At 73.7% G+C, this 40,425-nt stretch carries 35 protein-coding genes and 3 pseudogenes (1 of these 38 cut by a window edge); 15 read left to right on the top strand and 23 right to left on the bottom strand.

The window, feature by feature from the left end:
• The 6 genes from MMR14E_RS11505 to MMR14E_RS11530 form a co-directional block, all read left to right on the top strand.
• Positions 1–195 carry the end of a sulfonate ABC transporter substrate-binding protein gene (locus MMR14E_RS11505; protein ID WP_331314340.1) on the top strand. 849 nt of this gene lie to the left of the window's left edge, so 195 of the gene's 1,044 nt are visible here — the last part of the coding sequence; its start codon lies beyond the left edge, outside the window; it ends in the stop codon at positions 193–195.
• Positions 195–977 (top strand): aliphatic sulfonate ABC transporter permease SsuC, encoded by a 783-nt coding sequence (ssuC, locus tag MMR14E_RS11510; RefSeq protein ID WP_331314342.1) that lies wholly within the window; start codon positions 195–197, stop codon positions 975–977. Before MMR14E_RS11505 ends, ssuC begins: the two co-directional genes overlap by 1 nt.
• Positions 977–1,876, top strand: a complete 900-nt coding sequence (locus MMR14E_RS11515) for an ABC transporter ATP-binding protein (protein ID WP_331314344.1) — start codon at positions 977–979, stop codon at positions 1,874–1,876. The genes ssuC and MMR14E_RS11515 overlap by 1 nt, the downstream gene beginning before the upstream one ends.
• 118 nt (positions 1,877–1,994) lie before the next feature.
• A complete protein-coding gene (gene ssuD / locus MMR14E_RS11520; protein ID WP_331314345.1) occupies positions 1,995–3,170 on the top strand; it encodes an FMNH2-dependent alkanesulfonate monooxygenase in 1,176 nt (391 codons plus the stop codon).
• 140 nt (positions 3,171–3,310) lie between these two features.
• Positions 3,311–3,580 carry a hypothetical protein gene (locus MMR14E_RS11525; protein ID WP_273563121.1) on the top strand — a complete coding sequence of 90 codons (270 nt, stop codon included), beginning with the start codon at positions 3,311–3,313 and terminating at the stop codon, positions 3,578–3,580.
• Positions 3,581–3,859: 279 nt separating this feature from the next.
• Positions 3,860–6,115, top strand: a complete 2,256-nt coding sequence (locus MMR14E_RS11530) for a cyclic nucleotide-binding domain-containing protein (RefSeq protein ID WP_331314424.1) — start codon at positions 3,860–3,862, stop codon at positions 6,113–6,115.
• 34 nt (positions 6,116–6,149) lie between these two features.
• On the opposite strand, the gene MMR14E_RS11535 is transcribed toward MMR14E_RS11530, so the two are convergent.
• Positions 6,150–6,545 carry a DUF3307 domain-containing protein gene (locus MMR14E_RS11535; RefSeq protein ID WP_331314348.1) on the bottom strand — a complete coding sequence of 132 codons (396 nt, stop codon included), beginning with the start codon at positions 6,543–6,545 and terminating at the stop codon, positions 6,150–6,152.
• A gap of 357 nt (positions 6,546–6,902) precedes the next feature.
• Between MMR14E_RS11535 and MMR14E_RS11540 the strand changes: the two are divergent.
• Positions 6,903–7,382, top strand: a pseudogene (locus MMR14E_RS11540) (sigma-70 family RNA polymerase sigma factor); the annotation flags it as partial.
• Between the two features lie 24 nt (positions 7,383–7,406).
• Here MMR14E_RS11540 and MMR14E_RS11545 read toward each other — a convergent pair.
• Genes MMR14E_RS11545 through MMR14E_RS11560 form a run of 4 tightly spaced genes read right to left on the bottom strand, consistent with a single transcriptional unit; the run spans position 7,407 to position 11,390 of the window.
• Positions 7,407–8,447 carry an MATE family efflux transporter gene (locus MMR14E_RS11545; protein ID WP_331314349.1) on the bottom strand — a complete coding sequence of 347 codons (1,041 nt, stop codon included), beginning with the start codon at positions 8,445–8,447 and terminating at the stop codon, positions 7,407–7,409.
• Positions 8,444–9,775, bottom strand: coding sequence for a lysine N(6)-hydroxylase/L-ornithine N(5)-oxygenase family protein (locus MMR14E_RS11550; protein WP_331314351.1), 1,332 nt, complete (start codon positions 9,773–9,775; stop codon positions 8,444–8,446). The genes MMR14E_RS11545 and MMR14E_RS11550 overlap by 4 nt, the downstream gene beginning before the upstream one ends.
• The gene (locus tag MMR14E_RS11555; RefSeq protein WP_331314353.1) at positions 9,775–10,650 is read right to left on the bottom strand and encodes a GNAT family N-acetyltransferase; all 876 of its coding nucleotides are present in this window, start codon (positions 10,648–10,650) and stop codon (positions 9,775–9,777) included. The genes MMR14E_RS11550 and MMR14E_RS11555 overlap by 1 nt, the downstream gene beginning before the upstream one ends.
• Complete coding sequence (locus MMR14E_RS11560; protein WP_331314355.1) at positions 10,647–11,390, bottom strand: SGNH/GDSL hydrolase family protein; 744 nt, start codon at positions 11,388–11,390, stop codon at positions 10,647–10,649. The genes MMR14E_RS11555 and MMR14E_RS11560 overlap by 4 nt, the downstream gene beginning before the upstream one ends.
• A gap of 348 nt (positions 11,391–11,738) precedes the next feature.
• On the opposite strand from MMR14E_RS11560, the gene MMR14E_RS11565 reads away from it, so the two are divergent.
• Positions 11,739–12,503, top strand: a complete 765-nt coding sequence (locus tag MMR14E_RS11565) for an SDR family NAD(P)-dependent oxidoreductase (RefSeq protein WP_331314357.1) — start codon at positions 11,739–11,741, stop codon at positions 12,501–12,503.
• Between the two features lie 76 nt (positions 12,504–12,579).
• Here MMR14E_RS11565 and MMR14E_RS11570 read toward each other — a convergent pair whose 3' ends face one another.
• Positions 12,580–12,828: a hypothetical protein gene (locus MMR14E_RS11570; RefSeq protein ID WP_331314359.1), complete on the bottom strand. Its 249-nt coding sequence runs from the start codon at positions 12,826–12,828 to the stop codon at positions 12,580–12,582.
• A gap of 160 nt (positions 12,829–12,988) precedes the next feature.
• Here MMR14E_RS11570 and MMR14E_RS11575 point away from each other — a divergent pair, with 160 nt between their 5' ends.
• Positions 12,989–13,558 (top strand): PepSY domain-containing protein, encoded by a 570-nt coding sequence (locus MMR14E_RS11575; RefSeq protein WP_331314360.1) that lies wholly within the window; start codon positions 12,989–12,991, stop codon positions 13,556–13,558.
• Between the two features lie 135 nt (positions 13,559–13,693).
• Complete coding sequence (locus MMR14E_RS11580; RefSeq protein WP_331314362.1) at positions 13,694–15,970, top strand: xanthine dehydrogenase family protein molybdopterin-binding subunit; 2,277 nt, start codon at positions 13,694–13,696, stop codon at positions 15,968–15,970.
• A gap of 193 nt (positions 15,971–16,163) precedes the next feature.
• On the opposite strand, the gene MMR14E_RS11585 is transcribed toward MMR14E_RS11580, so the two are convergent.
• The 7 genes from MMR14E_RS11585 to MMR14E_RS11615 form a co-directional block, all read right to left on the bottom strand.
• On the bottom strand, positions 16,164–17,273 hold the full coding sequence (locus MMR14E_RS11585) for an aldo/keto reductase (protein WP_331314364.1): 1,110 nt from the start codon (positions 17,271–17,273) through the stop codon (positions 16,164–16,166).
• A gap of 55 nt (positions 17,274–17,328) precedes the next feature.
• On the bottom strand, positions 17,329–18,009 hold the full coding sequence (larB, locus tag MMR14E_RS11590; protein WP_331314366.1) for a nickel pincer cofactor biosynthesis protein LarB: 681 nt from the start codon (positions 18,007–18,009) through the stop codon (positions 17,329–17,331).
• Entirely contained in the window at positions 18,006–18,824 is an 819-nt protein-coding gene (locus MMR14E_RS11595; RefSeq protein WP_331314368.1) for an adenine nucleotide alpha hydrolase, read from the bottom strand. Before MMR14E_RS11595 ends, larB begins: the two co-directional genes overlap by 4 nt.
• Positions 18,821–20,152 carry a LarC family nickel insertion protein gene (locus tag MMR14E_RS11600; protein WP_331314370.1) on the bottom strand — a complete coding sequence of 444 codons (1,332 nt, stop codon included), beginning with the start codon at positions 20,150–20,152 and terminating at the stop codon, positions 18,821–18,823. Before MMR14E_RS11600 ends, MMR14E_RS11595 begins: the two co-directional genes overlap by 4 nt.
• Before the next feature lie 113 nt (positions 20,153–20,265).
• Complete coding sequence (locus MMR14E_RS11605; RefSeq protein WP_331314372.1) at positions 20,266–20,862, bottom strand: Crp/Fnr family transcriptional regulator; 597 nt, start codon at positions 20,860–20,862, stop codon at positions 20,266–20,268.
• Between the two features lie 26 nt (positions 20,863–20,888).
• On the bottom strand, positions 20,889–21,026 hold the full coding sequence (locus MMR14E_RS11610; RefSeq protein ID WP_164706365.1) for a hypothetical protein: 138 nt from the start codon (positions 21,024–21,026) through the stop codon (positions 20,889–20,891).
• Positions 21,027–21,364: 338 nt separating this feature from the next.
• Entirely contained in the window at positions 21,365–22,438 is a 1,074-nt protein-coding gene (locus MMR14E_RS11615) for a YihY/virulence factor BrkB family protein (RefSeq protein ID WP_331314426.1), read from the bottom strand.
• Here MMR14E_RS11615 and MMR14E_RS29230 point away from each other — a divergent pair.
• A pseudogene (locus tag MMR14E_RS29230) lies at positions 22,433–22,537 on the top strand (LysR family transcriptional regulator); the annotation flags it as partial. The gene MMR14E_RS11615 and the pseudogene MMR14E_RS29230 overlap by 6 nt on opposite strands.
• A 68-nt stretch (positions 22,538–22,605) precedes the next feature.
• A complete protein-coding gene (locus MMR14E_RS11620) occupies positions 22,606–23,367 on the top strand; it encodes a sigma-70 family RNA polymerase sigma factor (protein ID WP_331314374.1) in 762 nt (253 codons plus the stop codon).
• A gap of 235 nt (positions 23,368–23,602) precedes the next feature.
• Here the strand turns inward: MMR14E_RS11620 and MMR14E_RS11625 are convergent, their stop codons facing one another.
• The 8 genes and pseudogenes from MMR14E_RS11625 to MMR14E_RS11660 form a co-directional block, all read right to left on the bottom strand.
• On the bottom strand, positions 23,603–25,387 hold the full coding sequence (locus MMR14E_RS11625) for a reverse transcriptase domain-containing protein (protein WP_331314376.1): 1,785 nt from the start codon (positions 25,385–25,387) through the stop codon (positions 23,603–23,605).
• A gap of 328 nt (positions 25,388–25,715) precedes the next feature.
• Positions 25,716–27,380, bottom strand: a complete 1,665-nt coding sequence (locus MMR14E_RS11630) for an SWIM zinc finger family protein (RefSeq protein WP_331314378.1) — start codon at positions 27,378–27,380, stop codon at positions 25,716–25,718.
• The gene (locus MMR14E_RS11635) at positions 27,377–28,006 is read right to left on the bottom strand and encodes a hypothetical protein (RefSeq protein WP_331314380.1); all 630 of its coding nucleotides are present in this window, start codon (positions 28,004–28,006) and stop codon (positions 27,377–27,379) included. The genes MMR14E_RS11630 and MMR14E_RS11635 overlap by 4 nt, the downstream gene beginning before the upstream one ends.
• Complete coding sequence (locus MMR14E_RS11640) at positions 27,894–29,441, bottom strand: VWA domain-containing protein (protein WP_331314382.1); 1,548 nt, start codon at positions 29,439–29,441, stop codon at positions 27,894–27,896. Before MMR14E_RS11640 ends, MMR14E_RS11635 begins: the two co-directional genes overlap by 113 nt.
• Positions 29,438–31,390 (bottom strand): DUF4132 domain-containing protein, encoded by a 1,953-nt coding sequence (locus tag MMR14E_RS11645; RefSeq protein ID WP_331314383.1) that lies wholly within the window; start codon positions 31,388–31,390, stop codon positions 29,438–29,440. Before MMR14E_RS11645 ends, MMR14E_RS11640 begins: the two co-directional genes overlap by 4 nt.
• Before the next feature lie 14 nt (positions 31,391–31,404).
• Positions 31,405–32,937 carry a DUF4132 domain-containing protein gene (locus tag MMR14E_RS11650; protein ID WP_331314384.1) on the bottom strand — a complete coding sequence of 511 codons (1,533 nt, stop codon included), beginning with the start codon at positions 32,935–32,937 and terminating at the stop codon, positions 31,405–31,407.
• A 125-nt stretch (positions 32,938–33,062) separates the two neighbouring features.
• Positions 33,063–33,374: pseudogene (locus tag MMR14E_RS11655) on the bottom strand (DUF5682 family protein); the annotation flags it as partial.
• Entirely contained in the window at positions 33,371–34,480 is a 1,110-nt protein-coding gene (locus MMR14E_RS11660; RefSeq protein WP_331314386.1) for an AAA family ATPase, read from the bottom strand. The gene MMR14E_RS11660 and the pseudogene MMR14E_RS11655, both read right to left, overlap by 4 nt.
• Before the next feature lie 641 nt (positions 34,481–35,121).
• Between MMR14E_RS11660 and MMR14E_RS11665 the strand changes: the two genes are divergently transcribed.
• The 3 genes from MMR14E_RS11665 (at position 35,122) to MMR14E_RS11675 (ending at position 35,975) form a co-directional block, all read left to right on the top strand.
• The gene (locus tag MMR14E_RS11665) at positions 35,122–35,418 is read left to right on the top strand and encodes a hypothetical protein (RefSeq protein ID WP_331314388.1); all 297 of its coding nucleotides are present in this window, start codon (positions 35,122–35,124) and stop codon (positions 35,416–35,418) included.
• Between the two features lie 95 nt (positions 35,419–35,513).
• Entirely contained in the window at positions 35,514–35,726 is a 213-nt protein-coding gene (locus MMR14E_RS11670; RefSeq protein ID WP_331314390.1) for a TOBE domain-containing protein, read from the top strand.
• 105 nt (positions 35,727–35,831) lie between these two features.
• Positions 35,832–35,975: a hypothetical protein gene (locus MMR14E_RS11675; protein WP_331314392.1), complete on the top strand. Its 144-nt coding sequence runs from the start codon at positions 35,832–35,834 to the stop codon at positions 35,973–35,975.
• A 45-nt stretch (positions 35,976–36,020) separates the two neighbouring features.
• Here the strand turns inward: MMR14E_RS11675 and MMR14E_RS11680 are convergent, their stop codons facing one another.
• Together MMR14E_RS11680 and MMR14E_RS11685 are read right to left on the bottom strand one after the other, a co-directional pair.
• The gene (locus tag MMR14E_RS11680; RefSeq protein ID WP_331314393.1) at positions 36,021–39,260 is read right to left on the bottom strand and encodes a CusA/CzcA family heavy metal efflux RND transporter; all 3,240 of its coding nucleotides are present in this window, start codon (positions 39,258–39,260) and stop codon (positions 36,021–36,023) included.
• A gap of 11 nt (positions 39,261–39,271) precedes the next feature.
• Positions 39,272–40,425: efflux RND transporter periplasmic adaptor subunit (locus MMR14E_RS11685; protein ID WP_331314394.1), on the bottom strand; the 1,154-nt coding region annotated here is incomplete at its 5' end.

The following is a 40,425-nucleotide window of genomic DNA, read 5'->3' on the forward strand; positions in this document are numbered from 1 at the left end:
GCCGTGGCGCTCGGCCGCCTGTCCTACGGCGTCGCGCCCCTCGACGCGGCCGCGATCGCCGACCAGCAGAGGGTCGCCGACAGCTTCCACCGCCTCGGGCTCCTCCCGAAGCCCGTCCGGGTCGCCGACGCGGTCTGGACGCCCCCCCGGCCCGCGGACGCCCTCAAGTCCGAGACGCGGACGGAGAACCGCTGATGCGCCCCTCCAAGCTCGATCGCCTGCGCGACTCCGCGCTGCCCTGGCTGCTGCCGGCCGCCATCCTGCTCGGCTGGCAGGCCGCGGTCTCGACCGGCCTCGTCTCCAACCGCTTCATGCCGGCGCCCCTCGACGTGGTCCGGGCCGGCTGGGAGGCCGGGCGGACCGGGGAGCTCTGGACCAATCTCGGCGTCAGCACCCTGCGGGCGCTGGCCGGCTTCGTGATCGGCGGCGGCATCGGCTTCGCGCTCGGCCTCGCCAACGGCCTGTCGCGCCTGTCGGAGCGGCTCACCGACACCTCGGTGCAGATGGTGCGCAACGTGCCCCACCTGTCGCTGATCCCGCTGGTGATCCTGTGGTTCGGCATCGGCGAGGAGGCCAAGCTGTTCCTCGTGGCGCTCGGCGTGTTCTTCCCGATCTACGCCAACACCCTGCACGGCATCCGCTCGGTGGATCCGGGCCTCGTCGAGATGGGCCGGGTCTACGGCATGTCCCGCGCCGAGCTGTTCACCCGCGTGGTGCTGCCCGGCGCCCTGCCGTCGATCTTCGTGGGCCTGCGCTACGGCTTAGGCATCATGTGGCTGACGCTGATCGTCGCCGAGACGATCTCGGCCTCGTCGGGGCTCGGCTACATGGCCATGCAGGCCCGGGAGTTCATGCTGGTCGACGTCGTCGTGCTGGCGATCCTGATCTACGCCGCCCTCGGCAAGTTCGCCGACGCCCTGACCCGCCAGCTCGAGCGCGCCTGCCTCGCCTGGAACCCCGCCTACAGGAGCGCCTGATGCTGCTCGACGCCGTCCGCCGCGAGGCGCTTCCCGACCCGGGCACGGACCCGCGCCCGGCGCCCGGCCCCGCCCCGGGGCACAGGCCAGCGGATCTGCTGGCGGATCTGCCCGCGGATCTGCCCGCAGATCTGTCCCCCTCGCCGCCGGCCCGCGGGATCGCCGTCACCGTCCGCGACCTGGACAAGAGCTTCGACGGCACCGCCGTCATCGAGGGCCTGAACCTGTTCCTGCCGGCCGGCGGGTTCACCGCGGTGGTCGGGCGCTCCGGCTGCGGCAAGAGCACCCTGCTGCGCCTCATCCTCGGGCTCGACACGCCCACGGGCGGGCGGATCGACCTGGAGGGGCCGGAGCGCTCCCCGCGCCGGTCCGAGCCGCCGAAGCGGATCATGTTCCAGGAGCCGCGGCTGCTGCCCTGGGCGCGGGTCGTCGACAACGTCGCGGTCGGCCTGTCGGGGCACGGCTCCCGGGCCGAGCGCCGGGAGCGGGCGCTCGCGGCGCTCGCCGAGGTCGGCCTCGCCGACAAGGCCGGGCAGTGGCCCGCCACCCTGTCGGGCGGCCAGCGCCAGCGCGTGGCCCTGGCCCGGGCGCTGGTGAGCCGGCCGGGCCTGCTCGCCCTCGACGAGCCGCTGGGCGCCCTCGACGCCCTGACCCGGATCGGCATGCAGGACCTGATCGAGCGGATCTGGCGGGCGCAGGGGTTCACCGCGCTCCTCGTCACGCACGACGTCACCGAGGCGGTGGCGCTGGCCGACCGCATCCTCGTGGTCGAGGCCGGCCGGATCGCCCTCGACCTGCGGGTCGACGTGCCGCGGCCGCGCCGGCGCGGGGATCCGGACCTCGCCCGCCTCGAGGGCCGCATCCTCGATCACCTGCTCAAATCGCAGCCGACCGCCTGAACGCGGGGCCGCCGTTTCCCGGACGCGGCGGCCCGCCCTAGCTCTCGACGATCACCGGATGCGCGCAGTCGGATCCGGCTTTTCCGCATCCGGCCAACGGGCCGCACAGGAGATTCCGATGACAGCAGCCAATGACGGGCGCGCCGACGTCCTCTGGTTCCTGCCGACCCACGGCGACGGCCGCTATCTCGGCGCGCGGGAGGGCGCCCGGGACGTCTCGCTCAGCTATCTCCGGCAGATCGCGCAGGGGGCGGACGAGCTCGGCTATTACGGCGTGCTGCTGCCGACGGGGCGCTCCTGCGAGGATTCCTGGATCGTCGCTTCCGCGCTGGCGCCGCTGACCAAGCAGCTGCGCTTCCTCGTGGCGGTGCGGCCGGGCCTGATGGAGCCCTCCGCGGCGGCCCGCATGACCGCGACCCTCGACCGGATCTCGGACGGGCGCCTCCTGATCAACGTCGTCACCGGCGGCGACCCGGTGGAACTCGCCGGCGACGGCGTGTTCCTGTCCCACGACGAACGCTACGCCGTCACCGACGAGTTCCTGACGATCTGGCGCGGCCTGCTCGCGGGCGAGACCGTGACCTTCCAGGGCGATCACCTGCGCGCCGAGAACGGCCGGCTGATCTTCCCGCCGGTGCAGAAGCCCTATCCGCCGCTCTATTTCGGCGGCTCGTCGGCGGCCGGCATGGCGGTCGCGGCCGAGCATTGCGACGTCTACCTGACCTGGGGCGAGCCCCCGGCCCAGGTCGCCGAGAAGATCGCCGCCGCCCGGCAGGCCGCCGAGGCGAAGGGCAAGACCTTCTCGTACGGCATCCGCCTGCACGTCATCGCCCGCGAGACCGAGGCGGCGGCCTGGGAGGCCGCCGAGCAGCTGATCTCGAAGCTCGACGACGCCACCATCGCCAAGGCGCAGGAGACCCTGAAGCGGCAGGATTCCGTCGGCCAGAGCCGCATGATGGCGCTCCACGGCGGCAGCCGCGACAGGCTCGTGGTCGCGCCGAACCTCTGGGCCGGCGTCGGCCTCGTCCGCGGCGGTGCCGGGACGGCGCTGGTCGGCTCGGCCGACCAGGTCGCCGACCGGATGAAAGAGTACATCGATCTCGGGATCGACCGCTTCATCCTCTCGGGCTACCCGCACCTGGAGGAGGCCTACCGGTTCGCCGAGCTGGTCTTCCCGAAGCTGCCGCTGCGCGCCACCACCGGCCGGCCGGCCGGCAATGCCCGCAACGACGGCCCGTTCGGCGAGATCATCGCCAACGACCTCGTGCCGACCCGCCGCGTCGGCGCGCACTGACCGGCGGCCCGCCGTCACGGGGCATGGCTGATCTGCATTCGGGCAGCCCGGGCGTCATGGTCATGCCATCCTTGGCGCCCATCCGCACCGCCCATCGCCGCGCGACGCGCTCGCGCGGCCTGGACGAGCGTAGGATTTCGATGACTTCGACCAAGACGGCCCTCCTGGCCATCGGTCTGTGCCTCGGCCCCGCCGCGGCCTTCGCGGAGCAGTCCCCGGCCCGGGAAGCCCTCAAGCAGTACTGCACCGGCGACTACATGGATTTCTGCAGCGCCTACGCGCCGGGCGGCCCGGAGGTCGAGGCCTGCTTCAAGGCCAATCTCAAGAAGCTCTCCCCGAACTGCTCGGCGGCGATCACCGCCTACAAGAAGGAGCAGCGGGCGACCAAGCGCGTCAGCGAGGTGCGCTGAGAGCCGAGCGGCCGTCGCGTCGGCGTCCGCGCCCCGGAGGCCGCCGACGCCGCGCCGAAGCGGCGGATCGGCCGATCCACCGCGGCGATCCCCACAATGCCGCCGCGCAGAAGCGGCCTGCACGATAATTTAAGCCGACACCTGCCATCGGTTGAGAACTGGCGTGGCCAAGATCAGGTCCTGCGATTCGGCGACGATCCGCGCGCGTGACTGCACGGGATCTCCCCCGGGATCTGCGAGCTCCGCCCGTCGGGATTTCGAGACGCGGGTACCGTGCCGATGACGACAACCGACCTGACGTCCGCCGGGACCGCCCCCCCGGCCGGCGGCCGCGCGGCCATGCTGCGCGGGGCCCGCATCGTGGCGGCCGCGGCCGTCACCGTGATGGTGCTGCTGCTCGACCTCATCAGCTACTCCCAGCTCATCTTCTCGGGGCCGCTGGCGGAGAGCCGGGCGGCCGGCCTGTCGGCGCTGCTCGCGGCCTACGTGCTGGGCAGCCTCGTCTTCATCGCGCTGCGCCGCACCGCGCGGATCTCGCTGTCCTTCATCGGCGCGGCCGCGATCGTGCAGGCGGCGATCGCCGCGGCGGTCGCCGGGCAGCTCGAGGCCGCGGGCATCACCGATCCGGAGACGGTCGGCCAGCTCGTCCTGGTGGCCTGCGGCGTCTCGACCTTCGCCACCGGCGTGATCTTCGCGCTGCTCGGCACCCTGCGGGCCTCCCTGCTGGTGCAGCTCCTGCCCTACCCGGTGCTCGCCGGCTTCCTCGGCGGCGTCGGGCTGCTGTTCCTGCGCAGCGGCGTGCAGATCGGCGGCCATGTCGACGATCCGGTCGCGGCCCTGCTCCGCGCCGTCGACCCGGCGAACCTCGATCCGGGCCGGATCGATGCCGGGGCGCTCGCGCGCATCGCCCTGACCCTCGCCATCGGGTTCTGCGCCTTCTACCTGCCCCGGATCGTCCGGCACTGGGGGACCTACCCCGCGGTGATCCTGTCGAGCCTCGCGGTGGTCCATCTCGGGCTGGCCTGGACGGGCACCAGCGTCGCCGCCGGGCAGGCCTCGGGATGGCTGATCGAGCCGCTGCCGACGGGCACGCTGCTGCGCCCGCCCGCCATCGGCAGCCTGACGGCCTTCGATCCGCACCTGCTCCTGCCGATCTGGCCGAAGATCGCCACACTGGTCGTCGTGGCGGTGATCATCCAGATCCTCTACGTCGTGAGCGTCGAGCTGGAGATCCGGCGCGATCTCGACATCGACCGGATGTTCGTCGCCTCGGGCGCCACCAACTTGGTCGGCAGCGTGTTCGGCAGCTCCGCGATGGGCTTCGGCCGGACATCGACGCTGCTGCTGCACAACATCGGCGGCGGCCACTGGCTCGGCTGGTGGCTGACCCTCGCGGTCATGGCGGCGCTCCTCATCGTCGGCGCGAGTCCCCTGGCGCTGCTGCCCCGCCCCCTGGCCGGCGGCGCCCTGATCGCCATCGGCATCGGGCTCCTGTTCAACCTCGGCGTGGCCAGCCGGACCCTGCCGGGCTGGGAGATCGCCATCGCGCTGGTCGTGTGCGCCGCCACCGCGTTCTTCGGGGCCACCACGGGCTTCCTCGTGGGCGTCCTGCTGGCGATCCTGATCTTCGGGGTCCAGTACGGGCAGATCGGCGCGATCCGCCGGTCGCTGTCCGGAGCGGAGCGGCGCAGCAGCGTCATCCGCGGTCCCGACGCCGCGGCGCGGCTCGAGGCGGCCGGCGCCCGGACCCGGATCTACACCCTGCAGGGCTACCTGTTCTTCCTCAACGCGCAGGCGATCTTCCGCCGGGCCGCCGCGGAGGCCGGGGATCTGCGCGTCCTGATCCTGGATTTCCGCGAGACCGTGGGGCTCGACAGCTCGGCGCTGATCGCGTTCCGCAAGGTCGGCCAGCTCGCCGAGCAGCGGCGCTTCGACGTGCTGCTGGTCCACGTCGATCCGGCGGCGCGGCTGCTGATCACCCGCAACGGGCTCACCGCCGACCCGCGTGTCCGGATCCTCGACACGCTGGACGAGGCCCTGCGCGCCGCCGAGGCGACGCTCCTGGCGGAGGCCGGCGGCGCCGGCCCGGGGGAGGTCGCCGTCTTCGCCCGGCACATGGCCGACCGGCTCGGCAGCGCGTTCGGGCCGGACGATTTCGCGCCCTACCTGACGGTCCGCGAGCTCGCGGCGGGCGCGGCGCTGATGCGCCAGGGGGAGGCGGCCGACGCCCTCTACTTCCTGGAGCAGGGCCTCGTCTCCATCGAGATGGAGGTCCCCGGCCGCGGCAACCTGCGCCTGCGCACCACGACGGCCGGCACGGTGATCGGCGAGATCGCGCTGGTCCAGGGCGGTCGGCGCACCGCCACCGCCGTCGCCGAGAGCCCCTGCCGGGTGGTCGTCATCGACCGCGCCGCCCTGGCCCGGATGGAGCGGGAGCGCCCGGACCTCGCGCTCGCCTTCCAGCGCTTCCTGATCCTGGAACTGGCCGGCAAGGTCTCCGACACGAACCGGCTGCTCGAGGCGGAGATGCAGTGAGGCGCCCGGCGGCGCCCGCTCGCCCGTCCGCGGGTCAGGCCGCCGCCAGCACCACGGCGAGCCCGAGATGGGTGACGTGGTGCAGGAACTGGTCGATGCCCATCAGCCACCAGAACCGGGCATCCGTGGTCGGCAGGCGCGACCGCTGGCCGACCAGCACCTTGCCGCGGTCGATCCCCGTGTGGATCGCGAAATCGACGAGCGCCAGCCACCACAGGGCCGGCTTCACCGCGAGCGCGATCGCCAGCGTGCCGAGGCCGTGCAGGCCGGTATGGGCGCAGAGGGGGCCGAGCCAGGCGGAGGACCGCTGCTTGCCCTGCGCCATCCAGTTGGTCTGAAGGAAGAAGTCCGCCGCGAGGTGCTTCACGGCGAACGCCAGGACCAGCAGCGCGAAGGCACCCACCGGGACGAGCGTATCGACGGACGGCATCGCGGCCCTGGCTCTCCTGCCGCGATCCTGCGGGGAAGGGTTCGGCAGCGCGCACCGCGCCCCGAATCGAGGAGGTGCCAGCATACACGCACCGACCGACCCTGGCGCGGGCCGCGATCCGGCGCGTCCCGCCGGCCCGGCTCCGGACGTCGCGCGGTCGATCTCAAAATCCGGACCGATGTTTCGCCCGCCACCGGGCCGATCGGCGAGATATTCCATCTATTCCCGCGAAAAACTCGCAGGTTCGCAAGTTTTAATAATTCCAATCAACAAAGATAGACGTTGTTGCACAGAACAGCCGCGTGATACCCGTCCGATCCGCGTGAGCCGTATCGATGGGACATCGTGAGCGGGACAGTGGCGACCTGGAAATGCGACGCCGGCTTCTCGGACCACGGGATCGCCGCGGGCCGGCCCGGCCGGCCGCCGCCCGGCGGATCCTGGAACCTCGCGGCGTTCGAGCGCCATCGCCCCGCCTATCTCGCGCGGGCACGCCGCATCCTCGGCTGCCCGGCCCAGGCGGAGGACGTGGTCCAGGACGTGCTGCTCCGGCTGATCGCCGATCCGCCCCCGGCCGAGACCGTGATCCAGGCCGCCTATATCGGACGGATGGTGCGCAACCTCGCCCTCGACCGGGCGCGGCGGCAGGGCTTCGAGCGGCGCCTGTTCACCGATCTCGACGCCGCCCCGGACCCGGCCGATCCCGGCACGGGGACCCCCGAGGCGGCCGCGGCGTCGCGGGAAGCCCTGCGGCAGGTGGAGGCCGCGGTGGCCGAGCTGCCGGAGCCGGTGCGCACGGCCTTCCAGCTCCACCGGGTCGAGGGCGTGCCGCAGGTCGAGATCGCGGCCCGGCTCGGGGTCTCACGCGCCCTGGTGTGCGGTCTCGTGCGCCGCGGCCACCTGCACTGCCTCGCGGCCCTCGACCNAGGCGAGGGCGGCGGCCAGCACGAAGGCGAGGGCGCGGTGCAGCCGGTCCCGGCGGCCGGCCCCGGCGGCGTGGCCGAGGACGGCCTGAGCGCCCGCCATCGTGCCGAGGAGCGGCAGGGCCGCCACCAGGGTCAGCCGCAGGGCGATGCCCTGCGCGGCGACCGCGGCGTCGCCGTAGGGGGCGGCCGCCTCCACGAACAGCGCCATCGCGAAGGCCGCGAGCAGGCTGGAGCCGGTGGCGGGCAGCGCGAGGGTCAGGGCCTCGGCGAGGGCCCCGCGCCCGATCCGGCCCCCGGGCCAGCGGATCGACACCCGGTCCGCCTCCCGCGCCCGGGCGAAGTGCAGGCCGTAGGCGGCCGCCCCCGCGAGCTGCGCGCCGATCGCCGCCCAGCCGGCGCCGACGGTGCCGAGGCCGCAGACCCGGATCAGCACCGCGTCGAGCAGGATGTTGAGGCCGAAGCTGCCGACCATGACGGCGCCGCTGAGGCGCGCGTGGCCCTGGGCGCGCACGACGAAGCCGCCGACGATCATCACCAGCATCAGGGCCGTGCCGACCGTGGCCAGCGCCGTGTAGGGCGCGGCCTCGGCGGCGAGGGCGGCATCGGCACCGAGGAGCCGCAGCCAGAACGGCGTGTCGGCCACGATCGCGGCCGTCACGGCGAGCCCGGCCGGCAGGCTCAGCCAGAAGCCCAGGCCGGCGGCGGCCGCGGCCCGGTCGCGGTCCCCCGACCCGAGGGCGCGGGAGACCTGGGAGGCCGCCGCGATCCCGGCCCCGTAGCCGAGCGCCGCGACCAGCAGCGTCACCGGGTACGCCAGCGCGATGGTGGCGATCGCGGCGGCGCCGAGATCGGCCACGAACCACGCGTTGACCAGCATCTGCAGCGCGTGGGCCGAGATGCCGAGGATCGCCGGCCCCGACAGTCGCAGGACCAGGGCGACGACCCGGTCCTGGTCGAGATCGACCGGCCGCCTCACGGGGCCGCGGCGGCCGAGCGGATCACCGCCCGGGCGGCCCGCTCCTCGCCGAGGATCGTCTCCGCGATGGCGCCGGCCCGCACGGGCAGGATCGACAGCAGCGTCTCGGTCAGCCCGTGGGTCGGCTCGCTGAAACCCTGGAGGTGCAGGCTCACCCGGGGCTCGGCGCGCTCCAGCGGCAGGCGGTAGTGCCGGTCCGCGGTGTCGCCGGCGAGGAACGGGCGCACGGGCTCGAGCAGCGCCGGCATCGCGGCGCGCTGGTATCCGGTGGCGCAGATCACGGCCGCGTAGCTCTGCCGCTCGGTGGTCCCGTCGACGTCGTCGCGCAGGGTCGCGCCCAGGCCCTCCGCGTCCGGCTCCAGCGCCACGACCCGGGTGCTGCGCCGCAGCCGGAAGCGGGTCACCCCGCTCACCGTCTGCTCGTAGAGGGTGGCGTAGAAGTCCTGGATCAGGTCGGCGTCGACCACCGCGTAGTTGGTGGCGCGATGGGCGGCGATCAGCTCCGCCCGGACCGGCGCCGGGGCGTCGTGGATCCGGTCGACGGAGGCCGGGTCGAAGATCTCGTTGACGAAGGGGCTGTCGTCGGCGGGCTTCAGGGCGGGCCCGCGGATCGCGAGGTCGACGACCGCCCGCGGGTAGCGCGCGCCGAGATCGGTGACGATCTCCACGGCGCTCTGGCCGCCGCCCACCACCAGGATGCGGCGCTCGGGCCCGTCCAGGCGCGGCGCCCCGAGGGCCTGCGCGATCCCCGGCAGGTACCAGGAGGAGTGGATCAGCCGCCGGTCCCGCGCGTGGGCCGCGAAGGGGGCGGGGATCGCCGGATCGCCGCCCGCCGCCACGACGAGGTGCCGGCAGCGGCGCAGGCGGCGCGTCCCGGCCCCGTGCCGGGCCTCGACCACGAAGGCGGCGAGCCGACCGTCGCGGATCTCCGGCCGCACGGCCTCGACGGTCTCGCCGTACGCGACCGCGTCCGAGAACTGGTCCGCCGCCCAGGCGAGATAGTCGTTGTACTCGACGCGGGACGGGGTGAACGTCTTGAGGTTGAGGAAGGTGCTGAGCCGCCCCTTCACGTGCAGGTAGTTGAGGAAGCTGAACGGGCTCGTCGGGTCGCGCAGGGACACGAGGTCCTTCACGAAGCTGATCTGCATGTCGGCGCCGGGCAGCATCATCGCCCGGTGCCAGCCGAACCGGTCCTGCCGCTCGATGAACCGCAGGGACGGCCGCGGCGGCCCGTCGCCCATCGCGTCCCGGAGGGCGATGGCCAGGGACAGGTTGGCCGGGCCGAAGCCGATCCCGATGATGTCGTCGGTCGCGGGGTGATCCGTCATCACGCGCATCTCTGTTCGTGGAGGGTTGTCTCGTCGGGCACGGCGGGGGGCCGCGGCGCGGCGTCGGCGGCGGCCGCCCCCGGCACCCAGAGCCGGTCGCGCACGAAGTGCTCGCGCGACAGCGCGACCAGGGCCGCGCGCTTGTGGGGGAAGTCCACGGTGGCGATCGTCGCGAAGCCGGAGGCGTGGAGGTTCCGGATCTGCTGGGCGTGATCGGCCCGCGGCTCTCCGACGATGCGCTGCGTCCGCGGCTCGTCGAGGAACAGGTAGTGCATCAGCGACGGCAGCCAGGCCGACAGCGCGGGCCGCCCGCGGACGGACGCGTCGCCGATCGCGACGTGCCAGCCGCGGTCGTAGGGGCCGGCCTCGTACAGCGGCCCGAGGCGGCTCTCCCGCGCCCAGTACAGTTCGAAATAGCCGAAGGGCCTGCCGTCGAGGCAGCCGAACAGCGGCAGCGTCGCGGGGCCGGCCTGGAGCGCGGCGATGTAGGCGGCGTGCGCCTCCAGGGTGCCGGTCTCCTGCCAGATCGCGGCGACCCGGGGATCGTTCATCCAGCCCGAGAACAGGGCGACGTCGCCGGGCTCCGTCATCGTGCGGAAGCTCAGGCGCCGGCCGAGCCAGGGGATCGCCCGCGCGTAGACCGTGCCGGCGGGCGTCCGGGGCCGCAGCGGGTGGCGGCGGCCGGCCGTGGCGGTGAACAGCTCGGGGAAGGGCGGCCGGGCCTTCGGGAGCCAGCGGGCGGCGCATTGCCAGAGGAGCCCCGGCAGGATCTCGACACCGTCGCCGGCGGGCCGCGCCGCGCCGAGCTCGAGCAGCCGTCCAGACGTCGCCGGATCGGCCGCGACGCCGATGCGCAGGACCTGCGTGTCCCTCACGGCCGGCCGATCCAGGCCGCGCGCAGTACCCGGACGGGCGCCGCCGGAGCGGGTCTCCGGACGGGCGCGGGTGGGACCGCGTCGGTGCCCCCCCTATCGACCGCCACCGCGCGGGCGAGTGCGGCGGCCAGGGGCGCGTAATCGGCCAGATGCACGCCGTCCCGGTGGAGGCCCGCGCCGGCGAGGCCGCCGGCACCGGATCGCCACGGCGCGAACGGGTCGAAGAAGGCGTGGCCCCCCGCGGCGCAGAGCGCGGCCAGGCGATCCGAGAAGGCCGCGACGGCGGCGGGATCCCGGCCGGTCGCCCCGGCACCGATCGGCGGGATCGCGGCGACGAGGACCTGCGCCGCCCAGGCCTCCAGGCGGCGCAGGATGCCCCGGACGTCGGCCTCGAACCGGTCGACCACCCGGGCCCGCTCGGGATGCCGCCAGCGCTGGATGTCGTTGGTGCCGATGATCAGCACCGCGGCCGCGCAGCGGACCGGAACGCGCAGCGCCGCGAGCTGGCGGCCGCAATCGGCCGCGGTGCTGCCGCCCACCGCGATGTTGATGCAGGTCCGCCCGCCGAGATCCGGCGCGCCGACGAACTCCGCGTGGGAATTGCCGGCGAGCAGCACGCTGCCGGGCTCGGCCGCCCGGAGCGCCGCGCGGATGCCGGCGCGCCGCTCGGCGAAGCGGTGCCCGACGATCCGCCTGTGCCGCCAGTGCCGGGCCGCAGTCTCGATCCAGTGGGTGCCCATGGCAGTCCTGATCAGGCGTGAGGAGGCGGCCGCTCCCGGACGGCCGGGACCGGGGGACGACGGGCCGGCCCGTCGCCCGGCCACCGGAGACAGCGGGCCGCGGGCGGCCGAACGACTTGCCGCCGCGCATCGAAGCGCGAGAAACACTTTGGAAATACGATCCAATACATCGGACCAACGCACCCTTCTATATGTGGGAAAAAGTCACACGTCAATTGCCGCGCGGTCGCGATCCGGCGGAGGCGCCCGTCCGGACGCCTTCCGGTGGCCGCGCCGCCGCGCTACCTCGGGGATCGCGGGGCGCCGTCGGTCGCCCGGAAGCGTCGGGGTGCCAGGATGGCCAGCGAGATGATCAGGGACCGGGTCTTCATCGTCACGGGCGCGGGCTCGGGCCTCGGGGAGGCGGCGGCGCGGGGCCTCGCGGCGGCGGGGGCCCGGGTGGTCGTGGCCGAGATCGCCCGGGAGGCCGGCGCCCGGGTGGCGGCGGATCTCGGAGCGCAGGCCCGCTTCGCCGAGACGGACGTCACACGCGAGGCGGACGGCGCGGCGGCGGTCCGGACGGCGCTCGACGCGTTCGGGCACCTCCACGGGCTCGTGAACTGTGCCGGCATCGCGCCCGGGGAGAAGGTGGTCGGCCGCGACGGGCCGCACCGGCTCGACAGCTTCGCCCGGGCGGTCTCGGTCAACCTCGTGGGCACGTTCAACATGATCCGGCTGGCCACCGACGCCATCGCCCGCGAGGCGCCGGACGCGGCGGGCGCCCGGGGCGTGATCGTCAACACCGCCTCGATCGCGGCCTTCGACGGCCAGATCGGGCAGGCCGCCTACGCGGCCTCGAAGGGCGGGGTGGTCTCGATGACCCTGCCGATCGCCCGGGAGCTGGCCCGGCACGGCATCCGGGTCGTGACGATCGCGCCCGGCATCTTCGAGACGCCCATGATGGCGGGCCTGCCCCAGGAGGTGCAGGACACGCTCGGCCGGAGCGTGCCCTTCCCGCCGCGGCTCGGCCGGCCGGCGGAGTACGCCGCCCTGGTCCGGCACATCTGCGAGAATCCGATGCTGAACGGCGAGACGATCCGCCTCGACGGGGCCCTGCGGATGCCGCCGCGGTGAGGGCGAAGCGGGGTGTCGGGGCGCTGCCCCGACACCCCGCCAAAGGGCTCGCCCTTTGAGATCCCCGGACCAGGGATCAACCGATCGACACGCTGGTCAGCACCTCGGCGGCGCGGCGGACCTCGGCGGCGATCATCTCCTCGCTCGGGCCGTCGATCGGCATGTCCGACAGGATCGCCGCCACGTCGCGCTTCACGTCCTCGCGGATCTCCGGGTTCTCCTCGGAGAGGCGCCCGATCAGGACGCCCAGCACGATCTCCAGGGCGGAGAGCTTGGCGTGCAGGCGCGTGAACTCGTCCAGCGGCTCGGGCTCGTTCGCGGTCATGGTCGGCTCCATGTCGGGTGGCTCGGTCCCTCATACAGGCGGAGCGGCGGGCCGCGCCATCCGGGGACCGGGCGGCTTTTTTTCCCGCATGGCAGCAACCGTATCTCCGGAGCCGACGTTTCACGCTCCCGTGAACGAACCCGCGAAGGGACACCCCGCCATGATCACCCGTCTCACCGCCGCAGCCGGCCTCCTCGCCCTCTCCACCGGCCTCGCCCTGGCCCAGACGCCCACCGCGACCCCCGCCGAGCCCGCCTCCAAGGCCGACAGCAACCTGAAGGAGTGGCAGGTCGCCAAGGTCGCCAAGGTCGGCCTCGCCCAGGCGCTCACCACCGCCGAGTCGCAGGGCGACGAGAAGGGCGGCCGCGCCATCGACGCCGATTTCGAGAAGGCCGGCAGCAAGGACCCGGCCCACTACGCGATCAAGGTCGTGTACCCGAGCGGCAAGCTCGTCGAGTACGGCATCAACGCCGATACGGGCGCGCTCTACAAGACCGAGAACCAGCCGTTCGAGCGCTACTTCACCCGCCTGAAGGCCTCCGACTTCCAGAACGCCAAGACCTCCCTGAAGGACGCGCTCGCCATCGCCGAGCAGAAGGCCGGCGGCGGCAAGGCCTACGAGGCCGAGGTCGAGAAGGACGGCTCCGCGGTCCAGTACGAGATCAAGGTCGCCGGCGCCGACAAGGAGCAGGAGGTCAAGGTCGGACCGGACGGGAAGGTCCTGAACTGAGCTGATCCCGGCCGCGCTGGTGAGCCATCGGCGCGGCCGCTGCATCCTGTCGCCCCACCCGCTGCGGAGCCGAACCGCCCCCGCGGCGCTTCCCTTCCTGCAGGCGGCCCGACGGCCGCGGACGGGGAGGGCGGCATGGATCCGGGCGCGCAGGACACCGACGGCCGTCTCGGCCGGCCCCACACCCGGGTCGAGGGTCCCGACAAGGTCACGGGCCGGGCTCTCTACAGCTCCGACCGCACCGGCCCGGATCGGGACACCGCCCACGCCGCCCTGGTGACCAGCACCATCGCCCGGGGCCGGATCACCGGGTTCGACCTCGCGACGGCGGAGCGGGTGCCGGGACTCCTCCGGATCTTCACTTACCGGGATTTTTCCGGCGCGGTCGCCCCGGTCAAGCACCTGATGGCCGGCGGCTACGCCAACAGCTCGCACCGGCCGCTCGATTCCGACGCGGTGGCCTATGCCGGCCAGATCGTGGCCCTCGTGGTGGCCGAGACCCAGGAGGCCGCCGAGGCGGCGGCGGGTGCTGTGAAAGTCTCCTACGCGGCCGAGCCCGCCGCCGGCGGCTTCGACGCGCCCGGCGCCGAGACCGTGCGCCTCGCCGACCTGAAAGCCCAGCACGCGGATATCGAACGGGGCGATGCCGGGGCCGGGTTTCAGGACGCGGCTATCCGCATCGAGGCGCGCTACGAGACCCCGGTCCAGCACCACAACCCGATCGAGCTGTTCACCACCCGGGCCGCCTGGGAGGGCGAAAGGCTCACCGTGCACGAGCCGACCCGCTACGTCGGCGCCGTGCAGCACGGGCTCGCGGCGCAGCTCGGGCTCGATCCCGCGAACGTGCGGGTGGTGGCGGGCCTGATCGGCGGCCATTTCGGCTCGAAATTCGCGCTGTCGCAGCACACCGCGCTGGTCGCGCTCGCGGCCAAGCGCCTCGGCCGGCCGGTCTCCCTGGTGCCGAGCCGGCGGCAATGCTTCACCATCGCCAATTACCGGCCGGAATCGCGCCACCGGATCCGCCTCGGCGCCGAAAGGTCGGGCCGGTTCACCGCCCTCGTCCACGAGGCCGAGACCGTGACGTCGCGCTTCGACCCCTTCGTCATGGAGGGCGCGGAGGTGACCGCGAGCCTCTATGCCTGCCCGAACATCCGCACCGAGGAGCGGGCCGTGCGGGTCGACCGCAACACGCCCGGCCCGATGCGGGCGCCCCCGGAGGTGCCGTTCCTGTTCGCCCTGGAGAGCGCCGTCGACGAGATGGCGGTGGCCCTCGGCATGGACCCGATCGAACTGCGCCGGCGCAACGATACGGCGGTCGATCCGGTCTCGGGACAGCCGTTCTCGACCCGGCCGCTGATGGCCTGCTTCGAGGCGGGCGCCAAGGCCTTCGGATGGCCGCGCCGGGCGCCGCGCCCGGGTTCGATGCGCGAAGGGCCTTGGCGGGTCGGCCTCGGCTGCGCGACCTCGGTGCGCCCTGTGAAGATCGCCGCCGCGACGATGCGGGTCCGGCTCGGCCCGGATGGCGCCGCAGAGGTGTCTTGCGCGCATCACGAGATCGGCAACGGCATCACCACGCTGCTCGCGATGGGCGCGGCGGACGGGCTCGGCGTGCCGGTGGAGCGGGTGACGGTCCGGCTCGGCGACACGGACCTGCCGGCGGCCGGCATCTCGGGCGGGTCGAGCACGACCACCAGCCTGATGAGCGCCCTGGCGCTCGGCTGCCGGCAGATCCGCGAGACCCTGGCGCAGGCCGCGACCGGGCAGGGCGGGCGCCTCGCCGGCCGGGATCCGGGCAGCCTTCGCCTCGCGGGCGGCCGGCTCGCGGCGCCGGACGGGACCGGGATCGCGCTTCGCGACGCCATCGGCCCCGAGGGCGTCGAGACGATCGCGGCGTTCGTGCCGGCGGGCGGCGACCGGGAGAAGGCGCTCGCGGGCCTGCGGCGGGGCCATATCGGGCTCACCCTCGGCGGGGGCGGCAAGGCCGTGTCCTGGGGCTTCGGCGCGCAGTTCGCGGAGGTCCATATCCATGCCGAGACCGGGGAGATCCGGGTGGCCCGGCTCACCGGCGCCTTCGCGGCAGGGCGGATCCTCAACCCGCTGACCGCCAAGAGTCAGCTCATAGGCGGGATGATCTGGGGGCTCGGCTCGGCTCTGCTCGAAGAGACGGTGCTCGACGGCGCCGCCTACCGCAACCCGGATCTGGCCGAGTATCTCGTCCCTACGGCGGCCGACGCGCCGGAGGTGGAGGCGCTGCTGGTGCCCGATCCCGACGACCGGGTCGACGCGCTGGGGCTGAAGGGCCTGGGCGAGCTCGGCATCATCGGGGTGAACGCGGCGATCGCCAATGCCGTCCACCACGCCACCGGCCGCCGGATCCGCAGCCTGCCGATCCGGCTGGAGGATGTGGCGTGAGGGAGTAGTCTCTCCTCCCCCGGCGATCCTGGGCTTGCCCGGGATCGCTCAAGCTTGCGGGGAGGAGTCTGGGGATCGCAGATCCCGCGTGGGTGTGGGGCCGGATGAGGCTCGGTGGTTCCTTCTGAACCATCCCCACCCCCAATCCCTCCCCGCAAGGGGGAGGGGAATATCGGACGCGCTTGCCCGCCGCCTACTCCATCGTCGGCGCGAGCTTCTTCACGCTTGCCACGTCCTCGCCGAGCCACGCCGCGTTCTTGGCGGTGCCGTCGAAGGTCGCGCTCGTCTTGAACAGCTCGTACTTGCCCTCCAGCGCGTAGGGCTTCGAGCGCGACAGCAGCTCGGCCACCGTGGCCTTGTCCATCGGCTGGAAGGTCTTCACCGCCTCGAAGGCTTGGTCGAGGTCGCGCTGGTTCTGGATGCCGGTGATCACCACCGAGACCGGCAGGTTCAGCGAGAAGTGCAGGTACTCGAGCGGCTTGATCGGCGCGTCCGCCTTCAGGATCACCCCGTCGCCGAAGGTCTTCATGGCGAGCGGCGCGATGCCGTTCTGCACGAGGTAGGGCAGGACGAGGTGGCTGAACGAGCGGAAATGCGCGTCCATCACGTTGACGGGCATCTGCACGGAATCGAAGTGGAAGCCGCGCTCGGCGGCGACCTCCAGCATCTGCAGGTGGATGCGCGGGTCCTTGTGGCCGGTGAAGCCGATGTAGCGCAGCTTGCCCTGCTTCTTCGCCTCCAGGAAGCCCTCCATGGCGCCGCCCTCGGCGAAGACCCGGTCCGGGTCGTCGTAGCGCAGGATCTCGTGGTGCTGGACGAGGTCGATCCGGTCCGTGCGCAGGCGCAGGAGCGACTGGTCGATCTGCTTGAGCGCCTCCTCCTTGGTCCGCCCGTCCATCTTGGACATCAGGAAGACCTTGTCGCGGTAGCCGCCCTGGGCGAGCGCCGCGCCCATGCGCAGCTCGGAGCGCCCGTCGTTGTAGTCCCAGCAATTGTCCATGAAGGTGATGCCGCGGTCGATCCCGGCATGGATCAGCCGCGTCGCCTCGTCGTCGGTCACCGCGCTCTTGCCGAGGTGGAACCCGCCCATCCCGATCGCCGAGATTTTTTCCGACGTCTTCCCGAAGGTCCGGTAGAGCATCTCGCCCCGGCGCTCGCCGGGATCGGTGACGAAGGGCAGGTCGGCCGGGTCCTGCGGCCGGGTGTTGGGGAGCGCGGGGGCGTTCACGGCCGCACCCGCGCTGCCGGCGCCCGCGAGGCCCGCACCGAGCACGGCGCCCTGTAGAAAGCTGCGGCGTTCCATCGGCTGTCTCCGTTCGCGAATGTCGGGGTGAGGGGAGGTAATGCGTCGGGCCGGGTCATCGTTCGGTCTCCGCGGCGAGGCGTCCTGCCGCGTGGAGCAGGCGCAGGGCGGCACAGGCGGCGCCGTAGCCGTTGTCGATGTTGACCACCGTGATGCCGGGCGCGCAGCTCGCCAGCACGGCCTCGAGGGCCGCCCGGCCGCCCGCGGCGACGCCGTAGCCCACGGAGGTCGGAACCGCGATCACCGCGCCCGCCACGAGACCGCCGACGACGCTGGGCAAGGCCGCGTCCATGCCGGCGGCGACGATCACCACGGGGTGCGCCCGGATTTCCTCCAGGCGCGTGGTCAGCCGCCACAGGCCGGCGACGCCGACATCGGCGAAGAGCGAGGCCGCCCGGCCGCCATAGGCGAGCACCCGCAGGGCCTCGCGGGCGACCGGCACGTCCGAGGTGCCGGCCGCCACCACGGCGACCCGGGCCGGGCCGGTGATCCGCGGGCCTTCGCCGAACACCGCGGTGCGCGAGACCGGGCAGTAGTCGAGCCGGGCGGCCGCATGGAGCCGGTCGCGCTTCTCCGGATCGAGGCGGGTGAGGAGGAGGGAGGCGCCCCGGGCGCGCGCGGCGTCCAGGATCGCGTCGATCTGCTCCGGGCTCTTGCCGGCGCAGAAGATCGCCTCCTCCAGCCCGATCCGCTCGGACCGGGCGAAATCGAGGGTGAATTCTTCGGAGATGCTCACGGCCGGGCTTCCGTCCGATCGACCAGGAAGGCGCTGCCGACCCGGTAGGGCGCGAACCGGACCGGACCGGCGAGGCGCGCCGGCGCGAGGTTCCGGATGTCCGCCCCGAGCGTTTCGCGATCCGCGGCGTCGAGGGCCGCCAGGCTACCGGGATCGAGCTCCACCACCACGCCCTCGGCGCGCACCCGGCACCGGACTGCCCGTCCGGCTCCGCCGATCGCCAGCGCCCCGCCGACCAGCCGCTCGACCGCGTGGATGAAGCCCAAAATCTCCGGCTCGATCGCGATGCCGGTCTCGACCCGGCTCGACAGGCAGGGCGCCGCCGGCAGCTCCGCGACGGCGCCGAGGCCGAGGTCGCGGGCGAGCGCCCGCACAGTGGCCTTGTCGAACCCGGCCTCCACGTAGGGGTGGCGCACGCCGTGCTCCCGGGCGGCGTCGAGGCCGGGGCGGTACTCCCCGAGGTCGTCGCGGTTGGCGCCCGAGAGGATCTGCCGGTCGGTCACCCGCCGGACCGCGCCGTAGAGGTTGGTCTTGCAGAAGAAGCAGCGGTTGACCGGGTTCGCCCGGTAGGCCGGGTCGGCGAACTCGCCGGCCTCGATCACCCGCAAGGACCAGCCCTCGCGGGCGGCCTCGGCGCGCACCCGGTCGGTCGCCTCCCCGGGCACGGCCGGCGAGACCGCGTGGACCATGAGGGCCGCCCCCGGCGCCCGCCGGTGGGCCAGGGTGGCGAGCGTCAGGCTGTCGACCCCGCCGCTCACCGCCACCGCGACGGGCCCGAGCCCGGCGAGGACCGTTTCGAGATGCTGGCGCGTCACCGCTCCTCCTGCTCCTGTTCCAGCGCGCGCCGCTCGGCCTCGCGGCGCAGGGCCGCCCGCGCGGCGTGGCCCGCGTGATCGCGGGCATCGTCGGCCTCGGCCTTGGCGGTGCGTCCGCCGGGGCGGTCGACCACCTTCACCCGGACCGGACGGCCCGCCTGCTCCACCGTGCGGGATTCGCGGTCGAGCACCGCGCCCTCCACGTGGTGGTAACGCAGGCCGATCGTGGTGGTCTCCCGGAAGCAGGCCGCGATCGCCGCCTCCAGGCTCTCCGGCCGCACCAGGGCCTGGATATGGGCCGTCATCCGGCCCTTCTTGCCGAGGACCGGCGCCTGCACGACGTCGAGCACCCCCGGCTCAGCGCGCAAGCGGTCGAGGCCCAGGGCGAGGTCCTCGCCCGACTGGTCGTCGACCTCGAAGGCGATCACCGCGAGGTCCCGCCGGCCCGGGCGGGGCGCGGCCTCCTCCAGCACCAGGGCGCGCAGGCAGTTGCTCAGGCCCGGCAGCACCTTCGTGCCGAAGCCGATGCCGGTGCGCCCGAGGATGCCCCGGGGCCGGCCCCGCCCGGGATCGTCGCCGCAGAGGTGGCGCAGGATCGCCGCGCCGGTGGGGGTGACGCGCTCGCCGGGAATCCCGTCGTCGAGGGTGGGAAAGCCTGCGAGCAGCAGCGTCGTGGCGGGCGCCGGGACGGGGAGGGGGCCGTGCTGGGTCCGCACCCGGCCGGAGCCCAGCGGCAGGGCCGAGACGCTCCAGCTCCGCGCCTCCAGGGCGGCGATCAGGTGGGCGGCCGCCACGATGTCGGCGATCGAGTCGAAGGCGCCGACCTCGTGGAACGCCACCGCGTCGACCGCGATGCCGTGGACGCGGGCTTCCGCCGCGGCGAGGTGCCCGAAGATGCCGAGCGCGTGCGCACGCACCGAAGGCGCGAGATCCGCGTCCGTCAGCGCGGCGCGGATCTCCGACCACGGCCGGTGGCCGTGATGGTGCGCGTGGCCGTGGTCGTGCTCATGGCCGTGCTCATGGCCGTGCTGATGACCGTGCTGATGACCGTGCTGATGACCGTGATCGTGGGGATGCGGATGGTCGTGCCGCCCGGGATGCTCGTGCCGGTGCGGCGCGGGCCCGGGCTCCGCCCCGGGCGCCGACACGGCGAAGCGCGCGCCGCTGAGGATCCCGTCGTTGTGCGCCCGGACCGCGCAGGCGATGCGCGCGTCGACCGCCCGGACGCTGGCGGACACGCCGGCCTGATGCTCGGGGAAGGCGTCCAGCAGGGCGGCGGCGAACATGTCGCCGGCGACGCCGCCGAGCGCGTCGAGGTGGATGTGCATCGTGTGTCGCGCGGGCGCCCGTGGCGTGTGACAGGTCCGCCTCAGATCGTCCGCGGCCGCCCGGCGGCAAGGCGCGCGCGACCCGCGCCGCCGCGGCGTATCGCCCGCGCCGCTCAGGAGAGCTGCAGGTAGGCCGGATCGAACAGCCCGCGCTCCCGCAGCCCGTCGAGATCGCGGATCGTCAGGCGGCGGCTGCGCAGGACGACGAGGCCGCCGGTGCGCAGCTCCTTCAGGGTGCGGTTGATGTGCACACTCGTCTGGCCGAGGGCGTCCGCGAGGTCGGGCTGGGTCACCGGCATCGGCAGCGTCGTCCCGTCCGCGAGGCCGACCCGCGTCAGCCGCAGGTGCAGCTCGCAGAACAGGTGCGCCAGCCGCTCGATCGCCGAGCGACGGCCGACGCTGGCGATCCACTCGCGGTGGATCGCCGTGGCGGCGAGCAGTTCCCGCCACAGGCACTCCTCGACGGCGGGCCGGCCGCGGACCGCGTCGCCGATCTGCTCCGGGGCGATCCGCGCGACGGTGACGGGCGTCAGCGCGCCGATGGCGTGGTCCATGCGCGCCCGGCGGAACGCGAAGGGATCGCACAGGTCGCCCGGCAGGAGCAGCGCGACGATCGCGCGCCGGCCGTCCGGGAACTGCTTGTACCGGCAGGCCCAGCCGTCGAGGATCAGGTGCGTGTGGTACGGGTCGCTGAGTGCGACGTGCTGCATGCCGTCCATCCGCCCCCCGCGCGCCGTCAGGACATCAGGCCGGCGAGCTTGAGCCCCGCCGCCAGCAGGACGGCGACCGCGCTCAAGATGCATTCGAGCGGGATGGATTGCCAGAGGTCCGGCGTCGCCGCCGCGGGCTCGGCGCGTTGCGCAATATCGTTCATCGGGCTTCCTCTCGGGCGCGCTGATCTGCCGTCGGCGGTCCCGTTCCCGGCACGATACCCGGGTCGGCATCAGGGCACGCGCGAGGGCGGGCGACCGCAGGGGGGCGGGCGCCGTCGCGCCCGTCCGCAGCGTCCCGCGCGACGGTGCCGCCGAGGGCATCTTTGAAATAATGAGGCACGGATATTTCTATCGGCAGGGGGCCAAACCGTCGTCCGAACATCGAAGTCCGGATCTTCTTGATCGGCTTGTGCCTGCAGCAGAAAAACGTGCGCCAACCTGTGTTAAGTCGGCGCCGTGGCCCGCGACGCGCCGCTTGCCAGGATGGCCGGGCGGAGCGCTATTCCGCGGCGGCGCCCACCGTGTCGGCCATGCGCGCCCGGCGGGTACCCAGCGGTTGCGGGGCGCCGACGGTGGTGTCCTCGGCGGTCTGGTGTTCCATCTCGGCGTTCAGCTGGGCGCCGACCAGCACGATCATGGTCGAGAGCCAGATCCAGGTCATGAAGCCGATCGCCGCGCCGAGCGAGCCGTAGGTCTTGTTGTAGCTGCCGAAATGGGCGACGTACCAGGAGAACAGCAGCGACGCGACGATCCACAGCACGGCCGCGAGGGCGCCCCCGGGCGTGACCCAGCGCCAGCGCGGCGCGTCCCGGCTCGGCCCGTAGCGGTAGAGCAGGGCGAGGCCGAACAGCACCGCCACGAGCAGTACCGGCCAGCGCAGCAAGGTCAGCCACCACGCGTCGGTGCCGAGCCCGACATAGGCGAGCACCACCGGCAGCACCACGACCGCGGCCAGCGCCAGGATGAGAAACAGCAGCGCCCCCGCGGTGAAGCCGAGGGAGACGAGGTTGAGGACGAGAAAATTACGCTTCTCGCGCTCATTGTAGACGAGGTTGAGCGCGTCGAAGACGTGCTTCACGCCGCCATTGGCGCTCCAGATCGACAGGACGATGCCGAAGAGCAGGCTGAACCCGAGGGTGGTGTTGCCCTGCTCGTTCAGGCGCTTGACCTGATCACCGATGATCTCCAGCGCCCCCTGGGGCAGGATGCCCTGGAGGCTGGCGAGCTGGTCGTTGATGGTCGAGGCGTCGGCCACGAGCCCGTAGCACGAGACCAGGGCCGCCACCGCGGGGAAGATCGCCAGCAGCGTGAAGAAGGTGACGCCGGCCGCGATCAGCGACAGGCGGTTCTCGCCGACGTCGTGATAGGCGCGCAGCGCGATGTCCTTCCAGCCCTTGGCGGGGATCTCGGTCGGCGTCGAGGCCTGCCGGCCGCGATCGGCCTCGGTCCGGGCGACGGCGTGGGCCTCGCGCCCCGCATGCGCGGGCGACGTCCGGCGCGCGCCGTCCCNGTGACGCTGGCGCGGCGCACGGCGACCGGCATGGCCGGCGTCCTGCGCGTCGGCTACATGGATTTCGCGATCAACGGCCGTCTGCCGGAGCTGGTCCGCGCCTTCAGCGAGGTGCGACCGGCGATCCGGCTGGAGCTGTCGCACGTGCCCTCGCAATCCCAGCGCGAGGCCCTGCTCAACGACCGCATCGACGTCGGCTTCACGCTCAGGCCCGCCGACGACCGGACCGAATGCCCGACACCGAAGGCTCACCGCTCCTCGATCCCGTCGCGGACGTCGCAGAGGAGGCCGGGGACGAGACCCGCTTCGGCCTGCCGGAGGCCGTGCGGGCCCATCTCGGCACCCTGCTCGGCCGCACCTACGAGCGGATCGACCAGGATTCGGGCGGCGCCGCGAACCCCTTCGCCGACCTGCTCGCGCGCCTGGAGGCCGCCCTCGCGCAGGCAGAGGGCGAGCGGGACAGGACCTTCCGCGCCGGCCTTCTGGAGGTGGTGCCGGCGCTGCACCGGTTCGCGGTCTCGCTGACGCGCGACCCGGCCGCGGCGGACGATCTCGTGCAGGACACCCTGCTGCGCGGCTGGCGCGGCCGCGGCGGCTTCACCCCCGGGACCAACCTGGAGGCGTGGCTGTTCACGATCCTCCGCAACGTCTTCTACAGCCAGCACCGCAAGCAGGGCCGCGAGGTCGCCGACACCGACGGCAACTACGCCGAGCGGCTGACCAGCATCCCCGAGCAGGGGGGCCATCTCGACCTGCAGGACGTGCGCGCGGCCCTCGACCGCCTCGCGCCGGTGATGCGCGAGGCGCTGGTCCTCGTGGCGATCGAGAACCTGAGCTACGAGGAGGCCGCCGTCGTCATGAACTGCCGGATCGGCACCGTGAAGAGCCGGGTCTGGCGCGCCCGCGAGCAGCTCGCGCGCATGCTCGGCTACGGCGGCGACGAGATCGGCAGCGACGGGGTCATGCTGTCCGTGACCGGCACCTCGGCCTGATCGCGACGATTCTCACGATCGAATACGCCAATTCGACACTTCGACGGCCGTATTCGCCAGCAAATTGACTTAGGTGAAAGCGCCCGGGCCGCCGCCTGGGCGATATGGAGCGGGTTGGGTCGATCCGTCGACTCGGCCGGGCTCCCATCGGTGTGACATCCCCCCGATCCACCGATGGGAGCCTCTTCACCGGCAGCCGCGGCGGAAGCGCGGGCCGGACGCCCCGCCCCGGATCTCAGGTCGAGCCGCCCCGATCCGCGTCGAGCTGCAGCAGCAGCTCCGCCAGCCGGGGATCCAGCGCCTCGTCGATCACCGGATCGTACAGCGCCCGCATCTGGCGGCCGAGCCGCACGCGCGTCTGCGCGTCGAGGATCGGGCCGCCCGCGATGGGCACCACCCGCAGGGCGGAGGGTGCCGCGCCGGGGGCGTAGCGCTCGGTCGGTCTCGGGGCGGCGCGGCGGTGGTCAGGCCGGTGTTCGGCCCGGTGTTCGGGATGAGGCATGCCCTCTACATCGGCCCGCACCCCCGCCACGGCAACCACCGGATCACGCGATGGCACGTCCGATGGCAGGTCCGGCGGCAGGTCCGGCGGCGCGTCGCCGTCGGCCTCAGGCATCGTCCTCGGGGGCGAAGACCTCGCCCTTCTCGGCCAGCACGGTGTTGGCCGCGTCGCGGGCCAGCTCGTCCCGGTCGGCCGCGGGATCGGGGCGGCCGAGGGCCCGCGCCAGGGCTCCGTCCCAGCNGGACCGTGCCGCTCGAGCCCGTGCAGGAGGGCGCGGAAGCGGCGCAGGGTCTCCCGGGGCACGCCGACCCGCTCGTTGACGGTGAGCCCGGTCACCTCCTGGTGCCGGCCGCGGCGCATCACCCGGGTCTTGTCCGGATGGACGGTGAAGCCCTCCCCGGCGACGATGGCGTGGACGTACTTGAGCAGCGCACCGACCTTCCCGGCGGCCTCGCCGGAGGCCGAGAAGGTCAGGTCGTCGGCGTAGCGCGTGTAGGTGAAGCCGAGGCTGCCGGCGAGGCCGGCGAGCCGGGCGTCGAGCCGGGTGCAGACGAGGTTGGTGAGCGCCGGGCTCGTCGGCGCGCCCTGCGGCAATCGGCGGGGTCCCCGGGCGGCGTAGAGGCGGGCGCCGTCGATCTCGACCGCGTCCACGTCCGGCTCGGTGCAGAGCAGCGCCAGCACGGTCGCCACCGGCTCGGCGTAGCCCAGGCCCCGGAACTTCCCCTTGATCCGCCGGTAATCGAGGCTCGGGAAGAAGTCCTTGAGGTCGAGATTGACCACGACGTCCCGCCCGACATGGGCGGCCGCGTTGGTGACGATCGAGCGGCCGGGCACGAAGCCGTGGGCCGCCGGGTGCACGGGGACGTGGGCGAGGAGCGCGTCGAGGATCCAGTACTGCGCCCGCTTCAGGCGCGGCATCGGCGCCGAGATGCGGCGCAGCCCGCCGGCCTTCTTGGGGATGGTGAAGCGCCGGTAATGGCTCACCGTGCTGAGCGCCCGGTCGTAGGCGAGGAAGCGCAGCTCGCCGAGGCCGATCCCCATGGCCTCGGCCAGCGCCTTCGGGCTCGCCAGGGGCGGGAGACCGGGGGCGGGCCCCCGCCCCGGAGCGTCCGCGTTCGTGTCCGCGTTCGCGAGGCCGGCCGAGACGCCGTCGCCGAGATGGAGGATCTCCGCCTCCCGGCGCGCGTGCCACGCCTGCGCCCGCGCGTGGCGGTCGCGGGCGTTGCGCAGCTTGGTCTCGCGCCGCCGCTCCAGCGCCGCCGTCTTGCGCCGGCGATGCATCTCCTTGAGGGCGGCCTCGGGGTCGCGCCAAGCCGCTTCCCGCCGGTGCAGGTCGGCGAGGGCGCGGGCGATCTCGCCGCGGCGGCGGATCAGGTCGTCCGGCGGGTTGGGCTGCGCTTCCCCGTCCGGCCAGAAGCCGAGCCGGATCATCTCCTCGAGGATGACCTCGTCCTTCGAGCTCTCGCGGATCCGGTCGTAGAGCTGCTGGCGGGTCAGGCTGCCGGGCTGCTCGCTCATCGGCGGCCTCCGGCGCGGGCGGCGGGAGGCGGGACGCGGGCGGGCGTGACGGGGGACGTCGGCCGGGATGCCTTCGTCAAGTCTCGGGACTGGCCCGGTCCACTCGACGCCGGCACGACCACCGGTGCGCGTTTGGGTTCAGCGAACCCAAACCGCGAACGCGCACCGGTGGTCAGTGCCGGCCCAGTGAAGAGCGGGCCAGTGACGCTTTGCCGGGCAGGGTGCAGGGACGGCGAATCGCCGCCCGAAATGCAAGGTCCGCCCCGGCCGACGCCCCCTGTCGCGGTCAGGATAGGCCAGGCGCGCGGCCGCATCAATCGGGCCCGCCTCACGCCTGCCACCGCGCGGGCTTGCCCTCGACTTGGGCGTGGACGAGGCGGCGCACGGCCAGCATGTGCTCGCAGGGCCCCCGGGTCAGCCGGTTGTGGGTGTAGAAGCCGCACTGGCAGCTGCCGCCGACCATGCGGTCGTCGGAATCGAGCTCCACCGCGGGCGTCAGGCTCCGGCCGTCGTCCAGCACGGTCCCGCTCAGGCGCCGCCTGTCGCCGGCCGGCTCGACGGGCCCGAGGGTGACCAGTCCGGCCGCCAGGAACCGGTCGGCCCTGGCCTCCTGCTCGGAGGCGAAGCGCAGGGCGCCCGGCGCCAGCGGCTCCCGCGTCAGCTCCCGCAGGCGGTAGACCCGCTTGTCGAGGTCGAACATGGCGCGGCCCGCCTGCACGTAGCCGCCGAGCGCCGCCTCCACGGTCGACCGGTCGAGGCCGGTCTCGGCGGCGAGCTGGCCGGTATCGGCGGCGTGGTGGCGCCGGAGCGCCGCGAAGACCCGGGCGGCGGTGTCGGCGTCGACGTCGGCCCGGGGCGCGAGCAGGTCGAACTGCCCGGCCCGGGACCAGTCGTTGGCGGTCCAGCCCGACAGGCCGAGGGTGAAGCGCAGGCCGCCGAAATCCACCACCGCGAAGGCGGGCAGCCCGGTTCCGAGGAGGTGCAGCCGCACCGACCGGGCGAGCGGGAGGGTCCGGGCCAGGATCGCGAGGCGGCGCCGGCCCCACAGGCGGATCTCCGCGGCCTCGCTCCCGCGGTAGATCGAGCGCCGGAAGGTCAGCCGCTCGTTCCAGGGCTCGATCAGCACGCTGACCGGCCGGCCGGGCTCGAGCAGGAACCGCAGGGAGCGCGGGCCGTGGCGCTCCCGGCGCGCGGCGAGGCGGGTCAGGATCGCGTGCATGTCGACCGGGTGCAGGTCCACCGCGTGGGCGGGCTGCGCCATGGCGCTCGACACCTGCAGGAAGCCCCGCATCCAGGAATCGGGCAGGTCGATCTTGTCCTCGCGGTAGGCGGCCTCGCCGGAGGTCTGGACCGCGAAGCCGGTCGGGTCGATCGCCAGCTCGGTGTCGCGGTAGCTGCGGATCTTCTGGAACTCGTCGTAGAGGGCGTGGCTGTAGTCGATGTTGGTCGTGCCGCAGGCCATGTCGCCGATGCGCGCGAACGTGTCGTGGTCGCAGGACAGGCGCCCGTAGCTCGACTCGTCGAGGCTGAACGCCTCGAAGAAGATCTCGTCCGGGTGGACGGTGATGACCGGGTCGAGCACGATCCAGGCGTCGAGGTTCTCCCGGTAGAGGTAGTCGAAGTACCGCTTCCGCGCGTCGTAGAACGACCGCATCACAGCGTCGGAGCGGGCCGCGATGTCCCGGCTCTCGGCGCGCAGGGCCTCGATCCAGGCGCGCAGGCCGTCCTTCTCGGCGAGGGCCTCGGCCAGCAGCTCCTGCTCGTGGGCCTGGAGCCACGCGAAGTAGGCGGTGCGGTCCTTCGGCTTGAAGCGCAGGTCCGACACGACGACGTGGTGCAGGGCGGAGATCGCCTCCCGGAACGGCAGGTGCCGCGCCACCGTCCCGGCGAAGTAGGTCGGCTCGCGCAGGGTGTCGGGGACGAAGCCGAGCCGGGTCGCGTCCGCGTCCGAGACGGCCCGGCTCTCGCCGAGGTAGCGATGGACGAAGTTCATCGGGCCTCTTCCGAGACGGAGACGGGTCCCCGCGCCTCCGGCGGGCGCCGGAGGAGGGGCACGGCGAGATCGGGATGCGCGTCGGCGACGTCGCGCAGGGTCAGGATCGCGGCGCTGCGGTCCCGGGCCGTGCCGCTCAGGGTCAGGTCGGCGAAGAGGGGCAGCAGCGCCTCGGCGCGGGCGCGGCTGCGCAGGGCCTCGGCCCGGAGGAAGGCGGCCATCCGGTCCTTGGCGACCCGGCCGCGCAGCACCTGCAGCATCACGATGCGGGCGAGGGGGATCAGCCGCGCGAAGGCCGCCTCGCTCGCCACGGCCTGCTCGGTCAGGAGCTCGGTGAGCAGGAGGTGCATCGACGGGGCGGGGTGCTCCAGGAGGCGCAGGACCTGCGCCTCCGCGTCCTCGGGCCGGAGCCGGCCGCGCAGGAGGTGGCGGGCGAGGGCCAGGACCTCCGGCTTGACGCTGTCGGTGACGACGGCGAGCGCCTCGGGCGTCCAGGCGGCCTCCGGCCAGGAATCAAAGAGGCCGCGGGCGAAGGCGAGGGTGTCGGGCCAGTCGCTCTCCACGAGGCGCACGGCCTCGGCCGCCGCGGCCTGGAACCGGGCCGGGTCGGCCGCGATGGCCGCCATCGCCCAGTCCCGCACCGCCCGGTACGGGTGGCCGCCGAGCCGGGCGATCTGACGGACGCTGAGGGCCTCGGGGCGCCGGTCCGGCAGGAGGGCGGCGCCGAGGCGGCGGGCGCCGTCGGCCCGCGCCTGCAGCAGGCGCCACAGGGTGCCGTCGTCGAGGGCGGCGCATTCCCCCGGCAGGGCCTCGCGCAGCAGGGCCACGGTGTCGGCCGCGTAGGCGTCGTCGGGCGCCGCGCGGAACAGGCTGCCGATCAGCTCCCGGGCGAGGCGGGGGGCTGCGCCCGGATCCGCCGCGACGAGGCGCGCCACCAGGGKCCGGGCGCAGCCCCCCGNCGGCGAGCTCGCCGGGCGTCATCGCGCCGATCTCGGCGCCGGCCGCCACGAGCCGCTGCGCCATCGCCCGGTCGTAGGCCGGCCGCGCCTCCGAATCGAGGGCCGCGAGGCCGAGCACGCGGGTCCGCTGGCCGGAGAGCGCCCGCACCTGCTCGACCAGGGCGGCCTCGCTCGCGCCCTCGTAGAAGTCGGAGACCAGGACCACGATCGCCCGCTCCGGCGCGGTGATCAGCCCGGCCGCGTAGCGCAGGGCGCCGCCGATATCGGTGCCGCCGCCGAGCTGGACCTTCATGAGCAGCTCGCAGGCGTCGTCGCAGTCGCGGGTCAGGTCCACCACCGCCGTGTCGAAGGCGACCAAGTGGGTGCGGATGCCGGGGAGCTTCCACAGGCAGGCGGCCATCACCGAGGCGTGGATCACCGAATCGAGCATCGACCCGCTCTGGTCGACGAGCAGGATCACCTGCCAGGGCCGCATCTGCCGCCGGTTCCGGGCGAAGAAGTGCAGCCGCTCGACGGTGACCCGCCGGCTCTCGGGATCGTAGTGGCGCAGGTTGTCGCGGATCGTCCGGTTCAGGTCGAGGTCGCGGGCGCCGGGCAGGCGCGTGTGCCGCCGCCGGTCGAGCACCCCCGAGAACGCCACCGCGAGGTCGCGGGCCAGCCGCTCCATCAGCTGCCGGACCACCTCCTGCACGAGCCTGCGGGCCATCACCAGCACGTCGGGCGCCATCAGGTGCTTGGTGCGCAGGACCGCCTTCAGCAGGGTCTCGTTCGGCTCGACCCGGGCCAGCACCTCGGGGTTCGTGACCACGGCGTCGATGGCGTAGAGCTCGATCGCGTCGCGCTCCAGCCGCTCGATCGTCTCGCGGGGGAAGAGCGTGTGGACCGCGTTGATCCAGCCCGGCACCGTCAGGGTCGAGCCCTCGCGGCCGCCCTGGCGCCGTTCCCCCCGCGCCGCGCCGGCGGCGTCGCGGCCGTAGAGCCAGTCGAGCGCCTGATCCATGGCCGCCGCGTCCCCCGACAGGGCGCAGCCGGCCCCCGCGCAGGCGGAATCCGCCGCCTCGCCGAGGATGAGCCGCCAGCGCGTGACCGGGTCGAGGCTCACCGCAGCCGCGTCCCGGCCAGGAGGCTCGGCCCGCGCAGGAGCTCGCTCGCCGTGACCGGCGCGAGCTCCCCGAAGGTCCGCTGGCCCGGATCCGTCCGGTTGCTCCAGGGCGAGCCGAGGGTCAGCTCGCCGAGGGTCTGCTCCCGGTCCTCGAACTCGACCGCGCCGGTGAACAGGCCCTCCGAGAAGGTCAGCGACGCCTGGCCGGCGGCGCCGCCCGGGAAGGTCACGGCGCGCTCGATCCACCACACCACCCCGGCATCCTGCGGCGCCCCGAGGGGCCAGCCCCGGGCGGCCATGCCGCGCAGGCGGTTGGCCTCCACCACGGTCCCGGCGAAGCGGTCGGTCGTGGCGGCGGCCGCCTCGGTCTCCGTGAAGGCGTAGGTCTCGCGGGCGAGCTGCGGGAAGGGCTGGACGATCTCGTAGTCGCCGAACAGCGCCCCCCAGGCGGCCAGCGCCCCGGATTCGAGCTGCAGGGGATGGACGAGGCCGATCAGGCCCGGGGCCGCCCCGGTCAGGTCGAGGTCGAGCGGCGCGTCGTCGGCATCCGTGAAGGTCAGGTCCTCGGCCACCCGGAAGGTCAGGCCCGGTCCGGTCCGCGGGTCGGCATCCGCGAAGGTGGCCCAGACGAGGCGCTGGGCGAGGTGGCGCACGAGCGGGTGCGCGGCGAAGCAGGGGCCGAACACCGTCGGCTGGGCCCGGCGGGCGCCGGCGAGCATCGCCTCCAGGCGGGCCACCTGCAGGCTCGCCACGGCCCGCGCGTCCTTCTTCAGGGCACCCCAGCGGGCCACCGCCGCCGCGGCCTTGCCGGCGTCGTCGGCCTTGGCGGGCTTGGGCAGGTCCTTGAGCCTCTGGCCGGCGGCGTCCCGGACCCAGGGCTTCAGGGTCTCGTCGAACCCGACCCGGAACCCGCGGGGGCCGAAATCGAGGTCGAGGCCGCCGCGCTCGTCGAGGTCGAGGTCGGGGGCGAGCCTGTCGGCGAGCTCCTCGGCGGTGAGGCCGCGGGCCTCGGCGAGCTGGGCGATCTTCTGCCGGGCCTTCTCCTGGAGCCCCTTGAACTTCAGCTTCTCGGCGATGCCGTTGAGGTTCATCAGCGCCACGTCGGTGCCGATATCGACCAGCACGTCGAGACCGGTGACCGCGCGGGCATGGGCGGCCTCGCCGGGCCAGCGGCGGATCAGCCGGGTCAGGTCGCGGGCCGTGGCGTCGGTGCCGAACCAGCCCAGCGCGCGCAGGGCCCAGCCGTCCTTGGAGGGCGTCCCGGCGGCGATCCAGGCGGAGAACAGGTCCCACGCGAAGGCCGCGAGACTCGCCTCGGTGCAGGCCTCGCGCACGATCGGCACGCCGGCGTAGACGGCGTCCGGGTTGGTGAAGGACAGCATCTCGCAGAGGGTCAGGATCGCGGCGTCCGGCAGGGCGGTCCCGTCCCGCAGGCGCGGGCGGGTCAGCATCGCCGGCACGACCCAGGCGGGCGGCTTGCCGACCTTGGCGGGGACGCGGGCGAGGGGATCGCGGTCGAGCACCTGCGCGACCGCCTCGGTCACGTCCGGTGCCTGGTCCGCGTAGCGCGCCGCCACGGAAGCGATGATGGCGCGGCCGTCCGCCCGGTCCCGCGCCAGCACGCGCAGGGCGTGCTCGCCNACCGGCCCGGACGCCTGCGCCGGTTCGGGCTTCCGGGCCGCGGCTGCGGCTGCGACCGGGGCTGCGACCGGGGCTGCGGCCGCAGCCCCGGCGGGAGCCGATCCCTCGGCACGGACGTAGCCCTTGGCGGTCTTCTCGCGGACGAGCTTGTCCTTCTCCTTCACGGCCGCGGCCGCGTCGGCGCAGGTCTTCTCCTTGCTCTGGCCCTGGGTGCCGAGGCGCCCGAAGCGGACGGTGAGCGTCGGGCCGGAGACGCCGACTTCCCAGAACTTGGCCGCGCTGCCCTCGACCAGCTCGTAGCGTTCCATGGGCTGTCTCCCTCTCACGCGTCGCCGGCGGCGGCGAGCAGGCTGGGCGTCCGCAGGACCTCGCTCGCGGTCACCGGGTCGAGGTCGCCGAACCGGTGGGTCGCCGCGGCGCGCCAGCCGGTCTCGGACAGGGTCAGGGTCCGCAGCGTCTGGGTCCCGTCGCCCTCCGGGCCGGGCCGGCGCCAGAACCCGTCCTCGAATCGGAGGACCGCGACGAGGCGGGTGCCGTCGGGCAGCGCGACCGGGCGCTGCACCGCCTGGACGTGCTCGCCCCCCGCGTCGGTCGACCAGCCCTGGGGCCGCAGCCCCCGCAGGCGGCGGCCGCCCACCCGGACCCCGTCGAAGCGGCGGCTCTCGGCGGCGCCCCGCTCAGCCTCGGTGAACGCGAAGGTCTCGCGGGCGAGCTGCGGGAAGGGCTGGGCGATCTCGTAATCGGCGAACAGGCCGCTCCAGGCGGTCCGTTCCTCCGGGTCTAGGTGCAGGGGATGGACGAGGCCGACCACGCCCTCCGCCGCCGCGACGTCGAGGGCGAGGGCGTCGTCCGCGGCGTCGGTCGGCGCGAGATCCTCCGCGAGGCGGAAGACGTTCCCCGGCGGCGTCGCGGGCGCGGCGTCCGGGTAGAGGCCCCAGACGAGCCGCGCGGCGAGGTGGCGGATCAGCGGGTGGGCAGCGAAGAACGGCCAGAACACCCCGGGGGCGACGCGGCGCTGGGACGCCAGCATCGCCTCGAGCCGGGTGACCTGCAGGCCGGCCGCCGCCTCCGCGTCCTTGCGCAGGGCCGCCCAGTGCCGGGACGCCGCCTTGGCGGCTTCGGGATCGTCCGCCTTGGTCGGGCGGGGCAGGGCGGCGAGCCGCCGGCCCTCGGCGTCGCGCAGGACGGGCTTTAGGGTCTCGTCGAAGCCGACCCGGAACCGGCGCTCACCGAAGGACAGGTCGAGCCCGCCGCGCGCGTCGAGGCCGAGATCGGGGGAGAGCCGGTCTGCGAGGTCGACCTCGTCGAGGCCGCGGGCCTCGGCGGCCTCGACGATGGCGGCGCGGGCGGCCTCGCGCAGCTGCTGCAGCGGGCTCTTCTCGGCGATGGCGCTGAGGTTCATCAGCGCCACGTCTGTGCCGATCCCGGCGAGCACGGCGATGCCGGCCTTGCCGCGCGGCTTGAGGCCGGCCTGCCCCCAGGCGCGGATCTGCCGGGTGAGGTCGCGGGCGGCATGGTCGCCGCCGATCAGGGCCAGCGCCAGCATCGCCCAATCCCCCGTCGCCTTGGCGCCGGCCGCGATCCACGCCTGGAACAGCGCGACCGCGAAGGCGTCGAGGCTCTCCGGCGTGCAGGCGGCGCGAACCTGGGCGACGCCCGCGTAGGGCGTCAGCGGGTCCGAGAAGGCGAGCATCTCGCACAGGGCGGTGACGGCGGCGTCGGGCAGGGCGCCCCCGCTCCGCAGGACCGGGCGGGGCAGGGCGGCGGGAACCACCCAGTCCGGGAGCTTCGGCGGCTTGGACGGCGCCTGCTCCAGCGGGTCGCTGTCGACGCCGGCGGCCACCGCCTCGGGCACGCCGGGATCCCGCTCCGCGTAGGCCGCGACGGCGGCGTCGAGNCGGCCGCGTCGGCGCGGGCCCCGTGCGGGTCGGCGTAGCGGTTGGCGCGACGCCCGAAGGCCGGGTCCCAGGCCGGCAGGTCGCAGAACAGCGTCTCGGCACCGACCGCCCGGCCCGCCTCCAGCGCCTGCCATTCCGGCGAGAAGGCACAGAACGGCGTGTAGGAGGCGGCGCTGCCCGCCGCGTCCGCGCGGAACGAGAAGATCGCCACCGGCAGGTCGTGGCCGAGGGCGAGGTCGGGCAGGTGCGGGTTGAAGTCGACCGGACCCTCGATCAGCACGCAGGCCGGCCGCAGCGCCGCGATCGTGCGCCGGACGAGCCCGGCGCAGGCCGGGGAATGGTGGCGCACGCCGATGACGGTCAGGCGGCCGGGATCCGGCGCGGGACCGCTCATTGCGGGGTGAGGAGGTGCCGCGCCGCGTAGAATTCACGCCACGCCGCGCCGGAGCGGCGGCTGACGCGCTGGTCGAGGTAGCGGCGCAGGCGGGCGAGATCCTCGGCGTCGTCCTTGGCGGCGGTGCCGGCGAGGCAGGCGACGATGTCCTCCGGCCGGCCGGCATCGCCCCGCAGGAAATGGCCCTTCACCCCGATGGCGTGGGCGACGCTGACCGCCTCCGCGGTGCTCATCACGGACGAGAGCCGCTCCATGCCGGTGCCCTCCGTGTCCACGGCCTCGCGCAGCTCCCGGAAGCAGGTCACGAGCAGTTCGAGCACCTCGGGATCCGGGCCGCGGGGCACGCCGGAGCGGGCCAGCAGCGCGGTGGCCTCGCGCTGCACCAGGGCGAGCTCGGCTTCGAGATCGGCGATCGGGAACACCGTCTCGAAGCCGAAGCGGCGCTTGAGGGCCGCCGACATCTCGTTGACGCCCCGGTCGCGGGTGTTGGCCGTGGCGATCAGGTTGAAGCCCTCCCGGGCGTAGACCATCCCGTCCGCGCCGGTGAGTTCGGGCACCGCGAGCACCCGGTCGGACAGGACCGAGAGCAGGCTGTCCTGCACCTCCAGCGGGCAGCGCGTCAGCTCCTCGAAGCGGACGATCCGCCCCTCACTGAGGCCGGTGTGGAGGGCGCCCGGCACCAGAGCGCGCGGGCTCGGCCCCTCGGCGACGAGCAGCGCGTAGTTCCAGCCGTAGCGGATCTGGTCCTCGGTCAGCGACGCGCCGCCCTGGATCGTCAGGGTCGAGCACCCGCTGATCGCCGCCGCGAGGAGCTCCGAGAGCAGGCTCTTGGCGGTCCCGGGCTCGCCGATCAGCAGGAGGGCGCGGGAGGTGGCGAGGGTGACCATGGCCCGCTCGACCAGCGCCGGGGCGCAGACGACCTTGGCGGGCGCCGCGCCATCGCCGCAGATGAACCGCCGGACGCCCTGGAGCGAGAGCTGCCAGCCGGGCGGCCGCGGCGCCGAATCCTCGGCACGCAGGCGCGCGAGTTCCGCGGCGTGGACGGCCTCGGCCGGGGGTCTCTGACGCGCCTCGCGATCGCCGCCCGCCCGCACCGCCTTCGCCATGCACCCGTCCCCTGCCGTCGGGCCGACTCTGTCGGCCCGGTTCCGCGATCGGCAGAACATGCCCCGGCACGTGCGGGTCCCTCAAGCTTTTCCGCGCGTCCGCGAGCCCGTCGCCAAGCACTGGCGGCCCGGTGCGGGCATCGACCGGTCCGCGCGGCCCCGGGCGATCAGGATCGCGCAACCAGAACGGGCATCGTCGAGAAGAAGGCCTACACCGACACCAAGCACAGCGTCAGGATCGCGATCTCGAAGACGATCCAGCCGCCGAAGACGACGACCAGCTCCCAATCGGTTCTCTCTCTGGTCTTGGCAAAAGCGTACATGCTCGACCTCCTCGCCGGACCGGACAGGCCGCGAGCGAATTCAGTCACCACGATGGAATGCAACGCGTATCAATATACAAACAGATCCTGTCGCGGATGGCAATTGTTCGATCCCGTGCCGGCCCGAACATAAATCAATACAGCGCCATGGAAATGCGTATCCATGCCGCCCTGAATGCGGAATTTATTGCATTGCAGCAGGTATTATCCCGCAACCCCGCCCCCCGCCGGCCCGGGGGCGTGAACGGGATCCGTCCGGCCGCGTTGCCCCCGGTAAGCCCGGAGAGGCGGCCTGGGGAAGCGTTCGAGGGTTCGCACATGAAGACGTTGATCAGCCTGACCGTCGCCGGCCTCCTGGCGACGGGCGCGGCCGCCACGGCCGCGGAGAATACCGGCCCCCGCATGCAGGGCTCACCCAACGCGGCCGGCTATACGGGCAAGAGCGAGATGGGCCGGGGCGAGATGGGCAAGGGCGAGACGACCGGCACGACGACCGGATCTCCGGGCTCGGAGATGCCGAAGCAGGACGGCCGGATGAAGGGTCCGCCGAACGCGGCGGGCTTCCAGCCGGGCGGCAGCGAGGCCGGCTCGGCCGGAGCCCCGGGTCGGCGCTGAGCCGGCCCTGCCCCGGCGTCGCGATTGATGCCGGGGCCACGGTCGCGATAGGCCTCGACGGCGGCCGAACCGGCTGCGCAACGCGGGAGGCCCCCATGAAGCACGGCGCGCGCAACGACATCCCCGCCACGGTGACGGCGATCAAGCGCGGGGACGTGATGGCCCAGGTCGAGGTGGAGCTGGTCGGCACCGCCTACCGCATGGCCTCGGTCATGACCGTCGACTCGCTGGAGGAGCTGGGCCTCCGGGAGGGCGACACCGTCCCCGTGCTCGCCGAGGCGGTGAACGTGCTGCTGGTGAAGCCGTAGCGGCCGGGGCCGCCGCGGGGGCCCCGCCATCGCGCCGTCATCCCGTCGTCATCGGGCCGGCCTAGGGCGGCGCCTCCCGCCCACCCGACCGGCTGCCCTGACCTGATGGATTGGTTCGACCTGCCCGAAGACACCCCGCCCCCGACGGGCGCCGACGAGAGCCGGATGCGGCTCTACATCGCCGTGGGGCTGATCGGCATCGGCGCCCTCGGCATGGTCGGCGGGATGCTGCACATCCTCCCCGCCTGACCACCGGCGCGCCCGGCGACGGGCGCGGCCGCGGCGCGCCCGTGGTCAGGCGGGGAGGATGTGCAGCATCCCGCCGACCATGCCGGCGCGGCCGGCCGGTCCGGCACGCCCGAACCGCGCGTAGAGCGCCGGCAGCACCACCAGGGTCAGCAGGGTCGCGCTGATCAGGCCGCCGATCACCACGGTGGCGAGCGGCCGCTGCACCTCGGCGCCGGTGCCGGTGGCGAGCGCCATCGGCACGAACCCCAGGGAAGCGACCAGCGCGGTCATCGCCACCGGCCGCAGCCGGGTGAGGGCGCCCTCGCGGATCGCCGCCCGCAGCGGCCGGCCCGCGGCGACGAGCTGCTTGATGAAGGTCAGCATCACGAGGCCGTTGAGCACCGCCACCCCCGAGAGCGCGATGAACCCGACCGCGGCCGGCACCGAGAGCGGCATCCCCCGCAGCCACAGGGCCGCGATGCCGCCGGTGAGGGCCAGCGGCACCGCGCTGAACACCAGGAGCGCGTCCCGCGCGCTGCCCAGCGCCGAGATGAGCAGCAGGAAGATCAGGAAGAAGCACACCGGCACCACCACGGCGAGCCGCGCCTGGGCCGAGGCGAGATTCTCGAACTGGCCGCCCCAGGTCACCCAGGAGCCCGCCGGCAGGGTCACCTGCGCGGCGACCTTCCCGCGCGCCTCCGCCACCAGCGAGCCGATGTCGCGCCCGCGGACGTTGGCGGTGACCACGACCCGGCGCCGGCCGTTCTCGCGGCTGATCTGGTTCGGCCCCTCGCTCACCGAGAACTGCGCCACCTGCCGCAGGAGCACCGAGGCGGCCCGCCCGTTCGGCCCCGGGGGGAGGGGGACGGGCAGGTTCTCCAGGGCCTCCCGGTCCTCGCGGACCTGGTCGGTCAGGCGCACGACGATCGGCACGCGCCGGTCGCCCTCGAACACGACGCCGGCGTCCCGGCCGCCCATGGCGGCGCCGATCACGTCCTGGATCGCCCCGGTGCTGAGGCCGAGCCGGGCCGCCTCGGTCCGGTCGATCCGGATCTCGAAGACCGGCAGGCCTGTGATCTGCTCGACCTTCACGTCGTCGGCGCCCGGGATCCCGCGCAGGATCGCGGCGATCCTGTTGGCGGTCTCCAGCATCGGCTCGAAGGCGTCGCCGAACACCTTCACGGCGAGGTCGCCCCGCGTCCCGGCGAGCAGCTCGTTGAAGCGCAGCTGGATCGGCTGGGAGAACTCGTAGACGTTGCCGGCGAGCGCGCCCAAGGACGCCTCGATCTGCTCCTGAAGCGCGGCCTTCGACAGGTCCGGGTCGGGCCACTCCGCCTGCGGCTTGAGCATCACGAACGTGTCGGACGCGTTCGGCGGCATCGGGTCGGTGGCGACCTCGGCGGTGCCGGTCTTCGAGAACACGTAGGCGACCTGCGGGAACTTGGCGATCGCCCGCTCCACCTTGAGCTGCATCGCCTGCGACTGCGTGAGGGAGGTGGACGGGATCCGGGTGGCGTTCAGCGCGATGCTCTTCTCGTCGAGCTGCGGGATGAACTCGGTCCCGAGCCGGGTGGCGAGCAGGCCGGCGCCCGCGAGGAGGAGCAGCGCCGCCCCGACGAACGGGGCGGGCGCCCGGATCGCCGCGGCGAGGACGGGCCGGTAGAGCGCCTTCAGGCCCCGGACGAGGGGGTTCTCCGCCTCGGTGACACGGCCGGTGAGGGCGATGGCGATCAGGGCGGGCACGAAGGTCAGCGACAGCACGAAGGCCGCCGCCAGGGCGAGGATGACGGTCAGCGCCATCGGCTGGAACATCTTGCCCTCGACCCCCGTGAAGGTCAGGAGCGGGACGTAGACCAGGATGATGATCGCCTGCCCGTAGAGGGACGGCTTGATCATCTCCTCGGCCGAGTCCCGCACCGTCTCCAGGCGCTCCTCCAGCGCGAGCGGCCGCCCGATCGCGTGCTGCCGCTCGGCGAGGTGGCGGAGCGCGTTCTCGGTGATGATCACCGCCCCGTCGACGATGAGCCCGAAATCGAGCGCGCCCAGGCTCATCAGGTTGGCCGAGATCTTCCCCTCGACCATGCCGGTCACGGTCATCAGCATGGCGACCGGGATGACCAAGGCGGCGATCAGCGCCGCCCGGATGTTGCCGAGCAGCAGGAACAGCACGACGATCACGAGGGCGGCGCCCTCCGCGAGGTTCCTGCCCACCGTGCGGATCGTGGCCTCGACGAGCTGCGTCCGGTCGAGGACGGTCTGGACGACGATGCCGGGGGGCAGGGCGCGCCGGATCTGGTCCATGCGGGCGTCGACGGCGGCCGCCACCGTGCGGCTGTTCTCGCCGATCCGCATCAGGGCGGTGCCGATCACGGTCTCCTGCCCGTTCTCGCTCGCCGAGCCGGTGCGCAGGTCGCGCCCGATCCGCACCGTGGCGACGTCGCGGATCCGCACCGGCACGCCGCCGCGGCTCGCCACCACGACGTCGGCGATCGCCTCCGGGCTCTCCAGGCGGCCGGCGGCGCGGACCACGTAGCTCTCGCCGTTGTCCTCCAGGTAGCGGGCGCCCTGGTTGGCGTTGTTGGCCTGGAGCGCCCGGGCGACGTCCGCGAAGGACAGGTCGAGGGCGGTCAGCTTCGTCGGGTCCGGCTGGACGTGGTACTGCTTCTCGAAGCCGCCGATCCCGTCGACGCCGGCGACGCCCGGGACGGACTTGATCTGCGGCCGCACGATCCAGTCCTGCACCGTGCGCAGGTAGGCGACCTGCTCCAGCTCCGTCCGGAGCACCTGGCCCTCCGGGGTCCGGTAGCTCCCGTCCGGCTGCCAGCCCGGCCGGCCCGCCGGCACGGCCGCGCGCTCAGGCAGCGGCGCGTACTGGACCGACCACATGTAGATCTCGCCGAGCCCCGTGGAGATCGGGCCCATCCGCGGCTCGACCCCGGAGGGCAGGTCCTCCCGCACCTGGGCGATGCGCTCGGCGACCTGCTGGCGGGCGAAGTAGATGTCGAGGGACTCGGCGAACACCGCGGTGATCTGCGAGAAGCCGTTGCGCGAGAGCGAGCGGGTGTACTCGAGGCCCTTGATGCCGGCGAGCGCCGTCTCGACCGGGTAGGTGACCTGCCGCTCGACGTCCGCCGGCGACAGGGACGGGGCCAGGGTGTTGATCTGGACCTGGTTGTTGGTGATGTCGGGCACCGCGTCGATGGGCAGCTTCGTGAGCGCGGCGGCGCCGAAGCCCGAGGCGAGCAGCACGAGGAGCAGCACCAGCCAGCGCTGGCGGACCGAGACGGCGAGGATGCGGCTGATCATCGTCCGTCTCCTCAGTGGTCGTGGCCGGCGTCGGCCTTGCCGAGCTCGGCCTTCAGCAGGAACGCGTTGCCGACCGCGATCTCGGCGCCGGGCTCGAGCCCGGCGGTGACCTCGTAGGCCTCGTCGTCGGACCGGCCGAGGGTGACCGGCCGCTTCTCGAACCCGTCGGCCGTGCGCACGAAGACGGCGCTTTCGCCCTCGATCGTCTGGACGGCCGCCTTGGGGATCCGGACCGGGACCGCGTCCCGCGCGATCTCGACCTCGGCGGTGACGAAGGTGCCGGGCCGCCACGCGAGGTCCGGGTTCGGCAGGGCGACGACCACCCGGGCCGAGCGCGTGTCGGGGTTGAGGAACGGGCTGACGAAGATCACACGACCCTCCGCCCGGCGCTCCGTCTCGCCCGTCCGGCCGGGCGTGACCGTCACGCGGGCGCCTTCCCGCACCTGGGCGAGATCGACGGTCGGCACCGACAGCTCGATCCAGACCGTGGAGAGGTCCGCCACCGTGTAGAGGTCGGCCGGGTCGCCCTCCTTGCCGACCGCCGTGCCGACATCGACCTTGCGCTCGACGATGCGGCCGGCGAGCGGCGCCCGCAGCGGATAGCGGCGCAGGGTCGACTGGTTCGGCGTGGCCTCGTCGCGCTTCTGGGCGGCCGCCACCTCGGCGGCGTCGAGGCCCAGCGCCGAAAGCTTCTGGCGGGCGAGGTCGACCCGGAGCCGGTTCTCCAGATAGGCGGCGCGGGCGGTCTCGAAGGCGGCCTCCGAGGCGCTGCGCGAGGCGAGCAGCTTCTGCTGGCGCTCGAAGTTGATCGTCTGCAGCTCGGCCTGGACCTGGGCGGTGAGGTACTCGCTCTTGGCGTCGGCGACCTCCCGGCTGTCGAGGATGGCGACGACCTCGTTCGCCTGCACGGCGTCGCCGAGGCGTTTGCGCATCTCGGCCACGGTCCCGACCACCCGGGCCGGGACCCGGGCGATCCGGTCGGTGTCCGGCGTGATCGTGCCGGGGACGAGGAGGTGGCGCGCCAGCGTGCCGCCCGCGACCGTCCGCGTGACGATGTCCTGATCGGCGACCTGGTCGGGCCGCATCCGGACCGTGCCCGCCTCGTGGGCCTCGTCGGCGCCGTGCGCGTGGTCGTGGTCGGCGCGGTCCTCGCCCGCGCGCGGTA

The organism is Methylobacterium mesophilicum, from assembly GCF_036441335.1.
GTDB lineage: Bacteria > Pseudomonadota > Alphaproteobacteria > Rhizobiales > Beijerinckiaceae > Methylobacterium > Methylobacterium mesophilicum_B.

Coding starts and splice junctions, on each gene's coding strand:
- MMR14E_RS11605 (WP_331314372.1), bottom strand. CDS start 20,862: ATGCAGCACGTCGCACTCAGCGACCCGTACCACACGCACCTGATCCTC.
- ssuD (WP_331314345.1), top strand. CDS start 1,995: ATGACAGCAGCCAATGACGGGCGCGCCGACGTCCTCTGGTTCCTGCCG.
- MMR14E_RS11630 (WP_331314378.1), bottom strand. CDS start 27,380: ATGAACTTCGTCCATCGCTACCTCGGCGAGAGCCGGGCCGTCTCGGAC.
- MMR14E_RS11665 (WP_331314388.1), top strand. CDS start 35,122: ATGAAGACGTTGATCAGCCTGACCGTCGCCGGCCTCCTGGCGACGGGC.
- MMR14E_RS11620 (WP_331314374.1), top strand. CDS start 22,606: ATGCCCGACACCGAAGGCTCACCGCTCCTCGATCCCGTCGCGGACGTC.
- MMR14E_RS11680 (WP_331314393.1), bottom strand. CDS start 39,260: ATGATCAGCCGCATCCTCGCCGTCTCGGTCCGCCAGCGCTGGCTGGTG.
- MMR14E_RS11535 (WP_331314348.1), bottom strand. CDS start 6,545: ATGCCGTCCGTCGATACGCTCGTCCCGGTGGGTGCCTTCGCGCTGCTG.
- ssuC (WP_331314342.1), top strand. CDS start 195: ATGCGCCCCTCCAAGCTCGATCGCCTGCGCGACTCCGCGCTGCCCTGG.
- MMR14E_RS11530 (WP_331314424.1), top strand. CDS start 3,860: ATGACGACAACCGACCTGACGTCCGCCGGGACCGCCCCCCCGGCCGGC.
- MMR14E_RS11560 (WP_331314355.1), bottom strand. CDS start 11,390: ATGGGCACCCACTGGATCGAGACTGCGGCCCGGCACTGGCGGCACAGG.
- MMR14E_RS11580 (WP_331314362.1), top strand. CDS start 13,694: ATGGATCCGGGCGCGCAGGACACCGACGGCCGTCTCGGCCGGCCCCAC.
- MMR14E_RS11660 (WP_331314386.1), bottom strand. CDS start 34,480: ATGGCGAAGGCGGTGCGGGCGGGCGGCGATCGCGAGGCGCGTCAGAGA.
- MMR14E_RS11585 (WP_331314364.1), bottom strand. CDS start 17,273: ATGGAACGCCGCAGCTTTCTACAGGGCGCCGTGCTCGGTGCGGGCCTC.
- MMR14E_RS11525 (WP_273563121.1), top strand. CDS start 3,311: ATGACTTCGACCAAGACGGCCCTCCTGGCCATCGGTCTGTGCCTCGGC.
- MMR14E_RS11575 (WP_331314360.1), top strand. CDS start 12,989: ATGATCACCCGTCTCACCGCCGCAGCCGGCCTCCTCGCCCTCTCCACC.
- MMR14E_RS11675 (WP_331314392.1), top strand. CDS start 35,832: ATGGATTGGTTCGACCTGCCCGAAGACACCCCGCCCCCGACGGGCGCC.
- MMR14E_RS11670 (WP_331314390.1), top strand. CDS start 35,514: ATGAAGCACGGCGCGCGCAACGACATCCCCGCCACGGTGACGGCGATC.
- MMR14E_RS11550 (WP_331314351.1), bottom strand. CDS start 9,775: ATGACGGATCACCCCGCGACCGACGACATCATCGGGATCGGCTTCGGC.
- MMR14E_RS11610 (WP_164706365.1), bottom strand. CDS start 21,026: ATGAACGATATTGCGCAACGCGCCGAGCCCGCGGCGGCGACGCCGGAC.
- MMR14E_RS11570 (WP_331314359.1), bottom strand. CDS start 12,828: ATGACCGCGAACGAGCCCGAGCCGCTGGACGAGTTCACGCGCCTGCAC.
- MMR14E_RS11635 (WP_331314380.1), bottom strand. CDS start 28,006: ATGGCGGCCATCGCGGCCGACCCGGCCCGGTTCCAGGCCGCGGCGGCC.
- MMR14E_RS11515 (WP_331314344.1), top strand. CDS start 977: ATGCTGCTCGACGCCGTCCGCCGCGAGGCGCTTCCCGACCCGGGCACG.
- MMR14E_RS11565 (WP_331314357.1), top strand. CDS start 11,739: ATGATCAGGGACCGGGTCTTCATCGTCACGGGCGCGGGCTCGGGCCTC.
- MMR14E_RS11600 (WP_331314370.1), bottom strand. CDS start 20,152: ATGCACATCCACCTCGACGCGCTCGGCGGCGTCGCCGGCGACATGTTC.